The sequence below is a fragment of the Pseudomonas sp. LS-2 genome (assembly GCF_003605735.1).
In the GTDB taxonomy this organism is placed as follows: Bacteria; Pseudomonadota; Gammaproteobacteria; order Pseudomonadales; family Pseudomonadaceae; genus Aquipseudomonas.
In genome coordinates this window covers 57,672-114,473 of record NZ_QXTJ01000004.1, presented here as the reverse complement: position 1 = coordinate 114,473, position 56,802 = coordinate 57,672, and the positions used below count along the sequence as shown (strand labels likewise).

At 54.5% G+C, this 56,802-nt stretch carries 53 protein-coding genes and 5 pseudogenes (2 of these 58 running past the window's edge); 39 read left to right on the top strand and 19 right to left on the bottom strand.

Translation table 11 applies throughout. From position 1 onward, the window contains the following. The 3 genes in view from D3M70_RS04135 to D3M70_RS04125 are tightly spaced (each overlapping or abutting the next) and all read left to right on the top strand, a layout consistent with a single transcriptional unit that may run on beyond the window. Positions 1-195: the 3' end of an efflux RND transporter periplasmic adaptor subunit gene (locus D3M70_RS04135; protein WP_120124561.1), read on the top strand. The gene continues 1,284 nt to the left of window position 1, outside the view; the window shows 195 of its 1,479 coding nt (coding positions 1,285-1,479); the start codon falls outside the window, past its left edge; its stop codon occupies positions 193-195. Then, positions 192-3,350 (top strand): efflux RND transporter permease subunit, encoded by a 3,159-nt coding sequence (locus D3M70_RS04130; RefSeq protein WP_120124560.1) that lies wholly within the window; start codon positions 192-194, stop codon positions 3,348-3,350. Before D3M70_RS04135 ends, D3M70_RS04130 begins: the two co-directional genes overlap by 4 nt. After that, positions 3,347-3,685 carry a copper-binding protein gene (locus D3M70_RS04125; protein WP_177418363.1) on the top strand — a complete coding sequence of 113 codons (339 nt, stop codon included), beginning with the start codon at positions 3,347-3,349 and terminating at the stop codon, positions 3,683-3,685. The genes D3M70_RS04130 and D3M70_RS04125 overlap by 4 nt, the downstream gene beginning before the upstream one ends. Positions 3,686-3,781: 96 nt before the next feature. Here the strand turns inward: D3M70_RS04125 and D3M70_RS04120 are convergent, their stop codons facing one another. Continuing rightward, positions 3,782-4,231: a DUF411 domain-containing protein gene (locus D3M70_RS04120; protein WP_375232919.1), complete on the bottom strand. Its 450-nt coding sequence runs from the start codon at positions 4,229-4,231 to the stop codon at positions 3,782-3,784. A gap of 261 nt (positions 4,232-4,492) precedes the next feature. Here D3M70_RS04120 and D3M70_RS04115 point away from each other — a divergent pair, with 261 nt between their 5' ends. Continuing rightward, on the top strand, positions 4,493-4,936 hold the full coding sequence (locus D3M70_RS04115; RefSeq protein WP_120124558.1) for a MerR family transcriptional regulator: 444 nt from the start codon (positions 4,493-4,495) through the stop codon (positions 4,934-4,936). A gap of 13 nt (positions 4,937-4,949) precedes the next feature. Here D3M70_RS04115 and efeU read toward each other — a convergent pair whose 3' ends face one another. After that, positions 4,950-5,789, bottom strand: coding sequence for an iron uptake transporter permease EfeU (efeU, locus tag D3M70_RS04110; RefSeq protein ID WP_120124557.1), 840 nt, complete (start codon positions 5,787-5,789; stop codon positions 4,950-4,952). A 49-nt stretch (positions 5,790-5,838) separates the two neighbouring features. Next, positions 5,839-7,878 carry a heavy metal translocating P-type ATPase gene (locus D3M70_RS04105; RefSeq protein ID WP_256659696.1) on the bottom strand — a complete coding sequence of 680 codons (2,040 nt, stop codon included), beginning with the start codon at positions 7,876-7,878 and terminating at the stop codon, positions 5,839-5,841. 767 nt (positions 7,879-8,645) lie between these two features. On the opposite strand from D3M70_RS04105, the gene D3M70_RS04100 reads away from it, so the two are divergent. The 11 genes from D3M70_RS04100 (at position 8,646) to D3M70_RS04050 (ending at position 15,160) form a co-directional block, all read left to right on the top strand. Then, positions 8,646-8,972 carry a four-helix bundle copper-binding protein gene (locus D3M70_RS04100; RefSeq protein ID WP_120124555.1) on the top strand — a complete coding sequence of 109 codons (327 nt, stop codon included), beginning with the start codon at positions 8,646-8,648 and terminating at the stop codon, positions 8,970-8,972. A gap of 305 nt (positions 8,973-9,277) precedes the next feature. After that, positions 9,278-9,700 (top strand): arsenate reductase ArsC, encoded by a 423-nt coding sequence (locus D3M70_RS04095; protein WP_120124553.1) that lies wholly within the window; start codon positions 9,278-9,280, stop codon positions 9,698-9,700. Continuing rightward, complete coding sequence (locus D3M70_RS04090; RefSeq protein WP_120124552.1) at positions 9,697-10,053, top strand: metalloregulator ArsR/SmtB family transcription factor; 357 nt, start codon at positions 9,697-9,699, stop codon at positions 10,051-10,053. Before D3M70_RS04095 ends, D3M70_RS04090 begins: the two co-directional genes overlap by 4 nt. A gap of 25 nt (positions 10,054-10,078) precedes the next feature. After that, on the top strand, positions 10,079-11,362 hold the full coding sequence (locus tag D3M70_RS04085; protein ID WP_120124550.1) for an arsenic transporter: 1,284 nt from the start codon (positions 10,079-10,081) through the stop codon (positions 11,360-11,362). A gap of 16 nt (positions 11,363-11,378) precedes the next feature. Next, a complete protein-coding gene (locus tag D3M70_RS04080) occupies positions 11,379-11,849 on the top strand; it encodes an arsenate reductase ArsC (protein ID WP_120124549.1) in 471 nt (156 codons plus the stop codon). Between the two features lie 47 nt (positions 11,850-11,896). After that, positions 11,897-12,610 (top strand): arsenical resistance protein ArsH, encoded by a 714-nt coding sequence (gene arsH / locus D3M70_RS04075; RefSeq protein ID WP_120124547.1) that lies wholly within the window; start codon positions 11,897-11,899, stop codon positions 12,608-12,610. Between the two features lie 20 nt (positions 12,611-12,630). After that, a complete protein-coding gene (gene arsC, locus D3M70_RS04070; protein ID WP_120124545.1) occupies positions 12,631-13,053 on the top strand; it encodes an arsenate reductase (glutaredoxin) in 423 nt (140 codons plus the stop codon). A gap of 286 nt (positions 13,054-13,339) precedes the next feature. Further along, positions 13,340-13,615 carry a metal/formaldehyde-sensitive transcriptional repressor gene (locus D3M70_RS04065; RefSeq protein WP_120124544.1) on the top strand — a complete coding sequence of 92 codons (276 nt, stop codon included), beginning with the start codon at positions 13,340-13,342 and terminating at the stop codon, positions 13,613-13,615. A 19-nt stretch (positions 13,616-13,634) separates the two neighbouring features. After that, on the top strand, positions 13,635-14,564 hold the full coding sequence (gene dmeF / locus D3M70_RS04060; RefSeq protein WP_120124542.1) for a CDF family Co(II)/Ni(II) efflux transporter DmeF: 930 nt from the start codon (positions 13,635-13,637) through the stop codon (positions 14,562-14,564). A gap of 39 nt (positions 14,565-14,603) precedes the next feature. Beyond that, complete coding sequence (locus D3M70_RS04055) at positions 14,604-14,966, top strand: hypothetical protein (protein WP_120124540.1); 363 nt, start codon at positions 14,604-14,606, stop codon at positions 14,964-14,966. Between the two features lie 11 nt (positions 14,967-14,977). Beyond that, a complete protein-coding gene (locus D3M70_RS04050) occupies positions 14,978-15,160 on the top strand; it encodes a DUF1289 domain-containing protein (protein WP_080727717.1) in 183 nt (60 codons plus the stop codon). Between the two features lie 98 nt (positions 15,161-15,258). Here D3M70_RS04050 and D3M70_RS04045 read toward each other — a convergent pair. Both D3M70_RS04045 and D3M70_RS04040 read right to left on the bottom strand, forming a co-directional pair. Continuing rightward, positions 15,259-15,811: pseudogene (locus tag D3M70_RS04045) on the bottom strand (arsinothricin resistance N-acetyltransferase ArsN1 family B). 204 nt (positions 15,812-16,015) lie between these two features. Beyond that, positions 16,016-16,342, bottom strand: a complete 327-nt coding sequence (locus D3M70_RS04040) for a four-helix bundle copper-binding protein (protein ID WP_120124539.1) — start codon at positions 16,340-16,342, stop codon at positions 16,016-16,018. A 421-nt stretch (positions 16,343-16,763) separates the two neighbouring features. Between D3M70_RS04040 and D3M70_RS04035 the strand changes: the two genes are divergently transcribed. From D3M70_RS04035 to copD, 5 genes are all read left to right on the top strand, one after another. Then, positions 16,764-16,973 carry a co-regulatory protein PtrA N-terminal domain-containing protein gene (locus D3M70_RS04035; RefSeq protein WP_120124537.1) on the top strand — a complete coding sequence of 70 codons (210 nt, stop codon included), beginning with the start codon at positions 16,764-16,766 and terminating at the stop codon, positions 16,971-16,973. A gap of 149 nt (positions 16,974-17,122) precedes the next feature. Further along, the gene (locus tag D3M70_RS04030; RefSeq protein ID WP_120124536.1) at positions 17,123-18,994 is read left to right on the top strand and encodes a copper resistance system multicopper oxidase; all 1,872 of its coding nucleotides are present in this window, start codon (positions 17,123-17,125) and stop codon (positions 18,992-18,994) included. Between the two features lie 10 nt (positions 18,995-19,004). Further along, a complete protein-coding gene (locus D3M70_RS04025) occupies positions 19,005-20,015 on the top strand; it encodes a copper resistance protein B (RefSeq protein ID WP_120124534.1) in 1,011 nt (336 codons plus the stop codon). A gap of 69 nt (positions 20,016-20,084) precedes the next feature. Next, a complete protein-coding gene (gene copC, locus D3M70_RS04020) occupies positions 20,085-20,468 on the top strand; it encodes a copper homeostasis periplasmic binding protein CopC (protein ID WP_120124533.1) in 384 nt (127 codons plus the stop codon). Positions 20,469-20,470: 2 nt separating this feature from the next. Continuing rightward, a complete protein-coding gene (gene copD / locus D3M70_RS04015; RefSeq protein WP_120124531.1) occupies positions 20,471-21,406 on the top strand; it encodes a copper homeostasis membrane protein CopD in 936 nt (311 codons plus the stop codon). Positions 21,407-21,453: 47 nt separating this feature from the next. Here copD and D3M70_RS04010 read toward each other — a convergent pair whose 3' ends face one another. Next, positions 21,454-21,897: a DUF411 domain-containing protein gene (locus D3M70_RS04010; protein ID WP_120124593.1), complete on the bottom strand. Its 444-nt coding sequence runs from the start codon at positions 21,895-21,897 to the stop codon at positions 21,454-21,456. Between the two features lie 280 nt (positions 21,898-22,177). On the opposite strand from D3M70_RS04010, the gene D3M70_RS04005 reads away from it, so the two are divergent. The 8 genes and pseudogenes from D3M70_RS04005 to D3M70_RS03975 all read left to right on the top strand — a co-directional run bounded on the left by D3M70_RS04005 (position 22,178) and on the right by D3M70_RS03975 (position 30,966). Further along, on the top strand, positions 22,178-22,861 hold the full coding sequence (locus D3M70_RS04005; RefSeq protein ID WP_120124529.1) for a heavy metal response regulator transcription factor: 684 nt from the start codon (positions 22,178-22,180) through the stop codon (positions 22,859-22,861). Beyond that, positions 22,858-24,246 carry a heavy metal sensor histidine kinase gene (locus D3M70_RS04000; protein WP_120124528.1) on the top strand — a complete coding sequence of 463 codons (1,389 nt, stop codon included), beginning with the start codon at positions 22,858-22,860 and terminating at the stop codon, positions 24,244-24,246. The genes D3M70_RS04005 and D3M70_RS04000 overlap by 4 nt, the downstream gene beginning before the upstream one ends. Positions 24,247-24,344: 98 nt before the next feature. Next, the gene (locus D3M70_RS32610) at positions 24,345-24,686 is read left to right on the top strand and encodes a hypothetical protein (protein WP_120124592.1); all 342 of its coding nucleotides are present in this window, start codon (positions 24,345-24,347) and stop codon (positions 24,684-24,686) included. 99 nt (positions 24,687-24,785) lie between these two features. Continuing rightward, complete coding sequence (locus tag D3M70_RS03990) at positions 24,786-26,042, top strand: TolC family protein (protein WP_120124526.1); 1,257 nt, start codon at positions 24,786-24,788, stop codon at positions 26,040-26,042. After that, positions 26,039-27,523 (top strand): efflux RND transporter periplasmic adaptor subunit, encoded by a 1,485-nt coding sequence (locus D3M70_RS03985; protein WP_120124524.1) that lies wholly within the window; start codon positions 26,039-26,041, stop codon positions 27,521-27,523. Before D3M70_RS03990 ends, D3M70_RS03985 begins: the two co-directional genes overlap by 4 nt. Beyond that, positions 27,520-29,974, top strand: a pseudogene (locus tag D3M70_RS03980) (efflux RND transporter permease subunit); the annotation flags it as partial. The gene D3M70_RS03985 and the pseudogene D3M70_RS03980, both read left to right, overlap by 4 nt. 1 nt (position 29,975) lies before the next feature. Continuing rightward, positions 29,976-30,628, top strand: a pseudogene (locus tag D3M70_RS32605) (efflux RND transporter permease subunit); the annotation flags it as partial. Continuing rightward, entirely contained in the window at positions 30,625-30,966 is a 342-nt protein-coding gene (locus D3M70_RS03975) for a copper-binding protein (RefSeq protein ID WP_120124523.1), read from the top strand. The pseudogene D3M70_RS32605 and the gene D3M70_RS03975, both read left to right, overlap by 4 nt. Before the next feature lie 149 nt (positions 30,967-31,115). Here D3M70_RS03975 and D3M70_RS03970 read toward each other — a convergent pair whose 3' ends face one another. Next, a complete protein-coding gene (locus D3M70_RS03970) occupies positions 31,116-31,550 on the bottom strand; it encodes a helix-turn-helix domain-containing protein (RefSeq protein WP_120124521.1) in 435 nt (144 codons plus the stop codon). A gap of 93 nt (positions 31,551-31,643) precedes the next feature. Between D3M70_RS03970 and D3M70_RS03965 the strand changes: the two are divergent. From D3M70_RS03965 to D3M70_RS03950, 4 genes and pseudogenes are all read left to right on the top strand, one after another. Further along, positions 31,644-32,596: pseudogene (locus tag D3M70_RS03965) on the top strand (arsenic resistance protein). A 210-nt stretch (positions 32,597-32,806) separates the two neighbouring features. Continuing rightward, positions 32,807-32,938 carry a hypothetical protein gene (locus D3M70_RS32600; RefSeq protein ID WP_024073362.1) on the top strand — a complete coding sequence of 44 codons (132 nt, stop codon included), beginning with the start codon at positions 32,807-32,809 and terminating at the stop codon, positions 32,936-32,938. 529 nt (positions 32,939-33,467) lie between these two features. Continuing rightward, entirely contained in the window at positions 33,468-35,945 is a 2,478-nt protein-coding gene (locus D3M70_RS03955) for a heavy metal translocating P-type ATPase (protein ID WP_256659692.1), read from the top strand. A gap of 45 nt (positions 35,946-35,990) precedes the next feature. Next, on the top strand, positions 35,991-36,383 hold the full coding sequence (locus tag D3M70_RS03950) for a zf-TFIIB domain-containing protein (RefSeq protein WP_062384611.1): 393 nt from the start codon (positions 35,991-35,993) through the stop codon (positions 36,381-36,383). Positions 36,384-36,497: 114 nt separating this feature from the next. On the opposite strand, the gene D3M70_RS34025 is transcribed toward D3M70_RS03950, so the two are convergent. The 3 genes from D3M70_RS34025 to D3M70_RS03935 form a co-directional block, all read right to left on the bottom strand. Further along, the gene (locus tag D3M70_RS34025) at positions 36,498-36,767 is read right to left on the bottom strand and encodes a DUF411 domain-containing protein (RefSeq protein WP_375232918.1); all 270 of its coding nucleotides are present in this window, start codon (positions 36,765-36,767) and stop codon (positions 36,498-36,500) included. 368 nt (positions 36,768-37,135) lie between these two features. Further along, entirely contained in the window at positions 37,136-38,539 is a 1,404-nt protein-coding gene (locus D3M70_RS03940) for a heavy metal sensor histidine kinase (protein WP_120124518.1), read from the bottom strand. After that, positions 38,536-39,210, bottom strand: coding sequence for a heavy metal response regulator transcription factor (locus D3M70_RS03935; protein ID WP_120124516.1), 675 nt, complete (start codon positions 39,208-39,210; stop codon positions 38,536-38,538). Before D3M70_RS03935 ends, D3M70_RS03940 begins: the two co-directional genes overlap by 4 nt. A 504-nt stretch (positions 39,211-39,714) precedes the next feature. On the opposite strand from D3M70_RS03935, the gene D3M70_RS03930 reads away from it, so the two are divergent. The 4 genes and pseudogenes from D3M70_RS03930 to D3M70_RS32595 form a co-directional block, all read left to right on the top strand. Then, on the top strand, positions 39,715-40,941 hold the full coding sequence (locus D3M70_RS03930; protein WP_120124587.1) for a TolC family protein: 1,227 nt from the start codon (positions 39,715-39,717) through the stop codon (positions 40,939-40,941). Positions 40,942-41,004: 63 nt separating this feature from the next. After that, a complete protein-coding gene (locus D3M70_RS03925) occupies positions 41,005-42,261 on the top strand; it encodes an efflux RND transporter periplasmic adaptor subunit (protein WP_120124515.1) in 1,257 nt (418 codons plus the stop codon). Between the two features lie 24 nt (positions 42,262-42,285). Continuing rightward, positions 42,286-44,974 (top strand): annotated as a pseudogene (locus D3M70_RS03920) (CusA/CzcA family heavy metal efflux RND transporter); the annotation flags it as partial. 1 nt (position 44,975) lies between these two features. Continuing rightward, positions 44,976-45,389: efflux RND transporter permease subunit (locus D3M70_RS32595; RefSeq protein ID WP_256659691.1), on the top strand; the 414-nt coding region annotated here is incomplete at its 5' end. A 40-nt stretch (positions 45,390-45,429) separates the two neighbouring features. Here D3M70_RS32595 and D3M70_RS03915 read toward each other — a convergent pair. Further along, on the bottom strand, positions 45,430-46,347 hold the full coding sequence (locus tag D3M70_RS03915) for a cation diffusion facilitator family transporter (protein ID WP_120124513.1): 918 nt from the start codon (positions 46,345-46,347) through the stop codon (positions 45,430-45,432). Positions 46,348-46,552: 205 nt separating this feature from the next. Next, positions 46,553-46,768 (bottom strand): hypothetical protein, encoded by a 216-nt coding sequence (locus tag D3M70_RS03910; RefSeq protein WP_062384627.1) that lies wholly within the window; start codon positions 46,766-46,768, stop codon positions 46,553-46,555. A gap of 229 nt (positions 46,769-46,997) precedes the next feature. Here D3M70_RS03910 and D3M70_RS03905 point away from each other — a divergent pair, with 229 nt between their 5' ends. Continuing rightward, a complete protein-coding gene (locus D3M70_RS03905; protein WP_120124512.1) occupies positions 46,998-47,327 on the top strand; it encodes a DUF2790 domain-containing protein in 330 nt (109 codons plus the stop codon). 174 nt (positions 47,328-47,501) lie between these two features. On the opposite strand, the gene D3M70_RS03900 is transcribed toward D3M70_RS03905, so the two are convergent. The 7 genes from D3M70_RS03900 to D3M70_RS03870 form a co-directional block, all read right to left on the bottom strand. Continuing rightward, a complete protein-coding gene (locus tag D3M70_RS03900; protein ID WP_120124510.1) occupies positions 47,502-48,827 on the bottom strand; it encodes an OprD family porin in 1,326 nt (441 codons plus the stop codon). Positions 48,828-49,599: 772 nt separating this feature from the next. Further along, positions 49,600-50,256, bottom strand: a complete 657-nt coding sequence (locus D3M70_RS03895) for a histidine phosphatase family protein (protein ID WP_120124585.1) — start codon at positions 50,254-50,256, stop codon at positions 49,600-49,602. Between the two features lie 121 nt (positions 50,257-50,377). Further along, positions 50,378-50,902 carry a ProQ/FinO family protein gene (locus tag D3M70_RS03890; protein ID WP_120124508.1) on the bottom strand — a complete coding sequence of 175 codons (525 nt, stop codon included), beginning with the start codon at positions 50,900-50,902 and terminating at the stop codon, positions 50,378-50,380. 599 nt (positions 50,903-51,501) lie between these two features. Next, entirely contained in the window at positions 51,502-51,870 is a 369-nt protein-coding gene (locus D3M70_RS03885; RefSeq protein ID WP_120124507.1) for a hypothetical protein, read from the bottom strand. A gap of 208 nt (positions 51,871-52,078) precedes the next feature. After that, a complete protein-coding gene (locus D3M70_RS31650; RefSeq protein WP_133306430.1) occupies positions 52,079-52,474 on the bottom strand; it encodes a hypothetical protein in 396 nt (131 codons plus the stop codon). 277 nt (positions 52,475-52,751) lie between these two features. Continuing rightward, positions 52,752-53,090 carry a hypothetical protein gene (locus D3M70_RS03875; RefSeq protein WP_120124504.1) on the bottom strand — a complete coding sequence of 113 codons (339 nt, stop codon included), beginning with the start codon at positions 53,088-53,090 and terminating at the stop codon, positions 52,752-52,754. Between the two features lie 213 nt (positions 53,091-53,303). Continuing rightward, the gene (locus D3M70_RS03870) at positions 53,304-54,065 is read right to left on the bottom strand and encodes a hypothetical protein (protein ID WP_120124502.1); all 762 of its coding nucleotides are present in this window, start codon (positions 54,063-54,065) and stop codon (positions 53,304-53,306) included. A gap of 277 nt (positions 54,066-54,342) precedes the next feature. Here D3M70_RS03870 and D3M70_RS03865 point away from each other — a divergent pair, with 277 nt between their 5' ends. Beyond that, positions 54,343-56,556: a KAP family NTPase gene (locus D3M70_RS03865; protein ID WP_165869730.1), complete on the top strand. Its 2,214-nt coding sequence runs from the start codon at positions 54,343-54,345 to the stop codon at positions 56,554-56,556. 216 nt (positions 56,557-56,772) lie between these two features. Continuing rightward, positions 56,773-56,802 carry the 5' portion of a hypothetical protein gene (locus D3M70_RS03860; protein ID WP_120124501.1) on the top strand. 366 nt of this gene lie beyond the right edge of the window, so 30 of the gene's 396 nt are visible here — the first part of the coding sequence; it begins with the start codon at positions 56,773-56,775; the stop codon falls past the right edge of the window.

Below are 56,802 nucleotides of genomic sequence, written 5' to 3'. Positions count from 1 at the left end.
AGCGACACCACAGTCACGCTCGCTCATGGGCCCTTCAACACCCTCGGAATGCCAGGCATGACGATGACGTTTCCGGTCGTTAACCCACTTCTGGTGAGAGGCCTGAAGGCGGGTGACAAGGTTCGGATAGCCGTTAGCCAGACCGATGATGGGTTAGTGGTCGAGCGACTGAACAAGATGGGGAACCAGCCATGATTGCTTCCCTTATCAGGTGGTCGGTTGTAAACCGTCTACTGGTGCTTCTGGCGACAATGTTCGTCACCGCGTGGGGCCTCTGGTCATTGCAGACTACGCCCATCGACGCGCTGCCCGATCTGTCCGATGTCCAAGTGATCATCCGCACCCCTTACGCGGGTCAGGCGCCGCAAATAGTCGAAAACCAGGTGACCTACCCTTTAGCGACCACCATGCTTTCCGTACCCGGCGCAAAGACAGTGCGCGGCTACTCCTTTTTCGGTGATAGCTTCGTGTATGTATTGTTCGAGGATGGCACGGATCAGTACTGGGCTCGGTCGCGGGTTTTGGAATATTTAAGTCAGGTACAAAGCCGCTTGCCCGCGAACGCAAAGCCGGCTTTGGGGCCCGATGCGACAGGGGTCGGCTGGATTTACCAATATGCATTGGTGGATCGCACTGGCGCGCACGACCTTGCGCAGTTAAGGGCGTTGCAGGACTGGTTTCTCAAGTTCGAACTGAAGACCATTCCCAATATTGCAGAAGTGGCCACTATTGGTGGCATGGTCAAGCAGTATCAGGTGGTGCTGGATCCCCTGAAGCTCGTGAACCTGCGGGTCACTCAGGCTGAGGTTGCTGCCGCTATCGGCAAAGCCAACCAGGAGACCGGGGGGGCAGTGCTGGAAATGGCGGAAACGGAGTTCATCGTGAGAGCTTCCGGCTATCTGAAGACGCTTAATGACTTCCGCGCGATCCCTTTGAAACTGGGAGCTGGCGGTGTGCCGATCACTCTGGGTGATGTCGCCACGATCCAACTGGGGCCCGAGATGCGCCGTGGCATTACCGAGCTCGACGGTGAGGGTGAGACCGTAGGCGGCGTAATAGTGCTGCGTAGCGGCAAGAACGCTCGCGAGACCATCGCAGCGGTCAAGGCGAAGCTGGAGGAACTCAAGCACAGCCTACCGTCCGGCGTCGAAGTCGTTACTACCTATGACAGAAGCAAGCTGATCGACCGAGCGGTCGACAACCTCAGTCACAAGTTGATCGAGGAGTTTATCGTCGTTGCCCTGGTGTGCGGAATATTCCTGTGGCACCTGCGCTCGGCTCTGGTGGCGATCATTTCGCTGCCTGTCGGGGTGCTGATCGCTTTTATTGTCATGCGTCATCAAGGCATCAACGCCAACATCATGTCGTTGGGCGGCATCGCCATCGCCATTGGTGCGATGGTCGATGCCGCCGTTGTCATGATCGAAAACGCCCACAAGAAAGTTGAAACGTGGCATCTCGGCCACCCCGGTGAGGTTCTGCAGGGAGAGCGCCGCTGGCAGGTCATGATCGACGCGGCAACGGAAGTCGGGCCGGCCCTATTTTTCTGCCTGTTAATCATCACCCTGTCGTTCATTCCAGTTTTCACGCTGGAAGCTCAGGAAGGTCGCCTGTTTGGGCCACTGGCCTTCACCAAAACCTATGCCATGGCGGCAGCGGCAGGCTTGTCCGTCACGCTGGTGCCTGTCCTGATGGGCTACTGGATTCGCGGTCGGCTTCCTGAAGAGCAACAAAACCCACTGAACCGCTTCCTCGTGCGTGTTTATCAGCCTGCGTTGGATGCTGTCCTACGTCGGCCTAAAACGACCTTGATGATTGCAGCGCTCGTTTTCGTTAGCGCTCTCTGGCCGCTTTCTCAACTGGGCGGAGAGTTTCTTCCACCGCTGGACGAAGGCGACCTGCTCTACATGCCATCTGCTCTTCCAGGCTTGTCAGTTCAGAAGGCGGCTCTGTTACTGCAACAGACCGACCGACTGATCAAAACCATCCCCGAGGTCGAGCATGTGTTTGGCAAAGCCGGTCGCGCCGAAACTGCTACGGATCCCGCGCCGCTGGAGATGTTCGAAACCACCATCCAGTTCAAGCCACATGATCAATGGCGTCCGGGCATGACACAGGAGAAGCTGGTGGAGGAGCTGGATCGGGCGGTGAGAGTTCCGGGGTTGACCAACATTTGGATACCGCCCATCCGCAACCGGATCGATATGCTCGCCACCGGGATCAAGAGCCCAATCGGAATCAAGGTAGCGGGTTCCAGCTTGGCCGAAATCGATACGGCCACTCAGGCCGTAGAACGGGTGGCCAAGACGGTGCCAGGCGTCAGCTCCGCCCTTGCGGAGCGGCTGACTGGCGGGCGTTACATTGACGTGAATATCGACCGTAACGCCGCTGCGCGTTACGGACTGAATATCGCCGATGTGCAGTCCATCGTGGCTGGCGCCATCGGCGGTGAGAACGTCGGAGAAACCATTGAAGGGCTTGCACGCTTCCCAATCAACGTGCGTTACCCGCGCGAATGGCGAGACTCCGTCAGCGCCTTGGAACAACTACCAATTTACACCCCGCTAGGCACCCAGATTACGCTGGGGACAGTGGCGAAGATCAAAATTACCGATGGCCCTCCAATGCTTAAAAGCGAAAACGCCCGGCCCTCAGGCTGGGTGTACATCGATGTGCGCGGCAGAGACCTGGCTTCCGTGGTGGGCGATCTGCGTCAGGCCATAAGCCAGCAGGTCAAGTTGCAGCCCGGAATTAGCCTGAGCTACTCAGGACAATTTGAGTTTCTCGAACGGGCGAACGCACGTTTAAAGCTGGTGGTACCGGCCACGTTGCTGATCATTTTCGTGCTGCTGTATCTGACCTTTTCCCGTGTCGACGAGGCGTTGCTGATTATGGCCACGCTACCATTCGCGCTCACCGGCGGGGCTTGGTTCCTATACATCCTCGGCTTCAACCTTTCGGTTGCGACAGGCGTCGGTTTCATCGCGCTGGCAGGGGTTTCCGCCGAGTTCGGCGTCATTATGTTGCTCTATCTGAAGAACGCCTGGACAGAACGCCAAGATGCAGGTGACTACTCGGAGCAGGGGCTGGTCGGAGCGATACGCCAAGGTGCCGTGCAACGCGTCCGACCCAAGACAATGACAGTGGCAGTCATCCTTGCGGGGTTGCTGCCCATTTTGATGGGGAGCGGTACCGGTGGCGAAGTCATGAGCCGTATTGCTGCCCCGATGGTAGGCGGTATGGTCACCGCGCCGTTGCTTTCGCTGTTCGTGCTGCCTACTGCCTATCGCCTTATGCGCCGAAAGTACACATCTGACCGCTGCAAAAACCTACATGGAGAATCCCTGTGAAAAGATCTAAATCTGCACTCGCGGCTACCATGCTCGCGCTGTCCTTTTCTGTCTGGGCCGACGATATGGCGGGCATGAAAATGGACGGAATGAGTGCCCCACCTGCAAGCTCCGCTCAAGTTGCAAACGCCGAGGGAGCGGTTAAAGCCATTGACCGTGAGAAGCACTCCGTGACCATCGCCCACGGCGCCGTTCCTGAAGTGCAGTGGCCCCCCATGACGATGGCATTTTCAGCTACGGACGATCAGATGAACGGGCTTCAAGTGGGAGACAAGGTGGCCTTCTCCTTCGCGCAACCTGGGGGCAAAGCCACCATCGTTTCAATAAAAAAATGAAGTAGACCTTGTGTTCGATTGCTGCCACTCACGTTATGGCAGCAATCCTAAGATTTTTGGATGAACAACACCAACCGGCCAGACGCCAGCACGTCATCATTGCGCCTTATAACTGGCCACGACTTCGTCACCGCCTTTACGAGTCATACCAATAATCTGGTAGGCCTCACGTACACCACCTCGCTCCATTCCCGGCGAACCAGTAGGCATACCGGGAGCTGCAACGCCTCGCAAATCGTCACGTTGTTCCAGCACGATGATTTGTTCGACAGGCACGTGGCCTTCAATGAATTTGCCTGCGATGATCCCTGTATGGCACGACGATAACCTTTCGGGGATTCCGTGAGCCTGTTTGAAAGCATGCATGTCGCTTTCAAGATGATCCTTGACCTGATACCCGTTTTTTTCCAAATAGCTGATCCATTTCGTGCAGCAGCCGCAATTCGGGTCTCGAAAAACGTCGATGACCGTAACTGGCGCCGCAGCGACAGATAGGGAAAGGCCAAACAGTGCCGCGCCCGCGCATTGGCGTGTTTGCGTCATAATGGAAAGCACAATGAAGCTCCTCTATGTCCATGCGAGACATTTTTGCCGAACGCCGCAAAGCATGCGCTGGTAAGCTGTAACCATGTGTTTCTCAGGTGTCCTGTCAGGTCGACGTCGCTATTCCGTGACGCGAATCCGCCGGCTGCGAAAAGCGGTTGCAAGGTGGGTTCACGTTAACGCGGTTAGGAAAAATTCTAGTCATGACGCGACATTCGGCGCCAGCGTAGACGCGGTTGAATAAGTTGACCACTGAGGTTGCAGATGAAGATAGGACAACTGGCGAAAATGGTAAATTGTCCAGTGGTTACCATTCGCTATTATGAAAGCATAGGGCTGCTACCAGTCCCTGAACGCTCCAGCAGCGGCTCCAGGATCTATTCACAGTCCGATGCCGAGCGCTTAGCGGTGATCCGAAATTGTCGGGCATTTGACATGTCGCTAGACGATATCCGGATTATCTTGACGCATAAAGATAGACCTTCGGAGGACTGCCGTGAAATCACTAAACTCGTAGTTAGCCAGATTAGGGCAATTGACGATAAGATTGAAGCGCTTTCTAAGCTCAAAATGAATCTTGCCGAACTGGGTTTAAGCTGTCCAAGCGGTAATGAAGGTACGGATTGTAAGATAATCAGCCAGCTTGGAACTACAGGAGCCAGCCAGAACAGGGATAAACATACCCCCGTTCTGGCTACGGACGATTAACGGTCAATGGGCGTCAAGATGCTTGTCTGTTTTGTGAAAGCCTCATACGCTCCCGATAAGGCTGTAAATAAAGAAACAGTGCAGCTACCAAGTATACGCTCCAGGCGACGAGCGAACTGGTTGTAGGGGTATCTTGATACCCTAGTACGCCGGCCAGAACCGCACCCACAGGGCCATCCGCAGGCAAGGTTTCGCTCCAGTCGAATACAATTGTCTGGCCGAAGTTCCATAACCCTGCTTCATGCAAGGCCTTGATGGCATTGGATAAAATTCCTGCCGAGACGAAAATAATAAGAACTGACGTAGCCTGGAAAAATCGGCTGAGGTTGAGACGCAGGCTGCCCCTGTACAGGCAAATCCCGATCACGAAGGAAGCTGCAATCCCAAGCAATGCACCCGCTGGCGCACTGAAGCTATCGCTCTGCTGAATGAGAGCCAAAAGAAAAAATAAGGTTTCGAGACCTTCCCGAGCAACGGCAAGAAATACCATCAAAATTAATGCAAAGGCATGGTTGCGCTTGTTGTCCAAGGCGTTATCTACTGCGGATCGCAGATGCCCCCCAATTGACTTGGATACCTTTTTCATCCAAAGCACCATTGAGCTTAGTATGCAAACCGCCACTATGCCGACCACAGCTTCGAACAACTCTACTTGCTTTTGCGGAAACTCTGCTGTGGCATACTCCAAGGCACCACCAATCATCAAAACCATCGCCAGTGCAAGAAAAATCCCTACCCAAATTGCTGGCAGCCATTGTTGTCGCCCCGTATGTTTCAGGTAGCTTGCTATAATGCCCACAACGAGAGCCGCCTCTATGCCTTCGCGCAGTACTATTAAAAATGTTACTAGCATATATTGTCCACGTCTTATTTCTCCAAGCCGTCTTTGGCCAGTTTATATTCTATCGTTTTGTAACACGCAGCAGTCTTAGCCCGTTTAGTACAACTAGCAAGGTTCCACCCATGTCGGCAAATACCGCCATCCATAGCGTCGCAACGCCAAAGAGAGCGAGAAGCATAAAGATAACTTTCAGGGCGAGCGCGATGAAGATGTTCTGCTTCAGGACAGACGCCGTGCGCTGGCTCAGCTTGATGAACTCCACGATTTTCAGCGGGTTGTCATCCATTATGGCGACATCGGCGGTTTCAATGGCCGTAGCAGTACCAGCCGCACCCATGGCAAAACCAATGTCTGCCTTTGCTAACGCGGGAGCGTCGTTTATGCCGTCGCCTACCATGCCGGTCAAACCATGGCTGCGTTGTAGCTCCGTAATGGCAGCCAATTTGTCCTGAGGAAGCAATCCCCCGCGTGCATCTTTGATGCCGACAGAGCGAGCCACCGTTTTGGCTGTAGCCTCGTTATCCCCTGTGAGCATCACAGTCCGTATGTGCATCAGGCCGAGGGCTTCGACCGCAAGATTGCTTTCGGGACGGACAGCGTCAGCGACGCAAAAGATGCATGTTGCTTCCCCCTGCCTGGCCATAATGACTACGGTCATCCCAGCCGACTCGTATTCGCGTATCTTTGTTTCTAATGGGGCGCTTGAGATTGCGAGCCTTTCCATCAGCCGCGTATTCCCCAAAAACCAAGGCGTTCCGTCAATCGAACCTTGAACGCCCATACCCTCCAAGGACTGGAAGTCACTTACGGCTAAAACCTGGGAATCTGGTTGCTGCGTTTTCCACGTGGCAACCAAGGCACGTGCAATCGGGTGAGTACTCAGGTCGTCCAAACTAGCCGCTAGATGAAGAGCTTTTTCGCGAGAGATCGACGCCAGGGGTTCGATCACTTCTAACTTCAGCTCACCCTTCGTCAAGGTGCCGGTTTTGTCTAGCGCCACGACCTTGAGGTTTCGGCCTGTTTCAAGAAACACTCCACCTTTTATCAAAATACCGAGCTTCGCCGAAGCGGCCAGACCGCTTACGACTGTCACGGGTGTAGAAACCACCAGGGCACAGGGGCACGCTATCACGAGCATGACCAGCGCTTCGTATAACCATTCGCTCCAGCTTCCTCCGCTAAGTAGGGGGCCCAGCAGGGCTACAGCACAAGCCAGTACGACGACCGCCGGGGTGTAGTAGCGAGCAAACTGGTCAACAAACCGTTGAGTAGGGGCTCTTGATGACTGAGCCTCTTGGATGGATCGGGCGATTCGCGCGAGTGTGCTTTCGCTTGCAATTGATGTTACTTGCGCTTCGACATAGCCGCTGGTGAGTATGCTTCCGGCATAAAGTGCATCGCCGGTGTGCTTATCGACAGGAAGGCTTTCTCCGGTGATCGGGGCTTGGTCAAGCGAACCAGTACCTGAACTCACAATCGCATCCAGCGGGACACGTTCTCCAGTCTTGACTCGCATTTTTGCCCCGAGCGGGACTTGTCCAATCGGAAGCTTCACCCAGGTGTCTTGCTCATTTATTTCGGCCTTGTCAGGAACCAGCGTCGTGAGCGATCTGATCGCATCGCGAGCCCTCTCCAATGACAGCGCCTCGATTGCCTCAGCTAGTCCAAATAGGAATATCACCATTGCAGCTTCGGGCCACTTGCCGATCAAAACGGCGCCGAGTATTGCAATCGACATGAGGAAATAGATATTTAGCGTTAGGTTCTTTATGGCGATCCAACCTTTTAGCAAGGTCGGTAGTCCTCCAGACCAAATCGATATCAAAGCAAGTAAAACGACGACGCCTGACGCATCCTCTCCTGTGAGCCAGGCAACCACCTCCGCAGCCACTGCCGTTACGCCGCTCAGCGCCAGGAGTAGTTTAAGCTTCTTACTCAGAACGGGTACGTCCGAATCAGCAGCCGATTCTCCCCCGAGAAGTGAAGGGCCCATTTTCAGTGCATCAAGCGCTTCGTATATCGGCTCCTGGCTGGTAAGGGTGTGATGAACCGTCAACACCCGGCCCAGCAAGTCGAAATCAAGCTTTACGATGCCTTGCATGGGTTCTAGACGGTTTCTGATAAGCTTTTCTTCGGTTGGACAGTCCATCTGTGCTACTCGGTACCGTACCGTCGAGCTGGCGCCGAGGTCGCTGCGTCCTGCTTCTGAAGGTTCACCAGCGTTGGAAATGGCGCCAGTAGGTGAAGCACAGCATGTCGCGGAACTCTGAGTTTGAGCGGCACTGGGCTGAACATGGTCTTTGTCCCCACATCCATCTGCGCTTGTAGCACAGCAAGCATTTTGCTTCGCCACCATATCGGAGGCCTGATGGTGGGTGACGGCGCAGCTGGCTTCGGAGTTTGAGTCGCACGTAGGCCCTGCGGCAACATCGTCAGCAATGTCGGGCTTGGAATCGTTGCAACTTGCACCGCAGCAGGCCGATTTGACTTCATTCATTGCGGATGAACTCGATAAGAAAAGCTTAGTGAACACCCTATAGCCGCTATAGGGTCAAGGGGCAATGCGGTGCGATGGCCGGGGTTAAAAAATCAGATCTGGTGGGCGTTTCGCAAAGCGATTCAGACGCGCCCCCTCAATGATGTCGGCCTGGCGATCAGATGAAAAGGCACGCCAAGATTCTACTGATGGGTTCACCGCCGCGTAGAACGCACGGCCGACCTAGCAGGCAAGCTGAATGCTGACACTGGCCGGCCTTACAGATCTGTAATTATTTTCTCGAAACCTGCCCGGGTCGCATCGGTCGGACGCAATGCACCAGCAAGAAAAGTACGTCAACTGAATCGACCGCTAACTTCGGAGAATTCGTTATGAACGCTACCTATGAAAGCTGCATTTCTGAGTGCCTACGCTGCGCTTCGGCCTGTGAAAGCTGCGCCTCATCGTGCTTGGACGAGCAAGACGTTAAGATGATGGCAGACTGCATAAAACTCGACAGAGATTGCGCAGATATCTGTAGGCTTGCCGCGACATTAATGTCGCGCGGAAGCCCCTTTGCGCACGACGTCTGCACGCTTTGCGCAAAAGTCTGTAGGGCATGTGGCGATGAGTGCGCTACGCATGACGCAGAGCATTGCCAGGATTGCTCAAGAGCTTGTTTGGAGTGTGCGCGGGCATGTGAATCAATGAGTGCGTAAGCCTACTCTGGCCACCAGATTGGCCAATGGGAATGGATATCTGTTGAAAAATCTGGCTGGCCGTAGGCGAGACTTCGGATTTTTTGGCGATTGGTTTTAACGGCCTGAATCAATCTGCCATCCCTCGCTCCCAAGCGCTGACTCGGTCTTTAGCTTTTTCAAAGTATTTTTCGGGAGCAGCCTCTGTTGCGGGTCTGAGCGCTAGCAAGCCAGACGATAAAGAAAGAGACAATATCGATCATATATGCTTTTCTAAATATTCGGAATTACGTATATTCGGCTTTTCGAATATGAGTGAGACCGCCATGTCCGTCCCCATCAAGGTGCTTTTTGTCTGTGTAGCGAACTCTGCCCGCTCTCAGTTAGCAGAGGCGTTACTACGGCATACCGACCCACGCTTCGCAGCGTTCAGCGCCGGCTCACAGCCATCCAGTGTTGATCCCCGGACGGTCGCAGCCTTGGAGAATATCGAGGTGGATGCGTCTGGACTGCGCAGTAAATCCATCGATGAGTTCAGCGACGAAAAATTCGATTACGTCATCACGCTCTGTGACAAGTCTGCACGGGAGTGTCAGGCAATGCCGGGGGCTGGCGAAGTTATCGCCTGGGATTTCCCAGACCCCGTCACCAGCGCTGATCCTGCTGCGTTTCGCCATACGCTTCATGACATCCATGAACGCATCAAGCTCTTCGTATTGGTCAAGACCAAACATCTGGAGGATCTATGACAGAGCCTATGACCCCCACCTCGTTGTTCAAGTGTCTGGCCGATGACACTCGAACCAAGATCACGCTCCTCATCGTCAGTGAGGGCGAGTTGTGCGTTTGTGAACTCACCGCTGCACTCGACCAGAGCCAACCCAAGATCTCTCGTCACTTGGCGCTGCTTCGCTCAGCAGGCTTGTTGATGGATCGTCGCCAAGGCCAATGGGTTTACTACCGCTTGCATCCCGAGCTGCCCGAGTGGGTTACAGCAATCCTGAAAGATGTTGTGGACGCGAACCAGCAATGGTTGGAAGCCGAAGCCAAACGTCTGTGCGACATGAACGGCCGCCCTATCAACCAGGCCGTCTGTAACTGATCTGCGCCCGAATAGAGTTTCTGAAATGCTACTTGCCGTACTGATTTTCATCGCAACCATCGTGCTGGTCATCTGGCAACCCAAGGGGCTTGGTGTAGGCTGGAGCGCAACCTTCGGCGCAGTGCTCGCCCTAGTGACCGGGGTAGTCAGTCTCGGTGACATCCCTGAGGTCTGGCATATCGTCTGGAATGCAACCGCGACGTTCATTGCCGTCATCATCATCAGCCTGCTGCTTGATGAGGCAGGTTTTTTTGAATGGGCCGCGCTGCATGTTGCTCGTTGGGGCGCCGGTAGCACGCGTAAGCTCTTCGCCTTCATCATTCTGCTGGGCGCTGCCGTCTCGGCCCTGTTCGCCAATGATGGGGCAGCCCTGATCCTTACCCCAATTGTGATTGCGATGCTGTTCGCGTTGCGGTTTTCACCCGCTGCTACCTTGGCCTTCGTTATGGCTGCCGGCTTTATCGCTGACACGGCAAGCCTGCCATTGGTGGTGTCCAACCTCGTCAACATTGTCTCTGCTGACTACTTCGGCATCGGGTTCAGCGAATACGCGTCCGTCATGGTGCCTGTGAACATCGTCAGCGTGGCGGCCACATTGGCCATGCTCATGTGGTTTTTCCGCAGAGACATGCCAAAGACCTACGATCTCAATCAACTACAGAGGCCGAGCGAGGTAATCCGCGACCGCGCTACTTTTTTAGCCGGTTGGTGGGTGTTGGCTCTGCTGTTGATCGGCTTCTTTGTGATCGAGCCTTTGGGTGTGCCCATCAGCGCTATTGCGGCGGTGTGTGCGCTCATTCTCTACGTGTTTGCAGCTCGTGGACACGCCATCGACACAGGCAAAGTGCTCAAAGAGGCGCCATGGCAGGTGGTGATTTTTTCTTTAGGTATGTACCTGGTTGTCTATGGCCTGAAGAACGCCGCCCTGACTGACCATATCGCGCGGATCCTGAATGTATTCGCGGGGTACGGTGTCTGGGGCGCTTCATTGGGCACTGGGCTGCTAACAGCATTGCTGTCTTCGATCATGAACAACATGCCGACCGTTCTGGTAGGCGCCTTGTCCATTCATGCCGCCGAGGTCGATGGCGGCGTACAGCAAGCGATGGTGTACGCCAACATCATCGGCTGCGACCTGGGCCCGAAGATCACTCCAATCGGAAGCCTGGCCACCCTGTTGTGGCTGCACGTGCTGGCACGGAAGAACATAACGATCAGTTGGGGTTACTACTTCAAGACCGGCATCGTGCTGACCCTACCGATCCTTATTGCCACCTTATCCGCCTTGGCATTGCGCCTCAGTTTCTGAATCAAGGAATCGTCTGATGAAAGTCTTATTCATGTGTACCCACAACAGCTGCCGCAGCATTCTGTCCGAGGCACTCTTCAACCACCTGGCGCCTGAAGGAGTAGAGGCTATCAGCTCTGGAAGTTTTCCCAGCGGCCGGGTGAATCAACGGGCATTACAGACGCTGGAGGCGGCAGGTATTTCGACGGCGGGCTTGAGCAGCAAAGCTTCGGAGGCTTTTGAAGACTCGCCTCCAGACATTGTGATCACCGTCTGTGACCGGGCTGCGGGTGAAGCGTGCCCTATCTTCTTAGGGCCAGCCTTGAAGGCGCACTGGGGCCTGGCCGACCCGTCCGAGGCCACCGGATCGGAAGCCGAGATGACAGGCGCGTTTGAATCCACGCTCGCCAAGATTCGCGAGCGTGTCAGTGCATTTCTTGCCCTGCCGCTGAAGACCATGAGTACTGACCAGCTCAAAGCCGAACTGAACCGCATCGGTTCGCTTTGAGGATCAACCGAGGTAGCGCCCCGCTGGGCGCCGCCGTGGGAGTTTATATGCAAGACACATTGCCGAACGTACACGCCGAGCTGATCGATATCCCGTCGTTGGAGCAACTGACCCCGGCGTCCCTGTCGATCCACAAACCTCGAATCCTCCTCCTGTACGGCTCGACACGAGAGCGCTCTTTCAGCCGATTGGTCACACAGGAGGCCGCACGTCTTCTGGAGCAGTTTGGCGCCGAAACCAGGATCTTCGATCCCTCAGGTCTGCCGCTACCGGATGATGCTCCCGACACCGACCCTAAAGTGGCCGAGCTGCGTGAGCTAATGCAGTGGTCAGAGGGACAAGTGTGGTGTTCCCCTGAGCGGCACGGCTCGATGAGCGCCGTGTTCAAGGCGCAAATCGACTGGGTGCCGCTAGCAATGGGAGCTGTACGACCTACGCAAGGGAAAACCCTTGCGGTAATGCAGGTCTGCGGAGGCTCGCAGTCTTTCAACGTGGTCAATCAGCTGCGCGTACTGGGTCGATGGATGCGGATGTTCACCATCCCAAACCAATCTTCGGTGGCCAAGGCGTTCACCGAGTTCGACGAGGCAGGTCGTATGAAACCGTCCTCGTATTACGACCGACTGGTGGACGTGATGGAGGAGTTGATGAAGTTCACGCTGCTCTTGCGGGATCGCCAGGATTATTTGGTTGATCGGTACTCCGAGCGTAAAGAGTCCGCCGAGGAGCTTTCCAAACGCGTCAACCAGCGCTCCATCTAACGTCAGTACGAGGAAGCGATATGAGCCAGATCACGATCTACCACAACCCCGAATGCGGCACCTCTCGCAACACCTTGGAGTTGATCCGTAACAGCGGGGAAGAACCGACGGTTATCGAGTACCTGAAGAACCCGCCTGATCGCGCCACACTTGTCAGACTCATTGAGGATATGGGTATCGGGGTGCGGGCTCTTTTGCGTATCAAAGGCACTCCGTACGAAGATCTGGGATTGGGCGATGCATCACTGACGAACGAACAGCTCATCGATGCCATGATGGCTCACCCTATCCTGATCAATCGCCCCATCGTTGTGACGCCTTTGGGGACGCGTTTGTGTCGTCCGTCAGAAGCTGTGCTCGATTTGTTACCGCAAGAGCAGCGTGGGAGTTTCGTCAAAGAGGACGGCCAAGTAGTCATTGATGAGAATGGCCGCAGGGTTTGAGCCTATCTGAAGCACATGGCTTGGAGCGGTAAATCCCACTCCGTTTGGCCACCCTTCTTGCATTCGATCTGACCAACGACTGCATCTGACTTGACCCCCGCACCTATCACTAAGACGGACGAGAGTGACCAACAGCAGAGTCCTGGTCATCTCGTTCCGCCCTTCCTCGGTTTTGAAGCCTCAGTTTCAGCAAAGAACTGTTTATGACCTTTCCGTAAAATCGTGCTTGCATAGGGGTAGGGGGTATACCTATGATGCAAATATGCAAAGGTGAGGGGGCTATTCCATGGGCCATATTGCTTCAAACAAAGACGATCTTCTTAAGCGCGTGAAACGCATCGCAGGGCAAATCCAAGCAGTTGAACGTGCGCTGGAATCAGATCTCGATTGCGCGAAAACACTGCATCTCGTGGCTGCCACACGCGGAGCTATTAACGGATTGATGGACGAAATTATTGAGGATCACGCTAGAGAGCATGTCGCTAGCCCGTCGCTCAGCGATGAAGAGCGCAACAAGGGTGTCGAAGAGCTGCTTGAAGCCATTCGCCGCTATTCGAAATGAAGAATCCAGGTACATATTCATGAGCGGCAGCCATAGCATCGAGATTAACCACGTACATGACCACGTGTTTCTTGGGTCAGCACACGAAGAAAATGCCAAACGGACGCTCTGGGTTGTGGCGCTAACGGTGGTGATGATGGTCGGCGAAATCGTCGCCGGCTATATCACTGGCTCGATGGCTTTACTTGCCGACGGCTTTCACATGGCAACCCATGCAGGCGCTTTGGGCATCGCCGCAGCTGCCTACAGTTACGCGAAACGCCACGCCTCCAGCAGTCGTTATAGCTTCGGTACGGGCAAGGTTGGAGACCTGGGTGGATTTGCATCGGCGCTCATCCTTGGCATGGTGTCCTTGGTAATCGCCGTAGAGTCGGTCATGCGCCTTTTGCAGCCGACGGAGGTTCAATTCGGAACCGCTACGCTCATTGCGATAGTGGGTTTGATCGTAAACATTGTGAGCGCGCTTCTGCTTGGCCACGGTCACAGTCATGGGCACGATGATCATCATGGGCATGGGCATGGGCATGGGCATGGCGATAACAACTTGAAATCAGCTTATGTCCATGTGATAGCGGACGCTCTGACCTCCGTCCTGGCAATTGCTGCACTGCTCGCTGGCCGGTATCTCGGATGGGTGTGGCTGGATCCGGTAATGGGCATTGTGGGTGCCATGGTTATTGCGCGTTGGGCATGGAGTTTGATGGGCGTCACCTCTGCTGTACTGCTGGATCAAACTGATGAGCACGTTGCAGAGGAAATTCGAGAGCTGGTTGAGAAGCCGGGTGATGCGACCATTACAGATCTGCATGTCTGGCGGGTCGGGCCAGAAGCCCATGCGGCTATTGTCAGCGTCCTCGGCGAATCCACTGTGAACGCTGAAAACATTCGTGAACGACTCAAGCCTGTCCACGAAGTCAGCCACCTTACGGTCGAGTTTCGATTGGTTTAATTCCCCGACTCTCTAATCCCAACTTCATAGGAACTCCCAATGTCACTAGGGAAACGTGAGCTTGCGCGTATCGAGCGTCGATTAATTACCACCCTCACCGAAGCGTGCGAAACAGCAAAAGGGGAAATCAAAGGATTTACGTGGCTCACCCATACCGCCGACCTGAACGCGTTGAGTGAAACCCTCAAGGTAGTCTGGGTGTTCGAAACACTGGCTGACAAGAAGCTCGCCCAGGCTAACGCGAAGCCGCGCATTGTTGAGTTGACCTCCATCGCGTTGAACGAGGCCGACATCGATCTGAACCTTTCAGGGCGCAATGTCTGCTTCGACTCTGAGGAGGAGTGCCAGCGCACACATGGTGGCAACTGGAAAAATCGTCTTGCTCAATCAGGCGCGACCTAAGGGGACTGACAATGGCTAAGGAAATCGAAAATCCCTGTATCTCGACTTGCCAGCTGAGTGGTGATCTCTGTGTGAGTTGCGGGCGCAGCAAGGAAGACATCAGAAAGTGGAAACGCATGAAGCGGCCTGAAAAAATGGCAGCTGTGCAAAGAGCGAACGTGCGATTGAAAGGGCTGAAAAAAGCGCAAGGTTAGTCACTTCCACAGGATGACCCTCGCCCGAGCTGTGCTCAAGCATCTACAAGGCCACCTCCCTGCCGAAGTCTGATAGTCACAACGCACAGCGAGTGAACCTACTGCGATGCAACCTCAAGCTTGGGGAAAAGAATGGGTTCCAACGGAGGGGTTGCCTGGCACAGCCCAAGCCTCCAGTAACCGACGTCGTGCCACTTTCCAAGCTTGAAGCCCACCTCTGGATACGTCCCAATATGTACGAATCCTAGCGACTCGTGCAGACCCACACTCCCTTCATTGGGCTGCGCGATTCCAGCGTAAGCGGCCCGAAACCGCTGTTTCTCAAGAATTGGAAGCAGAGCCTCGTAGAGTTTGCGGCCCAACACCCTGACGGCGAGCTGATTCAGCTATGTACACCGTCACGTCAACAGCCCATCGGTAGGCTGCACGTGCACGATGCTGGCTTGCGTATGCATATCCCTTGATCTCACCACATTCTTCAGCCACAAGGTAGGGATATGTTTGACGTGTCGTCGCTATCCGCTGAGCAATTTCATCAACACTCGGCGGGATCTCTTTAAATGAGATCGCCGTGTTCGAAACTATGGGGGCATAAATGCGCTGGATGACTTCTGCATCTGCTGTCACCGCCGTGCGGATCTTTAAAGCCATATCGGTCGTCCATGATGGAAAGTGTTAACAGTACATTTTTCGGAGCTAATATTCGATTCTTCCGCGCTTTCTTGTAGTGGGGTTGGAGCATGCAATGATTTGGATGCCCCAAAAAACGCCGTGTCGGTTTTTTTCAACCTGGAGGCCACCCAATCATTCAATGGTTGACCACCAGGTCGATAACTTCTTTGGTCGAAGGGAAGCTCAAGCAGCCATTGATTCGCATGCTTGTGCGCAAGCTAAACACGCTTTGGAGCAATTCTGGCAATGTTCTGCTTCATGAGTGCCGCACTCCTGACCGCATGCCCTACAAATCTTTGCGCAAAGCATACAAATCTCATTCGCGAAGGGGCTTCCCCGTGCCATCAGGGTCGCTGCGAGCCTACAGATATCTGCACAATCCCTATCGAGCTTTATGCAGTTCGCCATCATCTTAACGTCCTGCTCTTCCAGACAGGCTGACGCGCAAGTTTCACAGGCAAATGCGCAGCGTAGGCATTCTGAAATGCAATCTTCATAGCTACTGTTCATAACCAATTCTCCGAGGTCGACGGTCGATTCAGTTGATGTACTTTTCTTGGAGGTACACTCAGTCCGACCCAAGCCGATTGGCCAGGTTTCGAGAAAAAAATTACAGTTTTGTAAGGTAGGCGAACCTTCGCTATTCAGCTTGCCTCATCAAACGGGTCACTCTCTGCCATAAATCTGGAGATTCAGCTCTCCATGCAGGCGCAGGCAATGCGTGGAGCAGGTGGACGGCTGGAGTAGATCGTCGGCGATCTAAGCCACCTTTGGCGCTCCCGTAATGTTGATCAGTCCCGGCCAACGCCGCTGTCAAAGTTGTAATCGCAGGCTAAGCCTGCTGACAGGTGCACGCCCCCATCCTCCTCACTGAGCCGATGCTCAACCTCTCTGGACTACCTGAGAGCTAATTCTGTTGAGGAGATGCGCCATGAAAGCAACCAATGTTCTGATTCTTACATTCAGTTTGGCTATATCGTCGCTGGCGTTTGCTGAGGGCGGTGGCGACCGCGCAGCTGAGCGCATGGAGCGAGCCCGCGAGATGGCGATGTCCACGGTCACCACGAGTTCGGGAACACAGCCGAAGGGGGACGTTGCGCAGGAAAAACCTGTGGTTGAAAAGCCAAACCAGCACTGCTGAGTCGCCCAGCTTACGGAAATGTAATTACCTCGTTTGCTGGCCTGTGGCATCTTTCGATGTATGAAATCGCGCAGGCGATCAAGAGATTGAACCATTGGAATGTGCGCAGTAGTGCGCGCCTCCCTCCGACTGACGGGACACGAATCGGTATGCACTCCAACACCTCTCGGCGCACCTTCGTAAAAGGCCTCACCGCAGGCGGAATTCTCGCTGGGTTAGGGCTTTGGCGTAGTCCTGTTTGGGCTGCACCTGGCCTTGGGGAAGTGAATGTCCTGTCAGGAACGGAGTTCGACCTGTTCATTGGAGAAACGCCGGTAAACATTACTGGCAGTCGCCGTACAGCGCTGACGATCAATGGTGGGCTTCCTGGGCCCCTCCTGCGCTGGCGTGAGGGTGACACGGTAACCTTGCGAGTCAAGAACCGCCTGAAGGATATGACCTCTATTCACTGGCACGGGATTATTCTGCCCGCCAACATGGATGGTGTACCCGGCCTTAGCTTTCACGGGATTGAGCCCGACGGAACTTACATCTATCAGTTCAAGGTCAAGCAGAACGGAACATACTGGTATCACAGTCATTCCGGCTTTCAAGAACAGGTCGGTGTGTATGGCCCGTTAGTAATTGAAGCCAAAGACCCCGAGCCGTTTTTGTATGACCGTGACTACGTGGTGATGCTCACCGATTGGACGGATGAAGATCCGGCCTCGTTGATGAAAACGCTGAAGAAACAGGCTGACTACTACAACACACACAAGCGCACGGTTAGCGACTTCATCAATGACGTCGCTGACAAAGGTTGGTCAGCCACCGTTGCTGATCGCAAGATGTGGGCCGAAATGAAGATGAACCCCACTGACATCGCAGACGTCAGTGGCGCGACCTACACCTATTTGATGAACGGCCACGCTCCGGATTCGAACTGGACGGGCACCTTCAAACCTGGCGAAAAACTCAGGTTGAGATTCATCAACGGATCGGCCATGAGCTACTTCGACGTCCGTATTCCTGGACTGAAGATGACTGTTGTGGCTGCTGATGGCCAGTATGTAAAACCTGTCAGCGTGGATGAGTTCCGAATAGCCACAGCTGAGACGTTCGATGTAATAGTCGAACCTACCCAAGAAGCCTACACATTGTTCGCACAGTCGATGGATCGGTCGGGATATGCCCGAGGTACTTTGGCTGTTCGGTCAGGCTTGGTCGCACCTGTACCCGACCTCGACCCTCGTCCTCTCGTCACCATGGCCGACATGGGGATGGCGGGTATGGATCATGGCTCGATGGAAGGTATGGGCGATATGGCTGGAATGGATCACAGCAAAATGGCCAGCATGGGTGACAGTTCGATGGATGGCATGTCGGGAATGGACGGCGGCTCTATGACATCGATGAACCATGGCTCTGCGCAGGATATGTCCGGCATGGAAGGCATGGACGGAATGGATCACAGCAAGATGTCTATGGAAGGCATGGGTGGGATGGGTGGGATGGGGATGCAGTCGCACCCCAAGACAGAAGCCAATAACCCTCTCGTAGACATGCAGGCGATGTCGACCTCACCGAAGCTTGATGACCCTGGTATGGGCCTTCGTGATAACGGTCGCAAGGTGCTGACATATTCTGATCTCAGAAGCACGTTTGAAGATCCTGATGGCCGTGAGCCAAACCGAACTATCGAACTGCACTTGACCGGACATATGGAGAAATTCTCTTGGTCATTTAACGGGGTGAAGTTTTCTGACGCCGAGCCGGTGAAGCTGAAGTATGGCGAGCGAGTTCGGATCGTGCTTGTTAATGACACCATGATGACGCACCCCATCCATTTGCATGGGATGTGGAGCGACCTTGAAGACGAGAATGGCCAGTTCCTTGTTCGTAAACACACCATCGACATGCCGCCAGGATCGAAGCGCAGCTACAGAGTCACCGCCGATGCGCTAGGTCGCTGGGCCTATCACTGCCATCTTCTGTACCACATGGAAATGGGCATGTTCCGAGAAGTGCGGGTAGAGGAATAAGGGGTCGACTATGAGCAACTATTTTGGTGGCACTCGTATTTACTCAGCTATAGCTACGGTCGCTCTCAGCCTTGGCTTTGTTCTGCCGGCAGCCGCTGACACCACTCAGACTGCAGACGGGCAAATGCAGAACATGGATCATAGCCAGATGAAGGGCATGGATCACACCCAGATGGAGGGCATGGATCACTCCCAAATGCAGGGCATGGATCATAGCCAGATGCAGGGCATGGATCATAGCCAGATGCAGGGCATGGATCATAGTCAGATGCAGGGGATGCAGCCCTCCAAGCAGCAGGCTCGTAGTGAAAGCCGAACCCCCATACCGCCTATTACAGATGCGGAGAGAGCCGCAGTTTACAACGCGCCTGGTGGTCATGAGGTTCATGACACTGCTCTTAACTCGTATTTCATTTTCGAAAAATTGGAATGGCAGGACGCTGATGAAGGAAGCGCGTTGAACTGGGAAGCTCAAGGTTGGATAGGTGGAGACGTTGACCGTCTATGGTTGCGTTCTGAGGGCGAGCGCACCAATGGGAAAACAGAGGAGGCCGAAGTACAAGCACTGTGGGGTCACTCGATCAGCCCTTGGTGGGATCTAGTCGGCGGGGTTCGCCAAGACTTCAAGCCAGGTGATCCTCAAACATGGGCGGCTTTCGGCATACAGGGCTTGGCGCTCTATAACTTCGAAGCTCAGGCTACTGCCTACCTGGGTGAAGGTGGCCAGACTGCGGCACGGCTGGAAGGTGACTACGACATTCTTCTGACCAATAAGCTCATCTTGCAACCGACGGCAGAATTCAATTTCTACGGAAAAAACGATCCCCAGCGTGGCGTTGGTTCTGGGTTGTCGGAGAGTGAGATTGGACTGCGGCTACGGTATGAGATCCGTCCACAGTTCGCTCCATACGTGGGAGTTACATGGAACCGTAGTTATGGAAAGACCGCTGACTATGCCAAGGAGGAAGGCGAAGACAGTAACGAAACTCGTCTGGTGCTTGGCGTTCGGGTCTGGTTCTAGATCAAGTTAACAGCACCAAAATAATTACTTAACCTCATTACAACAGCTATTCGCTGTGAGGAGCCTTGCATGTCGTTTTTGAAATCCTGTGTTGTGGCCGTCGCTCTTTCATCCGGTATTTTGCTGAGCTCGGTCGCTCAAGCCCATCCGAAACTGTTGTCTTCGACTCCTTCAGAAGGCGACTCCGGTGCGGCCCCCTCGAAAATTGAACTGCACTTTTCCGAAAACCTGGTCACCCAATTTTCCGGAGCCAAGCTGATCATGACTGATATGCCAGGTATGCCGAATTCACCGATGGGGGTTAAGGCCGGCGTGGCAGGTGGCAGTGATCCAAAAACCATGGTCATCACCCCTTCATCCCCCCTGACAACTGGCACCTACAAAGTGGAATGGCGAGCAGTCTCGTCTGACACTCATCCGATTACCGGCGCCGTGACTTTCAAAGTGAAATAAGCATGAGCGACCCGTTGAATGTGGCGCTGCGCCTCGCGCTTTACCTGGACTTGATGGTTCTGTTCGGACTAGCGGTATTCGGGCTGTACAGCTTTCGCGGAAAAGAGCGCGTATCGGGAAGAGTGTTGCATTTTGGGTCGCTTCTGATCGGTGCTGCGGTAACAGGCATACTTCTATCTGTGGCCACCTTTCTGGTCATGACGAAAAATATGAGCGGCGCATCCGATTGGGCGGAGCTGTTACCCCACCTTGAAATGATGCTCTTTGAAACCGAGGTCGGTTACAGCTGGATGGCACGTATGGTCTCGCTTGCGGTGGTGATAATCGCTGCAAGCCAGAGCAACCGATTGCCATCGGTCAGTCTTTGGATAGCTACCATAGCGGGTTGTATTGCATTGGCTACGCTCCCCTGGACAGGTCACGGGGCGATGGATGAGGGAACTCGGCGCTTCTGGCATTTCACAGCGGACATTCTTCACCTAATGGCTGCTGGTGGGTGGATCGGCGCCCTTGCCGCGTTTGCTCTGATGTTGAGCACCAGGAGGACTAATCCCGAACAACTCGTGCGAGTTTTGACGCGAGCGCTCAAAGGATTTGAAACGGCGGGCGCATTCATTGTGGGCACGATCATACTCACTGGTATCGCCAATTATCTATTCATTGTCGGGCCAACCATTAGCGAGATCCTTGCCAGCACCTACGGCCTCCTCCTGTTAGTGAAAATCTTACTGTTCGCCGCCATGCTCGGGCTCGCCAGCCTCAATCGTTTCTACCTGAGCCCCTCACTGGAACGCTCTGTGAGCGGGGGTAATTATTCTGTCGCAGTCACTGCTTTGAAAAAGAGCGTGCTGCTCGAATCGACTTGTGCGGTAGTGATTGTTTGCTTGGTGGCTTGGCTAGGAACGCTAAGCCCTTCAATCGAAATGGCTCAAGGCTAATCCCACGCAGAGCTGAGCAGCGCTCGTTGCTCAGATGTCCGTGACGATCATTTTCTGTTTGGGTAGTCAGCTACCACCTCTTGGGCACCGCCCTTGGTCAGGCCCAAGACTTGGTAAGGTTGATGTGTCTGCCCATAGTCCATACCAGGCGAACCTGCTGGCATGCCTGGCACTGCAATCCCAACAAGGTCGGGACGATCATTCAACTTCTTAATCTCGTTCGCCGGAACATGGCCCTCCACGAATTTTCCCCCAATAACCCCCGTGTGACAGGAAGCTAGTCCCTGCGGCACACCCAGCCCTTTCTTGATGGCGCTCATATCGCTTTCCACATGGTCAACGACTTTAAATCCATTCGATTCCAAGTGTTTAACCCACTCCTTGCAGCAGCCGCAATTCGCGTCACGGTGGACATCGATGCTGAGAAGCTCCGTAGCCTGTGCAGCGCCCATGAACACCAGCCCCGTAGCAAAAAATAAACTGCGCTTCATCATTCGTATGCACCTCTTAACGTTTCGTTGCGCGGTTGCCATGTATACGTTTGCCGTCCGCGACGGCCTCGCATCCGCGCCGTTCCAAGGTAGGTTAAGCGGAACAACCGATCATTGCCGATTACATTTTCGTAAGCTTGCCGTCTAGCTGCCCACGTACTACCAAGTCGTGGCGCGCCGGCGCTTTCTGGTGGTTTTCAGAACGATTACATTTGCGTCAGCTTGTGCATCGGTGCTTGTTTCGTAGCACACTTGAACGACGCACAGCTGCAGTTCCACCATGAAAATCCTCGTAGCACAAGACGAACCCAAGACCGGAATGTACCTTCAGCAAGGACTCTTAGAAGCGGGTTTTAATGTCGACCGGGTGGTGACAGGGACAGAGGCATTGCATCAGGCTTTGAACGAGACCTATGACCTCCTGATTCTGGACGTGATGATGCCTGGTATCGACGGCTGGGAGGTCATCCGAAGTGTTCGCGCAGCTGGAAGCTTGGTACCCGTATTGTTCCTTACAGCCAGGGACGGAGTGGACGACCGAGTAAGAGGGTTAGAGCTTGGTGCAGATGATTATCTAGTTAAGCCATTCGCGTTTTCCGAGCTGCTCGCTCGCGTCAGAAGCCTGCTACGTCGAGGGGCTGGTGCACCCAATCTGACGTCTATCAAAATCGGAGATCTTGAAGTCGACCTGCTCAAACGTCGGGCCTCGCGCTCAGGGCAACGCATTGATCTGACAGCCAAGGAGTTTGCTTTGCTGGAACTGCTAATGCGCCGCAGAGGAGAGGTACTCTCGAAGTCATTGATCGCATCCCAGGTCTGGGATATGAATTTCGACAGCGATACCAACGTAATTGAGGTGGCCATCCGCAGACTTAGAGCCAAGATTGATGATGATTTCGATACAAAGCTGATTCAGACTTCGCGAGGCATGGGATACATGCTTGATGCCCCGGACGCAGAATGAAGCGCCCGTCTCTAACGCTTCGTCTGAGCCTGATGTTTGTGTGCGCTGTAGTCGCAGTGCTCGTCGTAGCAGGCTTTACCTTCGATGGATTCAGCCGGCATCACTTCAAGGCACTTGACCGGCAAGCAATGACAGAGAAGCTCGAATCCATCCGTCAAATCATGGACGGTGAAGCTGGCTCGGCTGACCGCTCAGATGTCTTGCTCCAGTTGCAAGCGCTATTGGGGGCACATCAGGAGCTCTCAGCGTCGATTGTAATGCAAGGTGGAAAGACGATTTTCGCGACCTCTAACGCAGCTGAGCACCCTGCTATTCCTCCTAACACTCCTGAAGACGACATGTGGGAATGGACAGACGGAGGCCACCTGTACCGAGGAATGAAAGCTCAGGTTCATTTGGTGAATGAAGCAGAGCCACTGACGGCGTGGCTGAGTATGGATATCACAAGCCATATGCACTTTGTCGAGACCTTACGCTGGTGGCTGGTGATCGGTTTGGCGATCAGTGCATTGGTCAGCGCAGGTTTGGGTTGGTTGGTGGCACGCAGCGGTTTAAAACCGGTCGCACAGGTGACGCAGGTCGCGGCCTCGATGTCAGCTGGATCGCTGAAAGAGCGTATTCCGATGGATTTTGTGCCTCGTGAGCTTGAACTGCTTGTAAGCTCATTTAATGCAATGCTAGCTCGGCTGGAAGAGTCATTTTCACGGTTGTCTAACTTTTCAGCGGACATTGCCCACGAACTACGTACGCCCATAAGCAATTTGCGAACACATACAGAAGTCATCCTCACAAAAAAACGTGCACCGGAAATATACGAAGAAAACCTCTATTCGAACCTGGAAGATCTGAACCGACTTTCCAGCATCATCGATGGCATGCTGTTTCTTGCAAAGTCTGACAACGGCCTGGTTCTTCCCGCGAAAGAAAAAGTAGAAATGCGGTCGGTGGTCGAGAAGGTCTTGGAGTATTACCAACTGCTGGCCGATGACACAGGGGTAAAGCTTCAAGTCAACGGACGCGGCGAGGTGCGAGGAGACAGAACTATGCTGGACAGGATGGTTTCAAATTTGTTGTCAAACGCGATCCGGTACACACCTTCTGGCGCCACCATTTGCGTAGACATCGAGCCATCCGGCCCCATGGTCAATCTGTCAGTGCTAAATCCCGGTGAAGAAATTGCCGCCGAACATCTGCCTCGGCTGTTTGATCGCTTTTATAGAGTTGACCCTGCGCGAAGGGAGAGCTCTACAAACAATGCAGGGCTGGGTTTGGCAATTGTAAAGTCGTTAGCAGATGCTCATGACGGTACCGTTGGGTGTGCTTCAGCTTCAGGGCGAACGACTTTTACGATAAGCCTGCCTGCTTGGCCTATTGCGCATGGGTGAAAGGCTGGGGCGCGCCGAATCAGAGCTACCAAGTCGAGGCTTGACTTTTAATGCTGTCCAATTGTAAGTCCCATTTGCACCGACTACACTCCGCCTCTATGAAACGCTATTTGCGGCTTTGCATGCTTCTTCTGATCAGCTTGACGCTTCCCATGTCCGGAATGGCGGGCGTTCAGGCACCCACAGAACCTTGCCCAATGAAGACCATGGGCATGGCGATGATGGACGACATGAAGATGGACTGCTGCAACGACATGAAAAGCCCTTCTGAGCACGGGAAGCCTTGTAAGCCGGGCCAGGAATGCAAAACAGGCGGTATGTTGGAAGTTTCGGTATTTAAGCCCCCTGTCACACTGTTTGATCCTGTAGTCCTATCCTTCTCTAGCGATTCATTGCCTGTACATACCCCGTCCGGAGTATGGCGACCTCCTCGCGTTTAATTCCTGTCCGACATTGAGCCTCATTCTGCACTAGCGGGATGGACTAGCTGCGCGCATGTCTTTTGACGCGTGCAGCGGATGATTACAGGAATCGTAAACATGAACTCCAAGTGCAATTGCACAGGCTGGTCTCTCGTGGTCGGTCTGGCGGCAAGCGTGCTGGCGTTGCCGAGTTTCGCTGCCGCATTGACGCTCGATGAAGCGTTGCGGCTGGCAGAAAACAATGCGCCGTCGCTGACCGCACAAGACGCCAAAATTCAGGCTGCCAGCAGTGCAGCCATCCCTGCTGGTGAATTACCTGATCCCAAGCTCTTGGTGGGCGTGCAGAACTACCCCATCGGCGGCCCGGATCGTTGGAGTATTGACCAGGACTTCATGACCATGCAGATGGTCGGGGTCAGGCAGGAGATGCCCAATAGCGACAAGCGCAAAGCGCGTATCGAAGTTGCCGATGCAGCTATTGATCGTGCCTCTGCGGAGCGTCGAGTCGAACGTTTGAAGGTGCGCCAGTCCACGGCGTTGGCCTGGATCAGCAGCTACTCGGTCGAGCGCAAAGATGTGTTGTTCCAGGACTTCTACAAAGAAAACCGCCTGCTGAGCGATACCGTCCGGGCCCAAATTGCCGGTGGCCGCGCTCAACCCGCCGATGCGGTGACACCCAAGCAGGAAGCAGCTCAACTGGCGGAGCAGCAGGACGATCTAATTCTCCAGAGAGCGCAGGCTCGTGCGGCCCTCAAACGCTGGATTGGCTCCGCCGCCAACGACAAGCCTGTGGGCAGCTTGCCTGAATGGCCAGTTGATACCTCAAGTTACTCTCATAAGCTGCAACACCACCCCGAGTTGGCAGCGTTTGCGCCGATGACCCGCGAAGCGCAAGCCAAAGTTCGTGAAGCTGAAGCGGAAAAGCAGTCGGACTGGAGTTGGGAGCTTGATTATCAGCATCGTGACCGTCAGTTCGGCGACATGGTCAGCGTTCAACTTTCCTGGGATTTACCGCTATTTCCCGGCTCTCGCCAAAACCCTCGGATTGCGGCCAAGCAGGCTGAGCTCAACCAATTGGAGGCCGAGCGCGAAGCGCTGTCACGTGAGCATACCCAGCAGCTGGAAAATGAGCTGGCTGACTATGAGCGTCTGGATCGTGCCGTGCGCAGAAATCAGGACAGCCTGGTGCCGCTGGCCAAGGAAAAGGTCGAACTCAGCATGGCCAGTTACCGTGCAGGCAAGGGCGATTTAAACGCGGTGGTTGCCGCCCGACGCGAACTCATCGAGGCCCGCCTCAAACAGATCGACGTAGAAGAGCAGCGAGCGCTGACCAGTGCGCGTCTGTACTTCGCTTATGGGGAGTCCAGCCAATGATCCTAAAAAAATGGAACGGGGCATTGTTGGTAGGCGTCTCGCTGGCATTCGGTATTGCCGGTGGTTACTGGTTCGCACATCAACGCGTGAGCGGAGTACCTGGTGCTAGCCCGGAGCAGAGTCCCAACTCATCAGAGGAACGCAAGGCTCTGTATTGGTACGACCCCATGTACCCGCAGCAAAAGTTCGATAAGCCGGGTAAATCCCCTTTTATGGACATGCAACTGGTTCCTCAGTACGCCGGTGGCGCAGGAGATCGTGCGACCGTCAGTATCGATCCGAGTCTGACTCAAAATCTCGGTCTGCGTTTTGCGACAGTCACCCGTGGAATCTTTAACTCCAGTCTCGACGTCACAGGAGTATTGGCGTTCAACGAACGAGATGTTGCGGTGATACAGGCACGCACCCCTGGCTTTGTGGAGCGGGTCTATGCCCATGCTCCCGGAGATGTGCTCAAGACCAACGCGGCCCTGGCAGATATCCTAGTGCCGGAGTGGGCGGCTGCCCAGACAGAGTTCCTTGCCATTAAGCACAACGGTGATGTTGATCTATTGGCTGCGGCCCGACAGCGACTGCGGCTCACAGGGATGCCAGCTGCGCTGATCACCCAGGTAGAGCGCAGTGGCAAAGTCCAGCCGAACCTGAAGCTAACCACCCCCATCAGCGGCGTTCTGCAAGAGCTAAATGTGCGAGCGGGTATGACCGTGACGACTGGCGAGACCCTGGCTCGCGTCAATGGTTTGGACACGGTCTGGCTAGCTGTAGCCGTTCCAGAATCGGATTCCGGAGCTATCACCGTGGGGCAGGCGGTCGAAGCGCGTCTGCCAGCCTTCCCAGGAACAACACTTAGCGGCAACGTCAGCGCGATTTTGCCCGAGACCAATCCGGACAGCCGCACACTTCGGGTACGTGTCGAGTTACCCAATCCGGACGGGCGTCTCAGGCCGGGTTTGACGGCGCAAGTACGCCTGAATCGTTCGACCGAGCAAAGTGTATTGTGGGTGCCGAGTGAGGCGGTGATTCGCACTGGCCGACGAGCGCTGGTGATGCTCGCCGAAGACGCTGGCCGCTACCGTCCCGTGGAGGTGCTCCTTGGGCAGGAAAGCGATGGCAAAACGGCGATAGTGAAAGGTCTCGAAGCAGGTCAGAAGGTGGTTACATCTGGCCAGTTCCTGCTCGACTCGGAGGCCAGTCTTAAAGGCATTGTTGCTCGCACGGAGGAAGAGTCGGCACCCAGTGAAACAGCCTCCAGTTTTCATGAGGCTGATGGTCAGATCGTTGCGATCAACGACAAAGAAGTCACGCTCGCCCACGGCCCTTTCAAGACGCTGGGTATGCCTGGCATGACGATGACTTTCCCTCTCGCTAGTCCGGCGCTGATGCAGGGCCTCAAGGCTGGTGACAAGGTACGGGTCGCGGTGAGCCAGACCGATGATGGCTTGCGTGTTGAACGCCTGGATAAATCGGGGAGCCAGCCATGATTGCTGCCCTGATTCGTTGGTCAGTGGCCAACCGATTCCTAGTGCTACTCGCGACACTGTTTGTCACCGCTTGGGGCATCTGGTCGGTGCAAAGCACGCCCATTGATGCGTTGCCAGACCTCTCCGATGTACAGGTGATTATCCGCACCCCTTATGCAGGGCAAGCGCCGCAGATCGTCGAGAACCAGGTCACCTATCCGTTGGCCACCACCATGCTCTCGGTGCCGGGGGCCAAAACCGTGCGAGGTTATTCCTTCTTTGGTGATAGTTTCGTCTACGTGCTGTTCGAAGACGGCACTGACTTGTATTGGGCTCGCTCGCGGGTGCTGGAATACCTGAGTCAGATACAAAGCCGCTTGCCGGCCAGCGCCAAGCCGGCGTTGGGGCCGGATGCGACGGGGGTGGGTTGGATCTATCAGTACGCACTGGTGGATCGCAGTGGCGGGCACGATTTGGCACAACTTCGCGCTCTTCAGGACTGGTTCCTCAAGTTTGAACTCAAGACCCTACCGAACGTTGCGGAAGTGGCCACCGTGGGAGGCATGGTTAAGCAATACCAGGTGCAGCTTGATCCGCTCAAACTGGCCAGCCTCGGCATCACTCAGTCTGAGGTGACCGATGCTATCGGCAAGGCCAATCAGGAAACCGGTGGTGCGGTGCTGGAGATGGCAGAGACCGAGTTCATCGTGCGTGCTTCCGGCTACTTAAAGACACTCAATGACTTTCGGGCGATCCCACTGAAGCTTGGCTCGGGCGGTGTGCCGGTGACCCTTGGCGATGTCGCCACGATCCAGCTGGGGCCGGAAATGCGGCGTGGCATCACCGAACTCGACGGTGAGGGCGAGACCGTCGGCGGCGTGGTGATTTTGCGCAGCGGCAAGAATGCTCGCGAGACCATTGCTGCGGTCAAGACCAAACTCGACGAGCTGAAAAAGAGTTTGCCGTCTGGGGTGGAAATCGTCACCACCTACGACCGCAGTAAGCTGATCGACCGCGCTGTGGAAAATCTCAGCCACAAGCTCATCGAAGAATTCATCGTTGTCGCGTTGGTTTGTGGGATTTTCCTCTGGCACTTACGCTCGTCGCTGGTGGCGATCATCTCCCTGCCGGTGGGAGTTTTGATTGCCTTCATCGTCATGCGCTACCAAGGCATCAACGCCAACATCATGTCCTTGGGTGGGATTGCCATTGCCATCGGCGCCATGGTGGATGCTGCCGTGGTAATGATCGAGAACGCGCACAAGAAGGTTGAGGCGTGGCATGTGGCGAATCCAGGGGAAGAACTGAATGGGGAGCGTCATTGGCACGTGATGACCGAAGCGGCGGCTGAGGTCGGCCCGGCGCTGTTCTTCTGTTTGTTGATTATCACCCTGTCGTTCATTCCGGTGTTCACCCTAGAAGCTCAGGAAGGGCGTTTGTTCGGCCCACTGGCTTTCACCAAGACCTACGCCATGGCCGCAGCGGCGGGATTGTCAGTGACCTTGGTGCCCGTGCTGATGGGTTACTGGATTCGAGGACGAATCCCCAGTGAGCAACAGAACCCGTTGAACCGGTGGTTGATTCGGATCTATCAGCCAGCCCTGGACGCAGTCTTGCGTCGACCAAAGATCACAATGCTGGTGGCACTGTTGGTGTTTGCCAGTGCGCTATGGCCAATGTCGCGCTCGGGCGGCGAGTTTCTCCCCCCGTTGGACGAGGGCGATCTGCTCTATATGCCTTCAGCCCTGCCGGGATTGTCGGCGCAGAAAGCGGCGCAATTGCTGCAACAGACCGACCGCCTGATCAAGACTGTTCCAGAGGTTGAACACGTCTTTGGTAAAGCAGGCCGTGCCGAAACCGCTACCGATCCGGCACCGCTGGAGATGTTCGAAACCACCATTCAATTCAAGCCGCACGAGCAATGGCGCCCAGGTATGACCCAGGAAAAATTGGTGGAAGAACTGGATCGCGTGGTGCGAGTCCCTGGACTTACGAATATCTGGATACCACCGATTCGCAACCGTATCGACATGCTGGCTACCGGGATCAAGAGCCCCATCGGCGTGAAAGTTGCCGGCACTAACCTGACGGAGATCGATGCCGCGACTCAGGCAGTCGAGCGAGTGGCCAAGGACATACCCGGCATCAGTTCGGCACTAGCCGAGCGACTGACCGGTGGCCGCTACATTGACGTGGATATCGACCGAAAGGCTGCCGCTCGCTACGGATTGAATATCGCTGATGTGCAGTCCGTTGTGGCCGGCGCTATCGGTGGTGAAAACGTCGGCGAGACCATTGAAGGTCTCGCACGTTTCCCGATTAACGTACGTTACCCACGGGAGTGGCGCGACTCGCTTGGCGCCCTGGAGCAATTGCCGATTTACACCCCTCTGGGGAGCCAGATCACCCTTGGCACTGTGGCGAAGGTCAAGGTCAGCGACGGCCCACCGATGCTCAAAAGCGAGAACGCACNTGGTCGCCGATCTACGCCGGGTCGTCAATGAGCAGGTCAAGTTGCAGCCCGGTATGAGTCTGAGTTACTCAGGGCAGTTCGAATTTCTGGAACGGGCCAACGCACGACTCAAGTTGGTGGTGCCTGCCACCCTGTTGATCATCTTCGTGCTGCTCTACCTGACTTTCGCCCGCTTCGATGAGGCCTTACTGATCATGGCCACTCTGCCGTTCGCACTAACGGGCGGAGCATGGTTCCTCTACCTGCTGGGATTTAACCTGTCGGTCGCCACCGGAGTTGGCTTTATCGCCTTGGCCGGGGTTTCTGCCGAGTTCGGTGTGATTATGCTGCTCTACCTGAAAAACGCCTGGGCCGAGCGTGAAGACCTCGGCGACAGCACTGAGCGCGGGCTGGTGGCGGCGATTCGTGAAGGCGCTGTGCAGCGCGTTCGACCCAAGGCCATGACCGTGGCCGTGATCATTGCCGGTCTGTTACCCATCCTGCTGGGCAGCGGCACCGGAAGCGAAGTCATGAGCCGCATTGCCGCACCCATGGTCGGCGGCATGGTCACGGCACCCTTGCTGTCCCTGTTTGTCATTCCGGCAGCGTATCGCCTGATGCGTCGCCGTCACCTCCAAGATGAACCCAACCTCCCTCAAGGAAAAGTCGTATGAAACTGACCCTGATTGCAGCTGCTAGCACCGTACTTACGCTGTCTTTTTCTGCCCTGGCAGAGGACATGCCGGGCATGAAAATGGAGGGTGTGGAAATGAAGCAAGAAACAAAGCAGGCTCCAGTAGCCACCGCCGACGGAACGATCAAGGTTATCGATCCTACGAAGCATACCGTGACCATTGCCCATGGCGCTGTTCCATCAGTGCGATGGCCACCGATGACTATGGCTTTTTCCGCGACAGAGGATCAGTTGACAGGGCTGGCAGCCGGAGATCGCGTCTCGTTTTCCTTTCGCCTAGAGGGTGGCAAAGCCACAATTATTTCTATAAGGAAATGAGCCTGCGGTGATCAAAAACCGGCACGGTTCATCGTGTCGGTTTGTCTCTTCAGAATCCCTCTTTGCTATGCGGACGCTCGATATACCTTTGAGACTTTCGCGTTATTCGGTCTCGATGGCAGCTTTCTTCCCCACGCGTCTTGATTCGCCTAGGAGCAGCAACCGGAGCGCGTCCCGGCAGCGGGTTCGAACAAGGACTCTACAATCGTGCAATCTGGGGTGTTTGAACCCAAGCAAGTTGATTCACACGTGCCAGCCATGGAAAGCAGTTCTCCCCGGATCTGCTGCAGCTTAGCGACCTTAGACTCTACTTCTGCCAAGTGTTTCTTGACCACGGACAGTGCTTCAGCACACGGACGATCAGCATCTGCTGCGAGCGCGATGAGTTCTCGTATATCGTCGAGGGGAAAGCCTAACTCACGATTCTGACGGATGAACACGAGTCTTGAACGGTGCTTCTCTGTGTAGATTCGGTGCCTGCCGGTCGACCGCAGGGCCGGAGATAAAAGGCCTATTTTCTCGTAGTAGCGAATCGTCTCAATGTGGCAACCCGTTGATTTAGACAACGCCCCAATTCCTGACATGCGAATTCCCCAAGCATTTTCTTGAACCTGTAGTAGCTACAGATATTAACCTGCTCAATCGAAAATTGATTTCACGCGTAGCAAGGGCATTTCGTGCACAGAGAACAGCTAGAGAAGAACCAGATTCCCGTTTACTTCGTCGCGGTGATCGTCGCGGCAATAGGAGGTCTGCTCGCACCTGATGCCTCTCAAGCGTTAGGTGCGTTGGTCACACCAGCCATCGCTGTGCTGATGTACGCCATGTTTCTACAGATTCCATTCCTCCGTGATGGGCTTGCAAACAAGCGTTTCATGACGGCGCTACTGACAGCCAACTTCGTCGCCATCCCCCTGTTGGTTTGGGCGTTGACGGCGGGCCTAATGGATCAGCCGGCGATTTTGGTGGGCGCACTGCTGGTCTTGCTGACGCCTTGCATCGACTATGTGGTGGTATTTACCCATATCGGCAAAGGCGACTCCAAACTGACTTTGGCGGCAACGCCATTGCTACTCTTGCTACAGCTTGTGCTGCTGCCCCTGTATCTGGCGTTCATGCTGGGCAATGACTCGGCAGTGGTGATATCTGTCGGCCCATTTGTAGAAGCTTTCCTAGTACTGATCGCTTTGCCCTTGGTCTTGGCGGTAACAACAGCTGCCGGTGCAAAAAGGTCACGCGTCGTTGAGGGTTGGAACAACGCTTGGGCTTGGATGCCTGTACCGGCTATGGCGGCTGTGTTGGTCGTGGTGATCGGTTCCCAGATTCAGCGGTGGTTAGAGACATGGACAGGCTGCTGCCCGTCATTCCTGTCTATTTGGGCTTCATGCTCTTGGCACCATTGGTTGGTGCGCTGATTGCGCGTGCATTCAAATTGCCGGCTATCACTGCAAGATCAGTGGCGTTCAGTAGCTCGACTCGGAACTCGTTGGTGGTTCTCCCCTTGGCACTTGCCTTACCCGAAGAAATCAGAGGGCTAGCTGCGGCAGCTGTCATCACTCAAACACTGGTTGAATTGGTCAGCGAGCTAATTTACATCCGGGCAATTCCTGCATTGATCTGGCGCACGTAAAGCCATATACCGCAGCCCCACTGCGGGGGGAAGTCTCAAAATACCGAGATGATGATCTGCAGAGTCAGAATAAAGTGGTACACCACTGCTGGCATAAAAATATCAAGCTACAGTGTTTGGGTGCCCTCAATCTCGTGACCGTACTGAGCGAACGCTTACACGGCAGTCGTTTGCAAAGGCATATCCCTATCAACTGAAGGAGCAAGCTCTATGGCCATCAAACCTGGGCCCAAGCCAATTGCCGAATCAACCGGCAAGACAGACCAGCGTCGCCGTGTAACCCCCGAGAACAAGCCTAAGCATCCCGACCTGGACGTGCATAAGCACAAGAAGGGTGATTGATAGATAAGACCCCGCCGAACATGGCGGGGTTTTTACTTTAGGGGTATGCCGCCGTCGCCGGGGATCGTATTTAGCATCTACAACATGATGCTGAAAAGACTTGTAACAAAATGGTCGAGGAGGATTTATTGGTGAGACTGCGCCGAGTGGCTAGCTGGACAGCTCTGCTTTTGACCCTGTCGGCTGCCGTAGCGGTCTGTGCCTGGATAGGTATACAGCCGACGCAGATGAATGGTGTCGAAGACCGTTCTGACGGCTTATTCCAGACGTTGTCCCATAGGCTCCATCAGAAGATTGATGGCCTGCTCGATATGCATGACTCCCAAGGTGAGAGCTGACGGAGCAGTCGAGGCGCTGCCTACTTTGGCCGCCTGATTTATCCCTGCATCCATTCCTCAATAGCCCACGCATGGGGACATCGACTCAACCCGTGTCCTTACCTCAATCTGAAAAACTTCAAATCCTTCGCTTGACCCTGTAGTTACTACAGGCTGTTGAATGGCGCTATGTCCTTATGGGTAGACGCGTCATGAGTCAAGAAAACCAGTCCAAAGCCAAATTTCACTTTGTCCCGAAGTCAGACGATTGCTGCTCTGCTGACCCCCGGGAGGTGTTCGTCAAACAGATTCAATCTCGGGCTCACCAAGCTGAGCACGGTCATGATCACGCCGAGAGCTTAGGCAGCGAGGAATCGCATGCATGCGGTTCGCATGATTCTCAGGCGTCCGATCCCAAGTCGGCTCAGCATGATCATGACCACGGTGCAGACGATCACGATCACGATCACGGACATGACCATGGCTCTGCGGCTCACGCCAATGTGGATGCGTGCTGCTCAAGCAAAGCCAGCACTGTCGGCGAAGCGACTTCACGCGCAGCTATGCCAGGCCCTGAAGGGACGGCCCAAGTTCGGTATCGCATCGACAAGATGGACTGCCCTACTGAGGAGCGGCTGATCCGGAACCGCCTGGAGCCGATGCCTGGAGTTGCTCGACTCGATTTCAACCTGTTGGATCGTGAGCTTACGGTGCATCACCGTTTGGATGATCCGGAAGCAATTGTTGCCGCCTTGAATGCTCTCGATATGGGGCCGACCCTCATCGAGGCTGGCGCACCTCCAAAGGCAGTCCCACCAGCGCTTACCAAACGTCTGAAAGGGTTGCTGGCAGTCAGTGGCCTAGCTGCCGTTGCCGCTGAAGTAATCGCCTGGACGACCGGGCAGGAAGGGTCTTGGCCGGTCGTGGTCTTGGCTGTGCTGTCCATTCTAACTGCTGGTCTACCTACCCTGAAAAAGGGGTGGATCGCCGTGAAGAACTTCACGCTGAACATCTATTTCTTGATGTCGCTGGCTGTCTTGGGCGCTGCGGTAATTGGCAAGTGGCCGGAAGCTGCGATGGTGGTCTTCCTCTTCGCGGTTGCCGAAGCCATTGAAGCTTTATCTCTTGAGCGCGCCCGCAACGCGATTAAGTCGCTGACTGCCCTTGCGCCTGAAACTGCTGAGGTAATGAGTGACAGCGGCTGGAAGGAACAACCAGTCGAAGGTGTGGCGCGGGGCAGTCAAATCCGTATTCGTACTGGGTCGAGAGTGCCTCTGGATGCGACGGTAACCTCTGGCCGAGCGGCCCTGGATCAAGCGCCAATCACCGGTGAAAGCTTGCCGGTAGATAAGGTCGTGGGTGATCAGCTCTATGCGGGCAGTATCGTTACCGACGGCGTGGTTGAGGCCAGCGTGACTGCCGTTGCTGGAGAAAGTACGCTGGCTCGCATCGCAGCAGCCATTCAGAACGCTCAGTCACAGCGGGCGCCTACGCAGAGGTTCGTCGATCAATTTGCGCGCTACTACACTCCTGTTGTTGTCTTAGTGGCCCTGCTTGTTGCGACCCTTGGCCCAATATTGTTCGGTGGAACGTGGAGTGAATGGCTCTACCAGGCGCTGGTCTTGCTCGTTATTGCCTGCCCTTGTGCGCTTGTTGTTTCAACCCCCGTGACAGTGGTAAGCGGCCTCGCATCTGCCGCGAAGCAGGGGATCCTGATCAAGGGCGGTGCCTACCTTGAAAGTGGCAGGTTGTTGAAGGTGGTAGCCCTCGATAAAACCGGCACGTTGACTCAAGGCAAACCAGTTCTAACTGACTCCGAGTCGCTGGGTGAACTGCCGATTGAAACCGCACTCCTGATTGCCGCGAGCCTGGATGAACAGAGTACGCATCCAGTGGCGAAGGCTTTGGTCGCAGGGTGGAACTCGCAGCAACCAGCAATACAAGCCATGTCCGTCAGTGACTTCAGTGTCCTCAATGGGCGGGGTGTCAAAGGTAAGGTTAACGATGAAGTGTGGCACTTGGGCAACCATCGCTTAGTGGAAGAGCTAGGCATGTGTTCAGCAGAATTGGAAGCCAAGCTTTCAAAGCTTGAGGGCGCAGGCAAGACAGTGATCGTGTTGTGCAGCAGCGCCGGCCCAGTAGCAATCTTCGCGGTTGCGGACGCTGTCCGGCCTGAGAGCCTTCAAGCGATTGCGGCGTTGAAGGCATTGAGTGTGACGCCGGTCATGTTGACAGGTGACAACCCTGCCACTGCCAAAACGATTGCTGGTCAGCTAGGCATTGCGGATGCACGCGGAAATTTAATGCCCGAGGACAAGCAAACTGCCGTGGCTGAGTTGAAGACCATGTACGGCAATGTGGGGATGGTGGGTGATGGAGTGAACGATGCTCCCGCCCTTGCACAGTCCGACATTGGTTTCGCGATGGGGGCTGCCGGGACTGCAACAGCGCTGGAGACAGCTGACGTAGCGATCATGGATGACGATCCGCGCAAAATCGCAGACTTCATCAGCTTGAGCCGTCGTTCTGCCTCCATCTTGAAGCAGAACATTACCTTGGCGCTGGGCATAAAGATTGTGTTTTTGGCATTGGCATTCTCGGGGTTTGCGACTCTGTGGATGGCCGTTTTTGCCGACATGGGGGCGAGCTTGCTCGTCGTCTTCAACGGCTTAAGGCTACTGCGCCGTTGAAACGACAGCCGCTATTTAGTCATTCAAATTCAGAAGGAAGAGACCATGCAATGCCCCGTTTGCAAAGACATCTCACTGATTATGACCGAGCGCCAGAACGTTGAGATCGACTACTGCCCTCAGTGCAGGGGCGTTTGGCTTGACCGTGGCGAGCTCGACAAAATCATCGAAAGGAGCCAGCAGCAGGAGTCACGGTTTCTACCTGCTGGATTTACTCAGGCTTCTCATCAGGAACCGCCACCTCCAGCAGATGTAGTCTGCTCACAGCCTTCCAGCGGTCACCAAGGTGATAAGCATGGCAGTAAGCACGGGAGCAAACACGGCGGGCACTCCGAAGTGCAGTCGAATCATTCTGGCGGATGGCGGGACGGCTATCAGACCGGGCACCAAGGACAACCCTATCGCAAGAAATCATTTTTACAGGATCTCTTCGATTAAGACCCTTGCGGGAAAGCACCTTAGCAGCATTCGCCGGCGGGGCTTTATGGCTGCCGGCGTATTCGATTAATCCATTCCGGTTATAATCTCACGATGGCGTCGCACCCCTGAAGGCTATCGAGCTGGGAAGTCTGCCAAAATAGTCTGATCTCCAGTGTTGGTGACTCCAATAATTTGGTGCGCGCTCCTACGCGTACCCGACTCCATCCCTGGTGAACCTTGTGGCATGCCCGGTGCCGCAACACCTTTCAAGTCTGGCCTCGTACTGAGCTCAGCGATTTGCTCGACGGGGACATGTCCCTCTACAAATTTCCCGTTAACAACGCCGGTGTGGCATGACCCCAGTTGTGCTGGAACGCCTAGCTTTTCTTTCACTGCACTCATGTTGTTTTCCAAGTGATCCACTACCTCATATCCATTGTCCTTCAGGTAGCTGATCCACTTGGTACAACAGCCGCAGTTTGGATCTCTGTAGACGTCTATGGACGTCGTGGCGGCTTGCGCGAGCGTATACAGACTGATGCCTGCGATTGCTGCCAAGGTATTTACGGCGCGTCGTGTCGGCGTGGACATGATTTGAATCTCACCTAGGATGGAGTAGCTGATAAGCGTGGTTGTAGCCTCAGCGCAATCTGCTGCTTGACGCAAACTGAATGTGTAACCGAATGCGTGGGGCTTCAAATGAGAAACCCGATGCAGTAGCACTGGGTATTGGTAGGTCGAAACCTCAACTGATCCAGAGACGTTCAGCTTCAGGTGGCTTTCGGAAAGATCAGACTGAAGGTGGTGATTCGTCCCAGCTCACTTCTGGCCGTAACCCGACCTTCATGTAGGCTCATAATGGAACGAACGATAGCCAGGCCAAGACCGGCACCTCCTTGTTGGCGAGAGCGGCTGGGGTGAACTCTGTAGAACCGGTCAAACAATCGTGGCAAATGTTCTGCTTCAATGCCTTCGCCGACGTTGCTGACCGCCAGTATCACTTCGTCGGCCAATGTGGAGAGACCAAGTGTCACGATGCTTCCGGGCGATCCATGCCTGATTGCGTTGGAGAGTAAGTTCGAGATCGCGCGCTGAATCATCAGCTTGTCCCCGAGAACTTTGCCTTCGCCGGACACCTCCACCGACATCTTCTTCTCCTCAGCAGCAATTGCGAATAGCTCCGAGACCTTATAGGCCTCATCCTGAAGATCGACGCTGCTGAATGTCAGGGGCGCTGAAGGCTGGCTCACGCTTGCCAGAAAAAGCATTTGAGACACCATTCGTGACAAGCGCTCAAGTTCTTCAGTACAGGACTCCAGCACCTGCTTGTATTCATGCGGGGGCCTTTCTCTCGAGAGCGTAACCTGCGCTGTTCCCATCAAGTTGTTCATGGGCGAACGCAGCTCGTGTGCCAAATCATCCGAGAACTGCGCCAGTTGCTGCACGTCTCCGTCCAGCCTATGGAGCATGAAGTTTACGGCGTGGGCTAGATCACTCAGTTCCTCGGGGAGCCCTTGGACTTTCATTCGATGCGATAGGTCTCTAGCGGAAATACTCTCTGCTACGCGGCGGAATGCTCGCAAAGGCTTCAAGCCACGATGTACTACCCACCAAGCGCATCCACCTACTAGCAGCAAAATTAAAGGGAGAGCGATAAGGGTGGATTTCACATACGCCTTCAGCAATGTGTAATCGCTTCTCCTGTCGAGCGTGAGAATCACCAGTATCTGCTGATCATTCTTGAGCCGGATGAGCTTGTAAGCCATGAGCGTCTCGAAGCCTTCCGCCGAGTTAATCTCTTTGAATTCCAAAGCGCTCGTGTTGATCTTCGGCACAGGCTGTTCTACCTCGTCTCCTTCTCCTTCTCCTTCTCCAAGTCTTAGTAGGCGTTTTCGAGGAATACTTGAGTCCATGATGGTGAGCGTCAGATTGTCGTGACCGATAATTTGATCTCGCAGGTTATGGGGGTGAAGGACGATGTCGGCAATCGAGGATGAGCCCTCCGCGAGACTATGCTCAACCTGCGACAACTTCTCTTCCAGTCCATCCTTTGCTTGGATGTCGAGCTGTCGCCAAATGGAAGCTAAAGCGAATGTCGCCATTACCAGTACCAGCACCGCACACATCGCGGTAACGGTAATGCCGAGCTTCACGGATAGCCGCGCAGACCTCATTCGCGGACTTCCAACACGTACCCGACACCACGCAGAGTATGAATCAGCTTCTGGTCGAAGGGATCATCAATCTTGGCCCTCAAGCGTCTGATGGACACCTCGACCACGTTCGTGTCGCAGTCAAAATTCATGTCCCAAACGAGGGAGATGATTTGGGTTCGCGACATAACCTCACCGCTGTGGCGCATCAACAGGTGTAGCAGAGCAAATTCTTTCGTCGTGAGGTCGATGCGTTGGTTACCCCGAAATGCTCGGTGCCGACCTTGGTCAAGCTCCAGGTCACCGACTCTGAGTACGTCTGGCAAGCCGGCCTGCTCAGTCCGGCGCATCAGCGCCCGAACCCTGGCCAAAAGCTCAGGAAACTCGAATGGCTTTACCAGGTAGTCGTCAGCTCCCATCTCAAGTCCACGAACTTTTTCATCAAGACGCCCGCGAGCAGTAACCATCATAACGCGGGTATTATTTATTTCTCGCAACTTGGAAAGTACTTCCCAGCCCTCCATTTCAGGTAAATTTACATCTAGGATTACGATGTCGTAGCCTTGGTGTTTAGCCAGGTATAGGCCATCAAGGCCCGTATTGGCTATATCAACAACGTAACCACTTTCCGTAAGGCCTTGATGCATATATTCGGCAGTTTTAAGCTCGTCCTCGACGACAAGGATTCGCATGGCAGGAGTTCCTTTTTTGATGGATGGCAGTTGCCTGAATTCTTGATCGGGATAACCATTTTTTCACAATTTTTCCGAACGAATTTTTCACAACCCCTTGGATATGAAGCCAATTTTCGTCCCTGTAGTAGCTACAGGGTCAAGCGCATACTGCCGAAATACCTCGATTAACCCTGAGAGGCGACAATCTGTCGCATCACTGTCACAATCGATTTGTGGCGTACAAATTTCTGCTATGAGTGCAAGAGTCTAGGTATTGCAATTCATTTCAGACATGAGCTTTGATTAGTATCGAAACTAATTGTAATTCAAGAAGATTCCTATTTTTCCAGATTACGTAATTGTAATGTTCCAGCAATCCCTCTGATAACTGCGTTTGCATAAAGTCCTCCCATCAAACTCCGACTCGTCGGCGGAGCTGTACCTGTCCATTTTATATTCGGTGAGTTATGCAATCGGAGAACTTTCATCGTGCTGGGATTTAGAAGTTTTTCCAGAGCAGCTATCCGCGTCGGAGCATTCTGCCTATTGCTGATGCCGCTTGGCGCGCCGCTGGCCGTGGCTGGTCAGAGCATGAGCCTTTCTAAGGCGATTGATTCGGCATTCGCCATGAATCCTGATCTTGCCGCTGCACGACAGGAAATTGGAATTGCGGAAGGTGACCGAATCCAGGCGGGTCTTATTCCCAATCCAGTCGTATCGTGGGAAACAGAGGACACGCGTCGCAACACCAGTACCACGACGGTGATGTTGAGCCAGGCGTTAGAGCTGGGCGGCAAACGAGGCGCTCGTGTCGAAGCTGCAATTCGTGGCCAAGACGCTGCCCGCATCGAGCTTGAGCGCAGGGGAAACGAACTCCGTGCTGAAGTGACTCAAGCCTTCTACGCGGCGGTACGTGCACAAACAGGCCTGGATCTCGCTAAAGAATCCCTGTCCCTGGCTGAAAGAGGGCTTGAGGTTGCGCAAGGACGTGTCCGTGCTGGGAAGTCATCCCCCGTTGAAGAGACCCGCGCCAAGGTGCAGTTGTCTGAGACTGAACTGCTTGTTCGCCGTGCCGAGACATTGAAGGCCAGTTCATATCGTGATTTGGCTCGTGCGACAGGCTCCCTGAATGGCTCATTCGACGCTCTCGAATACTCCGACCTTTCTCCTGGAAAGTCCCCCTCGGTTTCTCAAGTAATGGGTGCCATAAACGACTCTGCAGACCTGCGCCTGGCGCAGGCTCAAATTGAGCAACGGGATGCCACTCTGGAGTCTGAGCGGGCCCAGCGCGTTCCTGATCTCACCGTCAGTGTGGGCAGTCAGTACAGCCGAGAAGATCGTCAGCGTGTCAACGTTGTTGGATTTTCCATGCCACTTCCACTCTTCAACAGAAACCAAGGCAACGTACTGTCGGCCTCTCGCCGAGCTGATCAAGCACGTGACTTGCGCAATGCCGCCGAGCTGAGGTTGCGTACCCAGACCCAGACAGCTCTTGATCAGTGGGCGACCGCATCCCGAGACATCGAGGCGTTCAATGAGGTCATTTTGCCGTCGGCGAAGAGCGCTGTTGATGCTGCCACAAGGGGCTTTGAAATGGGGAAGTTCGGGTTTCTCGAAGTTCTAGATGCCCAGCGCACGCTTATCTCGGCTCGTAGCCAATTTCTCGAATCGTTGGCCATCGCGACTGAAGCACGTGTAACCGTCGAGCGCACTTACGGTGACCTCAGCCGCTTCTCCCTCCGCCCCTAATCTCTTTTTCGCATTTATTAAACGCATCACGTGCGGGAAATCACGTGATTGCCAGGAGCACTCATGAACAGAAAACGGAGCATAACCACCGTTCTGGCGGTGGTAGCCATTGTTGGACTGGGGAGCCTGACTGTAACGAACACCGGACTTCCATTTGCCGCAGAGTCACCGCCACAGAAAAAGCAGGAGGGTGAATCAGGGCATAAACATGCCGAGGAAAAAGACCATGACCGCGAAGAGTCCGGCAAAAAAGAAGCCTCGGGTCAGGGCCAAGAAGAGGCCCATGACGAGGAAGGGCAGCTTGAACTGACGACAGCACAAATTGACGCCGCCGGAATTTCGGTCGCAGCGGCCGCGCCTCGACCGATGAGTACCTCAGTCACTTTCCCCGGCGAGATCAGATTTGATGAAGACCGCACAACTCATGTTGTCCCACGTGTAAACGGGATCGTTGATGAAGTGAAAGTTGAGTTGGGCGATTCCGTGAAAAAAGGCCAGGTACTGGCTGTGATCGCGAGTCAGCAGATCACGGATCTGCGTAGTGAACTCGATGCGGCCCAACGCAGAACTGAGCTCGCACGTCTGACCATGCAGCGGGAAAAGAAACTCTGGCAAGACAAAATCTCTGCTGAGCAGGACTACCTTCTGGCCAGGCAAGCGTACCAAGAGGCTGATATCAGCCTTGCGAATGCACGCCAGAAGCTGAATGCCATTGGGGCCAACATCAAAGTCGCCGCCGGCAATCGCTATGAACTCATTGCTCCTTTCGACTCCGTGGTTATCGAGAAACACCTCGGTATTGGAGAGGTCGTGAATGAGTCCACAGCCGCGTTCACTTTGTCCGATCTGACCCGTGTGTGGGCAACCTTTGGCGCAAGCCCTAAAGATTTGAAGCAGGTAGCAGTAGGTCGGGCAGTGAAAGTCAGCGCGCCAGATCTGGGCGCTCAAGTCGATGGCCGTGTCAGTTATGTCGGCAGCCTGCTGGGAGAGCAGACCCGCGCTGCATCTGTTCGGGTGGTATTGCCTAATCCTAGCGGTGCCTGGCGCCCTGGCCTGTTCGTTTCCATCGAAGTGACCGCCGAGAAGGGGGCGGCCAAGGTGACCCTGCCTGAGTCATCCATTCAAACGGTTGAAGACAAACCGTCGGTATTTGTTCGGAACGCGGAAGGCTTCCAGGTGCAACCGATCACGGTCGGTCGACGCGAAGGTGGTCACGTGGAGATCCTCCAGGGGATCAACGTCGGCACGCAGGTGGCCACAGAAGGCAGTTTCATCCTCAAGTCCGAGCTAGGCAAGAGCTCTGCCGAGCACGCCCATTGATCCGCGTCGTAAGAGTAAACCTCAATGTTTGAACGGTTGATTCAATTCGCAATTGAACAGCGCATCGTTGTGATGCTCGCTGTTTTGTTAATGGCGGGGCTTGGTATAGCCAGCTATCAAAAATTACCCATCGACGCCGTGCCTGACATCACCAACGTTCAGGTTCAGATCAACACATCAGCACCGGGCTTTTCGCCCTTGGAGACCGAGCAGAGGGTTACGTTCTCTATCGAAACAAGCATGGCCGGGCTGCCAGGCTTGAAGCAAACCCGGTCGCTTTCACGTTCTGGCTTGTCTCATGTCACCGTGATTTTTGCAGACGGCACAGACCTCTTTTTCGCTCGTCAGTTAGTAGGTGAACGCCTGCAGACCGCCAAGGAGCAGTTACCGGAAGGTGTCGAGGCCTTGATGGGCCCGATCTCCACTGGACTGGGCGAGATCTTTCTATGGACTGTTGAGGCTGAAGATGGCGCGCGCAAAGAGGACGGTACTCCCTACACGCCCACTGACCTTCGAGTCATACAGGACTGGATCATCAAGCCGCAGCTACGTAACGTCCCCGGAGTGGCTGAAATCAATACGATTGGCGGTTTTGCCAAGCAGTATTTGATTGCGCCGGATCCCAAGAAGCTTGCGGCATACAAGTTGACCATGAACGACCTCGTCGCCGCGCTGGAGCGTAACAATGCCAACGTTGGGGCTGGCTATATCGAGCGTGGAGGTGAACAACTGCTCATTCGAGCTCCTGGGCAATTGGGTACCATTAAAGACATCGCGAATATCGTGATCGCGAATGTTCAGGGCACCCCAATCCGTGTAAGCAGCGTTGCGGATGTGGACATCGGGCAGGAGTTACGCTCAGGTGCTGCGACCGAGAATGGTCGTGAAGTTGTCTTGGGGACAGTCTTCATGCTCATTGGCGAGAACAGCCGAACTGTTTCGCAAGCTGTGGCTGCAAAGCTGGCCGACATCAACCGTTCCCTGCCTGAGGGTGTTCACGCCGTCACGGTGTATGACCGTACCAACCTGGTTGAGAAAGCCATTGCAACGGTCAAAAAGAATCTGGTCGAAGGTGCCATTCTGGTCATCGCGATCCTGTTCCTTTTCCTCGGCAACATCCGTGCTGCCCTGATCACTGCGATGGTGATCCCGCTCGCTATGTTGTTCACCTTTACCGGGATGTTCACCAACAAGGTCAGTGCGAACCTGATGAGTCTAGGTGCGCTCGACTTCGGCATCATCGTCGATGGCGCAGTAGTAATCGTCGAGAACTCGATACGCAGACTCGCTCATGCGCAGCACAAACATGGAAGGATGTTGACGCGAACAGAACGATTCCATGAAGTGTTTGCTGCCGCAAAAGAGGCCCGTCGGCCACTGATTTTTGGTCAGTTGATCATCATGGTCGTATACCTGCCGATCTTCGCCCTCACCGGTGTAGAAGGCAAAATGTTCCACCCTATGGCCTTCACCGTCGTCATTGCACTTTTGGGTGCCATGATTCTCTCTGTAACCTTCGTACCTGCTGCTATCGCGATGTTTGTGACCGGTAAGGTCAAGGAAGAAGAAGGCATCGTGATGCGCACAGCACGGGTTGGCTATGCGCCAGTTCTCTCGTGGGTGCTAAAGAATCGACTGGCCGCATTTTTCACTGCGTTTGTGTTGATCATCCTGTCTGGCGTTATGGCCAGTCGCATGGGCAGCGAGTTTGTTCCAAGCTTGAGCGAGGGCGATTTTGCTCTTCAGGCATTACGAGTTCCTGGTACCAGTCTTACTCAGTCCGTCGATATGCAGAAGCGTCTCGAGAAGATCATCGTTGAGAAAGTGCCTGAGGTGGAGCGGATGTTTGCGCGCACGGGGACGGCTGAGATTGCTGCTGACCCGATGCCTCCGAACATCTCAGACAGTTACGTGATGCTGAAACCACAGAACCAATGGCCAGATCCAGGCAAGTCTCGAGAAGCACTCATCGCTGAGCTTCAAGCGGCAGCGGCGACCGTTCCAGGAAGTAACTACGAGCTGTCCCAGCCTATTCAGCTGCGGTTTAATGAGCTGGTCTCGGGTGTGCGAAGCGACGTCGCGGTGAAGGTGTTTGGCGATGACATGACTGTGCTGAATCAGACCGCCACGAAAATTGCCGCTACCTTGCAGAAGGTGCCAGGCGCATCTGAAGTGAAGGTTGAACAAACCTCAGGCTTGCCGGTGCTAACCATCAACATTGATCGAGATAAGGCTGCTCGTTACGGCCTTAACATTGGTGATGTCCAAGACTCGATTGCTACAGCTGTGGGGGGGCGTCAGGCCGGCACGTTGTATGAAGGAGACCGTCGTTTCGATATGGTGGTGCGACTGTCAGACAAACTGCGAACTGATGTGGCCGGGCTGTCGACTCTTTTAATCCCGATCCCGGCCACAGTTGGCAGCAGTGATCAACAGATCAACTTCATTCCGCTATCGCAAGTCGCGAGTCTCGACTTAGTGTTGGGCCCGAACCAGATCAGTCGTGAAAACGGCAAGCGAGTGGTGATCGTCAGTGCCAACGTCCGTGGTCGTGACTTGGGCTCGTTCGTTCAAGAGGCTGGCACGAGCATCAACAGCGGAGTCAAAATCCCTGCTGGCTACTGGACTGATTGGGGCGGTCAATTTGAGCAATTGCAGTCTGCAGCCAAGCGGCTCCAGATTGTCGTGCCCGTAGCGCTGCTTATGGTCATGGNGGCATGCTGGTGTTCACCGGTATCCCATTTGCGCTTACCGGTGGGGTACTGGCGCTATGGCTGCGGGATATTCCGCTCTCTATTTCTGCAGGCGTCGGCTTTATCGCGCTGTCTGGGGTGGCAGTGCTGAACGGCTTGGTGATGATTGCCTTCATTCGCGGCCTGCGGGAGGAAGGTAGGTCGCTTCAGGATGCGGTTAACGAAGGTGCTCTTACCCGGTTGCGTCCTGTCTTGATGACTGCGCTCGTCGCGTCCTTGGGCTTCATCCCGATGGCGTTGGCAACGGGTACGGGGGCTGAGGTACAACGCCCGCTGGCAACGGTTGTCATCGGAGGGATCCTCTCTTCCACCGCACTGACGCTGTTGGTACTGCCAGCGTTGTATCAGTGGGCTCATCGAAAAGAGGAAGAGTAACCGCTAGCTGGCTTGCGGCAGGCGACTGCCGCAAGTCGTACTACTGATGGTGTTCGTGATCAGGGTTGTCGTGTTCGTCACTGTGGAAACCTTCGTGCTCCAGCTGGATGGTGCAGTGGCCTATATCAAAGGCTTTACTCACGGACTCCGTCACCTCTGTCAGGATCTGTTGACCGTTGGACGCACTTGCGGAAATCACAACGTGAACACTCAATACATTCTTCCCGCTGGTAACTGACCAAACGTGCAGGTCGTGTATCGCGACTACTCCTGGCACGTCCAAGATGGTCTGTTCGACCTTCTGCACCTCAATACCGCTCGGTACTCCTTCCAGTAGCACATTCATGCTTTCGCGCAGCAACACCCAGGTTCTCGGAAGAACCCAAAGGCCAATGCCAGCAGCTACTAATGAGTCTACCCAACCCCAGCCTGTGAGCCAGATCACTACTGCGGCCAAGATGACTCCGACCGACCCCAACATATCGCTCCAGACCTCGAGATAGGCGCCTTTCACGTTGAGGCTTTCGCCGCTCGCTGCGCCCAGCATCCGCATGGATATGAGGTTCACTGTCAAGCCGAGGATGGCGATGACCAGCATGCCGATAGACTGGATGGCCGCAGGTTCGACGAGTCGTTGGTAGGCCTCGTAGAGGATGTAGATGGCGACCAAAAAGAGAAGGATCGCGTTGAAAGCGGAGGCGAGTATTTCAAATCGGGCGTAGCCAAACGTCCGATTTCTATCTGCCGGGCGTTTGGCTATCTGGAACGCCAGCAGCGAAATGGCAAGCGCTGCTGAGTCAGTGAACATGTGCGCCGCGTCCGACAACAGCGCCAAGCTACCGGTTACCCATGCGCCTATCACTTCAGCAATCATGAAACCGGTAGTGAGAAGAAGGGCAAGCAGCAGTTTTTTCTCGTGACCTGCTCGCACCTGCCCGTGGCTGTGACCTGAGCTCATCGACATATCCTTAATCTGGAGGGGGTGAATAGAGGAAGAGTAGAACGTTGAAGATCAGACTGGGGTTGCAGCGTGACCGTTCTTGGCATGGGACGAAATTTTAAGCAAAAAAAAGCGCCCTGCGGGGGCGCTTAAAGGTTCACCTTAACCAAAGGAGCTCGGGAGCTTCTAAAGGTGAATTGGGAGCGATACAGGAAACTGGAAATCAGCCGTCGGTTTTTTTCGTTTGATTGGCAGGCGCGTTGTCGTCGGACTTTACGTACTCAGTAGCTTTGGCATCGTTTTGATTTTGGAAGCGCACTTCCTGAGCGATTTTCATTTTTTGAGCTGCCTGGCTGGCCAGCTCGCTGCCATCCTGGGCAAACAATGCAGGGGAAGAAAGAGCAGCGACCGTCAGAACCATCGATTTAAGCAGATTCATAGTAGATACCGTCTGATGAAGTGGCAGTACCTGATCACCAAGCGTTGGCTCATCAGGAGTTGGTATCAATATTACTTGCGCGACCCTAACGGGAAGGTGAGCGAATAATTACAATGCTGTAATGAGGCTTTTTTCAGTAAGTGGCCAAGATTGCGAAATGGTAATTTTTGCGCAACGTTCAGTTAATGCTGACTTGGTACCTTGAGTCATCACTCAACGGAGACCAGCTATGCGCACTATCAAATCGCTTGTTTTCGCTCTAACTGTCGCTGCCCCCTTAGCTTCTTACGCCTTTGCAAATGATGACTTGGCGGTGAAAAATGCCATCAAGGATCACCAGGCTGCCGTCGTCAACTACGCCGAGAAGAACAGCAAACCTGTGCCAAATGTTGTGGAGTACAAGTACGGGATGAAACTGGATATTGCCAAGGTTGTAAGAACTTCTCCAGAGCTAAGAGAGTGCAAAGTTATTCCTCAGTTGATGACCTACGAAGACTCCAGAGGCGACTTGAATACCGTGCAATACCAGGTAATGAGCCGCTGCCGAGGCAAAAATTGATTCCGCGCCTTACCTGGGCGTTTAGGCGCAGTCACAGAACCTCCACACTTAGCGGCCCTGACGGCCGCTTTTTTATCCCATTGATCAGACCTACGTAAGAAGGTGCCCCTTAGGGCACCTTCACATTCGATTGCAAACTCTCTCCCAGCTATCAGCGGCTAGGCAAGTGATAAGTTAGAGCACGCTCAGCGGGTACTCCACGATCAGCCGGACTTCATCGAGATCAGACTCGAAAGCAGTGGCCCGTGTAGTCGCTTGGCGCAGTCGTAGTGACAGATCCTTCAACCTGCCTGTCTGAACGACGTATTTCGCTTCGATGTCGCGTTCCCAGCGCTTCTGATCCTTTAGCGGATTACCGTCCACATCTCGTCGCATGTAGACGCTGTTGGCGTTGGAATAGTCGCCGTCCGTGCCCTTGCCGTAGCGGGTCATGAATGTCAGGCCAGGAACGCCAAAGTTAGTCATGTCCAGGTTGTAGGTCACCATCCAGGAGCGTTCTTTCGGAGAGTTGAAGTCGCTGTATTGGATCGAGTTCGCGACGTAGATCGAGTCAGACTGTCTCAGGTAGTCGAAGTCGTCATCACCTTGGTTACGCTGGTGAGAGAGGGCCAGAGTATGCGAGCCGTACTGCAGGGCGACCTTCGCACTCCAGATGTCGTTGTCGAACTTCCCGAGGAGCTTTTTACCTTCGTCGGTGGAGTTGTAGTAGTTCAGGCTTGTGGTCAGCGCCATCTGGTCAGACAGTGGAAGCACGTAGGATGCCGAGGCATATTTCTGATCCCATGCATCCTTTAGCCTGCTGCCATACAAGCCGACAGTCAGCCGGTCAGTGGCCTCGTAGTCACCACCGAAGTAGCCGATCCAAGGCGAGTTCACCGGGCCACCGTAGAAGGTCACGAAATTATCGCGCATCGAGGTGGACTGGGGCTGACTCATTGAATGCAGTCGGCCACCTTGAACCGTCAGGCCGCTAAAGCTTTTGTTAATAGCCGTCACACCCCGGAAGCTTTCGGGAAGCAGACGTGAGTCACCAAACGACACCACAGGAGTCGATGGAAACACATCTCCGACGTTCACTACAGTGTCGAATGCGCGAGCTTTCACCGAGCCGCCAACCTTCGTGTACTCGTCTTTTGCATTGCCATCTTTGTCGACAGGCAAGACGTTGAACGAGCTCTGCCCACCGTTACGTCCTCCCCCGGTGTCGAGTTTGAAGCCCGACAGCACGAACGCATCGACACCTACGCCGAAGGTGCCCTGAGTGAAACCTGATTCGAATTTTCCGATAAAACCTTGCCCAGTGGCTTCGGAATAACCTTTGCCAGAGGGTGCAGACTGTCCTTTGCGGCTATCACGGTTCATATAAAAGGTGCGGCTAAGGAGATTGAGGGTGCTTCCCTCGATGAATCCTTCTTTGGCTTCTTCGGCAAAACCGACAACTGGCGTGACACTCGCGATAGTGGAAAACACCGCGAGCGAAATTTTTTTCAAGTGGGTCATGTGAGCTCCGTTCGAATCGGCAGTTTCTTATAGACGTCGACCTGGCTATTTTTTGTAGATTTGAGAGCTGCCAGTAGGCGCAATACTGACGAGTTGGCGATAACGGCGGGATGACTCGAAAATTACAAATCTGAAATCTCAAAGGGGGCGCAGCAGAGAAATCGAACTGTGTCAGTTGGGCTTGAGACTGGGTTAGGCGCTAAAGCCTGTAGACACCCCTTATTTCAGGACGAATAACTAGGCTTGAATCTTTTATATAAGGTGAGTTTCTATGTCTGGCTTTGAGGTGTTTTCAGTGAATCGTTAAGCTTTCACCCTCAAGTATATTTCGCATGTAATTGGTTGAATGTGAGTGGCAAGGGACATTTTTCATTACTCCACGTTAGCTGTGAACCTTAGGTCGGAATAAGTTCAGAATTCTGTCCTGTCAAAGCTGGAGCAGCAGCGCGAATTCCTGGAGGACGCCCTCGAAACCATGGCAATCTAATCCGAGATCAGCAGCTTTAAGACGAAGTGGCCCCTTGTTGCCAATGACTGATGATATCAGCCTATAAAACGCAGACAGGGTGAAGCAAGGGGCGACGTGCGCAGCGTAGACCGAATCATTTTCGGCAGCCTATGACGGGCGAGCGTTTCAGAAATCTTGGATCTTGTTTGATGTGTAGGCTGGAGTTCCGAGCGGTGTGCGGCGCTCCGCTCAAGGTGGGCAAGCGGAGCGCGCAGACGCGAGGATGTCTGCCCGCAGGGCCAAGACGCCGTCAGGCGGCTTGGTTTACGACAGCCGTGCTCGCAGAGCCGCGCCCTCAGCATCCCTCGATGTAAGCCTCCAACCACTATCACTTTGTCCGTACATGAGTTGGTACCCACCACAATTCTCCACGTGATTTGCGATCTCGTACTCTCGCCAATCAGTCATCGCTTGGCTGTCGATCTCCGTAGACTGTCGCTCGATGAACCAGGCCACGGCATTGATGAACTGCCCATGCGAAAACACCACGATGTCCTTCGACGGATGGGCCGCAAGTCGCCTCAGAAGCGCCTGTGCCCGCGATACAAACTCAAAGAATGACTCAGCTCCATCACCGTCAACAAGCGAGGGATTGGCCTGGTTCCAATACTCCTTCACCCAATCCCGCCGCTGAGCCACCGTGGTATTCACGCATCTCGCAGGCTCTAGGTAGGTAAACTCCTGAACCGGCCAAGTCTCCATAGGCACAGATGGGAAGGCGCTCACCGTGAGCTGAGCGGTGGACAGAGCACGAGAAAATGGCGAAGTGACAATCAAGTCTGGAGCATTGGCGAATGAATGGGCGACTCGGCGAGCCTGGTCAACGCCCTGCGCAGTGAGAGGAATGCTCGCGTGATCCTGAGTAGCGGCACCGGCGTTTGCTGCACTTTCACCATGGCGGATTAGCCTGACCGATTTCATCATTTGCCATAATCTCAGAGAGGCGATTTGGGGTCATCAACAACGAAGACACGATCAGCTTCGTTTCGCGGGAGCATCAAGCTTCTCTGGCTCAACGGAGGCGTGCTTGGGGACGTGGTACTTACCGCGATTCTGTTGAGCCGTAACCCGGATCCGTGGCGGCCTCAGACCCCGACACCGAAGGGGTAGCCTTAGCATTCGCACGATGTCGTCGGTCTTGGCCTCGTTGCCGCGCAGCCCGGTGTTTAGCATGCATAGCTTGTGTCGCTGTCGCAACGCCAGCTGGTTGACCACTCAAGTCCAAGCGCGGCGCACCCTCCAACATGCAGGCCCAGTACCGCTTTCCTCTGCACCAAGTCGAGATACCTAGTTTCAGCTGCTCACTGGTCAATCCGAGTAGCTCCAGGTGCTGCTCGGTATCCTTGAGAATGCCTTGTTTGAGCGGAACCTTGGGGGCAGGATTTATAGGAAAGGCCGATGGAAAATGCTCCTGCAATGACCGGATTGCTTCTACGGCTGGATCTTGGCTGTGAGGCTTCGCCTGCGGGAAAGACTTACGCTTGGGGTGTTTCGCGCGTTCGACCTTTTGGGGCTCGTTTTCAGCCCGTAGACGGTCACGTAGCTCAGCTAGGTGTTTAAAACCCATCGTTCTATTCACTGTTTCTAGGTTGATTGCGTGGCGCAAGGATATTGCATGCACGCCTGGGTCGCAGCAGAAACAGGACACCCTGCTAATCGGCGGGCTCCAAGTGGCCCATGACCGGATTGACTGAGGGATTCGCTTGGCAGGCCCATCTCGGTCAGACGTCTGAGCCCATGAAACTCAACTGCTGGAAACGATTCGCGCCGGAAGTGGCCAAATCAGTAAGCCCCTAAGATCGAGCGTCGATGACCACGAATGAATGTTGGGTTTATAGACGGAGAGCATGGGCACTCGCATTTTGCCTGTGGATAGCAGGCGCAGTGCTGATTGGTTATGCCCACATAAGTCTTCCAAGCCACGGGTGGGGAGTCTGGATGAGCTATCTGATGTACGTCCTGGAATTTTGGTACCTGCTAGGGCTTGGCGAAATGCACAGGTGGTTTTACAGCTGGTTTACCCGAGATTTCGAGTAGGACAGTGCATGGGGCCTGCTGGCTCTATGCCGAGCTTTTAAATGCTCTCTAGCAGGCCTACCAGGGAGCTGCACATGCATGTCGTTGACTTCACCCCCCATGACGTTGGCAGTGCCGCCAACCTCTTACTTACTGGAGTACGAGTTCAACATAACTGGACTCTCCACCGCCGCTGGCACCAGATAACCAAGCCCAAACAAACGATAGAGTTATGCGGCCAGTCTCATCAACATCGACCTTGCCACGAGATCGCCCAGAAAGGATCTCTCCATCGATTGTGATGCAATGGAAAAGCAACTCGAAAGTGTTCGGGCCTGTCACATGACCCACCTGATGTCCTGTACGGATCTTCCCGCCCTTGTAGGTGCTCGTGATCGCAGAGCCATCAACCTGATACTCAAACACGGTACCAGCTCCTGATAGGCCTTGGGCATTTCCAGCGACCTGAAATCTACGGTTCTGCAGCAGCTCGGGGACTTGAGAAGGGAGGGCTGTCATTAAAGATGTATCCATCAATTGAGATAAGGGGAGTTCCGTTCCTCGCTCCCCGTACCTCTTCGTAGGGCCGGCAGATGCGCATTACGCGGGTATTTTGTAAACAAATGCCCGCATGCAAGGGGGTGGAAGCGCGGTCAGCTACGTGGGCATTCTGGTCAACAACTGCCGTTCGCTATGGATGTAGCCTAAATGTCGGCAGGAAAGGAGGTTAACTGTTGGGGGCATGCGTACCGGTGCCATGTTCATCGCACAGCGTGCTGATCCAGCGGCCCTTCGTTTGTCTGCCTAGAGCCCCGCACTGTTCGCAGGTTTTCAGGGAATGCTGTACCGCTACATCCACTGCTCCTTCGCAATACCGGTCGCCACCATCGTAGAAAAAATGCAGCTCCCCGAATTTGGATTTGATCTGGGCAACGGTGACGGGGGTGACCTCGGGGTGCCGCTTAAGGTACGCCTGCAGCGTATCGCAAAGAGACAGCAGGATTCCCCTCCACCCAGGATTACAGTAGATGTCGTCAACGGCGGGATCAGAAAAGAGCAGCGGATATCGTTGCCTGAACTCTTCGACGGTGATCTCGGGTAAGGCAGTGGTGGGCTGATTCATAATGACCAATCGTGAGCAGGAATTTGCGTACCTGGGTGAGAGCGAGGCACGACGCGGGATTATTCATTGTGCATCAGAGGCGAATGATCAGCCCAGCGCTCAGAGTCGTCATGGGAGCATCCAGACCTGGCAACCTTGGTATCCTTCAAAGGCAAGCGGAGCGCGCAGGCCGAAGGCCGCAGGTGTAATGGATGGAAGCCCAGAGGGCCAAGACGCATGGCGGCTTGGTTCACGACAGCCGCCCCGGGCCGGGGACACCAAGAACAACATTTTCCCATCAGAGCGCTTTCAGCATCGTCTCCAACGTTTGAAGCTCCCATGTGCTGAGCAGCGCCACAGGGTCAGTCCCAAAACGATCACCAGGATCAAACGCCCAGCGCTGCCCATATGGACTGACTGCTTCTTCGCAGTAATCCAGCGTATCGCAATCGTTGTACAGCGTGATCCGCCAACCCTCGACATCCACAATGAAGTGGCATGCATAAACCTCATCCCATGCTTGGCTACCTACCTTGCTCATTGTGAGCCGGCCAAATGAAACCTCGCGTAGGATCTGGCAGACCTCCCGCGCCGTGAGTATTGAGAACCAGGTAGGTGATGAGTCGTTTACAGTCATTGGTGGATCTCACACAGGTGGGCAGCACTATCCTCATCTACGATGCCACGATCTGGAGTGAGCCGCGATGAATGACGATGATTTGATGGATCGGGAAGGCGTCGCGTATCAAGCAGGCGATTGTGTAGAGCTTGCCCTCCAAGCTCCGTTATCGCCCTATGATGAATAGAGTCGACAGCAGCCTAAGGAGTGGCTGCAAGTCTGCAAAACTTTTCAAGCGCCAGGGCCGAAAATTAATCGCCTAGCGTCGACCTTGGCACGTGGCCGGAGATTCATAATCATCAGATAATAGGCTGCTAAAGCTTGGCTGTCCGGTGTGGGCTTAGGCTGGAATGGTTGAAATTCGGAGATCCAACACAACATGTCGACAGCCGTCAGCGTTTTATAAAAATTGATGGAATACCCATAGTCCGCATCTGAGTAGGCGCCATGCAGAATCCCGTGACGATTCGTTTTATCTGGTAGGGGGTAGCTACTGCTTTCCTCCCAGAAATAGTTTTTTAGGAAATTCAGGAAGGCAGTCAGCATGGACTCAACCTCCTGGAAATCACCTGTCTTCACCGTGTTGGTTCGCTCGATGGCGCATCCGACTAACGCGACGAATTTTTGCTTCGTTTTTTTCTTGGCGCTGATGCCGTGCTGCAGGCTGAGCTTTACAACCACGCCCTCTATCACAGGCATGAGCCCTGCTACCGCGACGTGGTTGAGGCCTAGCAGATGCGCTTCTATCGCTTCGCTGATCGTCTCTGCATATAGGTTTACCACCTTGGTATGGGCGTAGCGAGAAACGACCATGGCCGCTAGGTGGCCTGGAGTGTAAATCTGAGATAGCACTACGGTCAGCTTCTCATCCATGTCTGCTGGCGCTTGGCGCAGGATCTCAATAAGCTCTCCGAGCATGCCCATGTTGCTGAATGGGGGAATCATCAATCCGTGACGCCCCAGCTCTTCTGCATAACTGTCTAACGATCCCATCGGCGGCTCCTTACTATTGATCTTCCAGCATTGGCCAGTCCTACGCAGGAGGGCTGATCGCCTGCGAATGGTCTTGGCACCACGAGCTCAGGCAGTGGCATGGTTACTGGAGCCGTATGCATCGTCGGTGCAGCGAAATGAGTCTGCTGGATTTAAGCGTCCGAGTGAAATGCAACCTTTAGCATTATTCGGGCGCTGATGGAATCGTACCGGCTCCTCGGACTAAAAAGGGTAATAAGCTCTCCTTGTACATGATCTTAAAGGAACCATTGATCCGATGTCGGAAAGCATCAATCACATCGAGCGGCAAGACCGCGCCATCGAAACGCCTGAGTCTGATGCACTGGAGCGGGGCCCTTTCATATCCAGCTTGGTCAAGACGCTCGTTCACACTGACTACACCACCACTGGTGAGGTAGATTCAAGACGGGCCACTGGATTCGTGGTAGGGCTTACAGGTGAATGGGGATTGGGTAAGTCAAGTGTTTTGAATCTACTCGAGCATGAGCTTAAGCAGATGAAACACGTGGCCGTAGCGACGCTGAACCCATGGTTATTCAAGGGCCGAGATGAGGTGGTCGAGGCGTATTTCAATGCTTTGCGCGAGGCGCTTGGCTACACCGCCGGTGAAAGGGCACGAAAGCTGCTGGGTCAGTTGGCGCGGTACAAAGCCTCCATTGAGCTAGTGGGCGCTACAACCGTTGGTGTTATTGATGCGGTGGTTGGTGTCGGCACGGCATCGACAATGACTAAATGGCTGCTAAAACTTGTTCGGTTTCTGAACAAGCCAAAGGAGTTGTTGGCGAGCGAAGAGCGTAAAAACCTCGAGGCGAAGCTAGCAGAGGCCAACATCGCTGTTGTGGTACTGATAGACGAATTAGATCGCGTCGAAGATGAGGAAGTCCGTGCGGTTGCTCAGCTCGTTAAAGCAGTAGGGGACATCAAGGGGATTTCCTACCTCGTAGCCTACGATCCCGCCCGTGTGACTCAGGCTCTGGGAAAAGGTACCACCTCGGAAGAGAGGCAAAAAACGGGCGAAAGCTACCTTGAAAAAATCATCCAGTTTCCCATTCCGTTGCGCCCTCTTTTTGTAGACGACGCCCGGGATCTGCTGCTTCATGCCATGCGGAGCAATGGGGTGGAAATGCCCACTGGCACGCTGGCTTACCAAACAGAGATTTTTAATCAGCTGCTTAGGGTCATCCGTACACCTCGGGAGATCAAACGGCTGGTCGGGGCATTTGCCGTGCTGGAGGAAATCGTACGAGGTGAGATCTGTCCGTTCGACGTGCTGGCATATAGTTGGTTGGTTGCCAAGGCACCAAGTCTTCGTGGGCTTATTGCTGACAATGTAGGCCAGCTTGTAGATGATCCAAGCGTCGAAGAGATGCTCGCCCGTCAGCGCCAGCGTCACCTAGCTGTCGCAAACGGAAAAGACACCACGTTGGTCGATGTTCTTGGGGCTTCTGCGTCAAGTCATCTTGAAATCTTGCAGCTGCTATTTACCCGGTTCAACACTGGTCGCCAGCGCTCAGTGGAGTTGTTCGATGGCCACCGGCTTGCCAAGCGTCGAAATCTAATTCGGCTACTTTACCTCGGTAATCCTCCAGGACATTTCTCGAGAGCCGATATCGAAAGGCTCTGGGCGCTCACCACTGTGGATGAGTTGGACGCAGAACTTAGACCACTGAAAGCAACCGGGCAGCTTGGGCCTTTGTTGGATCGAGTCGGAGACTTCTCAGCAAGCTTTCCCGAGTCGAGTGATGGCATCTTCTGGGTGGCTCTTGGTCGAGTTCTCGTCAGGGAAAATGATTGGATTGTGGGAGAAGAGGTAGAACGAAATCTGGTGGATGATGCCGGTGCCATCCTTTGGCGGAATGCACGAGACGGTGCTGACGGATCTAGGCGTTTCAGGCACATCGTAAACACATTGATCGAAGGGGGAGACCTCTTGCTCGCCCCTTGGTTGCTGAGAAAGCATCTCTTCGCTCACGGGCTTACTTCCCATGGTAGTCAACGTAGAGGTGATTACATTTTTGAAGAATCCGAGACTCTAGCGCTACGCGATCTGGAGCTGCCTCGTTACCGCGATGCTGTTGCGGATGGTACGGTGTTGAGAAAGCTCCCGGACACAGAATTGATCTTCTGCCTGGTGAACGGCAGACACTGGGATTCGGAGCTCAGGGAAAATTTTACGTCGCAGATGGATCGCATGGAGGCAATCACATCGTTCGCAGCGCTGATGATGCCGCCTGGCATTATTTGCGAACATAACACTCTGGATTTGATGGTTGAGGCAGACGCTGTCTTGAAAAAGTCCAACGCACTTCTGCGAGAAAATGGTGCGCCAGAGTCCGGATGGCTGGCGTCCGCTGTTCGCCGACTTCGCGCAGCGCTTGCTGGTCGTGATATCCATTCAGCGGGAGCGCTTAGAGACGATTTCGACGATGAAGAAATGCCCACCTCCAAGGACAACGTCAGTGATGCTTGAGACGATGTGAGACGCCTCCGGGCCGCTGATGGTGTGTCGTATTCCCCGGCGCGGACGTTTCAGTAGAAAGTGGCATCCCCACTTTTCGGGACGCCCCGACTACGTGCGCCGCACATCTACTGGGGGATGTGTCGGGAGATGATTAAGGTAAGCCGGCCTTTATCGCTTGGAAATTCCGGCGAGCACCTACGATGCCACGATCTGGAGTGTGCCGCGATGAATGAAGATGATTTGACGGATCGGGAA

Excerpts from the sequence above, each read along its gene's own strand:
- D3M70_RS03900 (WP_120124510.1), bottom strand. The coding sequence starts at position 48,827 with ATGACCCACTTGAAAAAAATTTCGCTCGCGGTGTTTTCCACTATCGCG.
- D3M70_RS04030 (WP_120124536.1), top strand. The coding sequence starts at position 17,123 with ATGCACTCCAACACCTCTCGGCGCACCTTCGTAAAAGGCCTCACCGCA.
- D3M70_RS03925 (WP_120124515.1), top strand. The coding sequence starts at position 41,005 with ATGAACAGAAAACGGAGCATAACCACCGTTCTGGCGGTGGTAGCCATT.
- D3M70_RS04005 (WP_120124529.1), top strand. The coding sequence starts at position 22,178 with ATGAAAATCCTCGTAGCACAAGACGAACCCAAGACCGGAATGTACCTT.
- D3M70_RS04095 (WP_120124553.1), top strand. The coding sequence starts at position 9,278 with ATGTCCGTCCCCATCAAGGTGCTTTTTGTCTGTGTAGCGAACTCTGCC.
- D3M70_RS04040 (WP_120124539.1), bottom strand. The coding sequence starts at position 16,342 with ATGAACAGTAGCTATGAAGATTGCATTTCAGAATGCCTACGCTGCGCA.
- D3M70_RS03890 (WP_120124508.1), bottom strand. The coding sequence starts at position 50,902 with ATGGGTTTTAAACACCTAGCTGAGCTACGTGACCGTCTACGGGCTGAA.
- D3M70_RS03905 (WP_120124512.1), top strand. The coding sequence starts at position 46,998 with ATGCGCACTATCAAATCGCTTGTTTTCGCTCTAACTGTCGCTGCCCCC.
- dmeF (WP_120124542.1), top strand. The coding sequence starts at position 13,635 with ATGAGCGGCAGCCATAGCATCGAGATTAACCACGTACATGACCACGTG.
- D3M70_RS04055 (WP_120124540.1), top strand. The coding sequence starts at position 14,604 with ATGTCACTAGGGAAACGTGAGCTTGCGCGTATCGAGCGTCGATTAATT.
- D3M70_RS03955 (WP_256659692.1), top strand. The coding sequence starts at position 33,468 with ATGAGTCAAGAAAACCAGTCCAAAGCCAAATTTCACTTTGTCCCGAAG.
- D3M70_RS03950 (WP_062384611.1), top strand. The coding sequence starts at position 35,991 with ATGCAATGCCCCGTTTGCAAAGACATCTCACTGATTATGACCGAGCGC.
- D3M70_RS04065 (WP_120124544.1), top strand. The coding sequence starts at position 13,340 with ATGGGCCATATTGCTTCAAACAAAGACGATCTTCTTAAGCGCGTGAAA.
- arsH (WP_120124547.1), top strand. The coding sequence starts at position 11,897 with ATGCAAGACACATTGCCGAACGTACACGCCGAGCTGATCGATATCCCG.
- D3M70_RS03885 (WP_120124507.1), bottom strand. The coding sequence starts at position 51,870 with ATGACAGCCCTCCCTTCTCAAGTCCCCGAGCTGCTGCAGAACCGTAGA.
- copD (WP_120124531.1), top strand. The coding sequence starts at position 20,471 with ATGAGCGACCCGTTGAATGTGGCGCTGCGCCTCGCGCTTTACCTGGAC.
- D3M70_RS32610 (WP_120124592.1), top strand. The coding sequence starts at position 24,345 with ATGAAACGCTATTTGCGGCTTTGCATGCTTCTTCTGATCAGCTTGACG.
- D3M70_RS03990 (WP_120124526.1), top strand. The coding sequence starts at position 24,786 with ATGAACTCCAAGTGCAATTGCACAGGCTGGTCTCTCGTGGTCGGTCTG.
- efeU (WP_120124557.1), bottom strand. The coding sequence starts at position 5,789 with ATGCTAGTAACATTTTTAATAGTACTGCGCGAAGGCATAGAGGCGGCT.
- D3M70_RS03895 (WP_120124585.1), bottom strand. The coding sequence starts at position 50,256 with ATGAAATCGGTCAGGCTAATCCGCCATGGTGAAAGTGCAGCAAACGCC.
- D3M70_RS04100 (WP_120124555.1), top strand. The coding sequence starts at position 8,646 with ATGAACGCTACCTATGAAAGCTGCATTTCTGAGTGCCTACGCTGCGCT.
- D3M70_RS04080 (WP_120124549.1), top strand. The coding sequence starts at position 11,379 with ATGAAAGTCTTATTCATGTGTACCCACAACAGCTGCCGCAGCATTCTG.
- D3M70_RS04085 (WP_120124550.1), top strand. The coding sequence starts at position 10,079 with ATGCTACTTGCCGTACTGATTTTCATCGCAACCATCGTGCTGGTCATC.
- D3M70_RS03985 (WP_120124524.1), top strand. The coding sequence starts at position 26,039 with ATGATCCTAAAAAAATGGAACGGGGCATTGTTGGTAGGCGTCTCGCTG.
- D3M70_RS03915 (WP_120124513.1), bottom strand. The coding sequence starts at position 46,347 with ATGAGCTCAGGTCACAGCCACGGGCAGGTGCGAGCAGGTCACGAGAAA.
- D3M70_RS32600 (WP_024073362.1), top strand. The coding sequence starts at position 32,807 with ATGGCCATCAAACCTGGGCCCAAGCCAATTGCCGAATCAACCGGCAAG.
- arsC (WP_120124545.1), top strand. The coding sequence starts at position 12,631 with ATGAGCCAGATCACGATCTACCACAACCCCGAATGCGGCACCTCTCGC.
- D3M70_RS04000 (WP_120124528.1), top strand. The coding sequence starts at position 22,858 with ATGAAGCGCCCGTCTCTAACGCTTCGTCTGAGCCTGATGTTTGTGTGC.
- D3M70_RS04025 (WP_120124534.1), top strand. The coding sequence starts at position 19,005 with ATGAGCAACTATTTTGGTGGCACTCGTATTTACTCAGCTATAGCTACG.
- D3M70_RS04010 (WP_120124593.1), bottom strand. The coding sequence starts at position 21,897 with ATGAAGCGCAGTTTATTTTTTGCTACGGGGCTGGTGTTCATGGGCGCT.
- D3M70_RS03865 (WP_165869730.1), top strand. The coding sequence starts at position 54,343 with ATGTCGGAAAGCATCAATCACATCGAGCGGCAAGACCGCGCCATCGAA.
- D3M70_RS03940 (WP_120124518.1), bottom strand. The coding sequence starts at position 38,539 with ATGAGGTCTGCGCGGCTATCCGTGAAGCTCGGCATTACCGTTACCGCG.
- D3M70_RS03935 (WP_120124516.1), bottom strand. The coding sequence starts at position 39,210 with ATGCGAATCCTTGTCGTCGAGGACGAGCTTAAAACTGCCGAATATATG.
- D3M70_RS04115 (WP_120124558.1), top strand. The coding sequence starts at position 4,493 with ATGAAGATAGGACAACTGGCGAAAATGGTAAATTGTCCAGTGGTTACC.
- D3M70_RS04105 (WP_256659696.1), bottom strand. The coding sequence starts at position 7,878 with ATGCAAGGCATCGTAAAGCTTGATTTCGACTTGCTGGGCCGGGTGTTG.
- D3M70_RS03910 (WP_062384627.1), bottom strand. The coding sequence starts at position 46,768 with ATGAATCTGCTTAAATCGATGGTTCTGACGGTCGCTGCTCTTTCTTCC.
- D3M70_RS03875 (WP_120124504.1), bottom strand. The coding sequence starts at position 53,090 with ATGACTGTAAACGACTCATCACCTACCTGGTTCTCAATACTCACGGCG.
- D3M70_RS03970 (WP_120124521.1), bottom strand. The coding sequence starts at position 31,550 with ATGTCAGGAATTGGGGCGTTGTCTAAATCAACGGGTTGCCACATTGAG.
- D3M70_RS03870 (WP_120124502.1), bottom strand. The coding sequence starts at position 54,065 with ATGGGATCGTTAGACAGTTATGCAGAAGAGCTGGGGCGTCACGGATTG.
- D3M70_RS04050 (WP_080727717.1), top strand. The coding sequence starts at position 14,978 with ATGGCTAAGGAAATCGAAAATCCCTGTATCTCGACTTGCCAGCTGAGT.
- D3M70_RS04130 (WP_120124560.1), top strand. The coding sequence starts at position 192 with ATGATTGCTTCCCTTATCAGGTGGTCGGTTGTAAACCGTCTACTGGTG.
- D3M70_RS34025 (WP_375232918.1), bottom strand. The coding sequence starts at position 36,767 with ATGAGTGCAGTGAAAGAAAAGCTAGGCGTTCCAGCACAACTGGGGTCA.
- copC (WP_120124533.1), top strand. The coding sequence starts at position 20,085 with ATGTCGTTTTTGAAATCCTGTGTTGTGGCCGTCGCTCTTTCATCCGGT.
- D3M70_RS04035 (WP_120124537.1), top strand. The coding sequence starts at position 16,764 with ATGAAAGCAACCAATGTTCTGATTCTTACATTCAGTTTGGCTATATCG.
- D3M70_RS04090 (WP_120124552.1), top strand. The coding sequence starts at position 9,697 with ATGACAGAGCCTATGACCCCCACCTCGTTGTTCAAGTGTCTGGCCGAT.
- D3M70_RS03975 (WP_120124523.1), top strand. The coding sequence starts at position 30,625 with ATGAAACTGACCCTGATTGCAGCTGCTAGCACCGTACTTACGCTGTCT.
- D3M70_RS31650 (WP_133306430.1), bottom strand. The coding sequence starts at position 52,474 with ATGAATCAGCCCACCACTGCCTTACCCGAGATCACCGTCGAAGAGTTC.